General features: G+C 65.6%; 64 protein-coding genes, 4 tRNA genes and 3 pseudogenes (1 of these 71 running past the window's edge). 32 read left to right on the forward strand and 39 right to left on the reverse strand.

Annotated features, from left to right (window positions below; all coding sequences use genetic code 11):
* Window positions 1-75 (forward strand): annotated as a pseudogene (locus A5624_RS29245) (hypothetical protein); the annotation flags it as partial.
* Here A5624_RS29245 and A5624_RS25480 read toward each other — a convergent pair.
* Both A5624_RS25480 and A5624_RS25485 read right to left on the reverse strand, forming a co-directional pair.
* Window positions 64-390 (reverse strand): annotated as a pseudogene (locus A5624_RS25480) (1,4-beta-glucanase); the annotation flags it as partial. The pseudogenes A5624_RS29245 and A5624_RS25480 overlap by 12 nt on opposite strands.
* A gap of 78 nt (window positions 391-468) precedes the next feature.
* Window positions 469-1,185, reverse strand: a complete 717-nt coding sequence (locus tag A5624_RS25485) for a cutinase family protein (RefSeq protein ID WP_066872884.1) — start codon at window positions 1,183-1,185, stop codon at window positions 469-471.
* A 336-nt stretch (window positions 1,186-1,521) separates the two neighbouring features.
* Here A5624_RS25485 and A5624_RS25490 point away from each other — a divergent pair, with 336 nt between their 5' ends.
* Window positions 1,522-1,719 (forward strand): helix-turn-helix domain-containing protein, encoded by a 198-nt coding sequence (locus A5624_RS25490; protein ID WP_066872887.1) that lies wholly within the window; start codon window positions 1,522-1,524, stop codon window positions 1,717-1,719.
* A 1-nt stretch (window position 1,720) separates the two neighbouring features.
* Complete coding sequence (locus A5624_RS28340) at window positions 1,721-2,104, forward strand: helix-turn-helix domain-containing protein (RefSeq protein WP_156749198.1); 384 nt, start codon at window positions 1,721-1,723, stop codon at window positions 2,102-2,104.
* A 19-nt stretch (window positions 2,105-2,123) separates the two neighbouring features.
* Here A5624_RS28340 and A5624_RS25495 read toward each other — a convergent pair whose 3' ends face one another.
* Window positions 2,124-2,351: a hypothetical protein gene (locus tag A5624_RS25495; RefSeq protein WP_197519034.1), complete on the reverse strand. Its 228-nt coding sequence runs from the start codon at window positions 2,349-2,351 to the stop codon at window positions 2,124-2,126.
* Between the two features lie 281 nt (window positions 2,352-2,632).
* On the opposite strand from A5624_RS25495, the gene A5624_RS25500 reads away from it, so the two are divergent.
* The 6 genes from A5624_RS25500 to A5624_RS25530 all read left to right on the forward strand — a co-directional run bounded on the left by A5624_RS25500 (window position 2,633) and on the right by A5624_RS25530 (window position 6,899).
* Window positions 2,633-2,995, forward strand: a complete 363-nt coding sequence (locus A5624_RS25500) for a hypothetical protein (protein WP_156749200.1) — start codon at window positions 2,633-2,635, stop codon at window positions 2,993-2,995.
* Window positions 2,992-3,180: a hypothetical protein gene (locus A5624_RS25505; RefSeq protein WP_066872893.1), complete on the forward strand. Its 189-nt coding sequence runs from the start codon at window positions 2,992-2,994 to the stop codon at window positions 3,178-3,180. Before A5624_RS25500 ends, A5624_RS25505 begins: the two co-directional genes overlap by 4 nt.
* Window positions 3,181-3,557: 377 nt before the next feature.
* Window positions 3,558-4,295, forward strand: coding sequence for a hypothetical protein (locus A5624_RS25515; protein ID WP_066872898.1), 738 nt, complete (start codon window positions 3,558-3,560; stop codon window positions 4,293-4,295).
* Between the two features lie 175 nt (window positions 4,296-4,470).
* A complete protein-coding gene (locus A5624_RS25520; protein WP_066872905.1) occupies window positions 4,471-5,979 on the forward strand; it encodes a hypothetical protein in 1,509 nt (502 codons plus the stop codon).
* 31 nt (window positions 5,980-6,010) lie between these two features.
* Window positions 6,011-6,535: a hypothetical protein gene (locus tag A5624_RS25525; protein ID WP_232002331.1), complete on the forward strand. Its 525-nt coding sequence runs from the start codon at window positions 6,011-6,013 to the stop codon at window positions 6,533-6,535.
* 67 nt (window positions 6,536-6,602) lie between these two features.
* Complete coding sequence (locus A5624_RS25530; protein WP_232002332.1) at window positions 6,603-6,899, forward strand: hypothetical protein; 297 nt, start codon at window positions 6,603-6,605, stop codon at window positions 6,897-6,899.
* A gap of 266 nt (window positions 6,900-7,165) precedes the next feature.
* On the opposite strand, the gene A5624_RS28345 is transcribed toward A5624_RS25530, so the two are convergent.
* From A5624_RS28345 to A5624_RS25595, 13 genes are all read right to left on the reverse strand, one after another.
* The gene (locus A5624_RS28345) at window positions 7,166-7,786 is read right to left on the reverse strand and encodes a hypothetical protein (protein WP_155770879.1); all 621 of its coding nucleotides are present in this window, start codon (window positions 7,784-7,786) and stop codon (window positions 7,166-7,168) included.
* Window positions 7,787-7,884: 98 nt separating this feature from the next.
* Entirely contained in the window at window positions 7,885-8,256 is a 372-nt protein-coding gene (locus tag A5624_RS25535; protein ID WP_065126092.1) for a hypothetical protein, read from the reverse strand.
* Between the two features lie 124 nt (window positions 8,257-8,380).
* Window positions 8,381-9,313 carry a DUF4238 domain-containing protein gene (locus A5624_RS25540; protein ID WP_172827699.1) on the reverse strand — a complete coding sequence of 311 codons (933 nt, stop codon included), beginning with the start codon at window positions 9,311-9,313 and terminating at the stop codon, window positions 8,381-8,383.
* A gap of 416 nt (window positions 9,314-9,729) precedes the next feature.
* Window positions 9,730-10,131, reverse strand: coding sequence for a hypothetical protein (locus A5624_RS25545; RefSeq protein ID WP_155770880.1), 402 nt, complete (start codon window positions 10,129-10,131; stop codon window positions 9,730-9,732).
* A 339-nt stretch (window positions 10,132-10,470) separates the two neighbouring features.
* Window positions 10,471-11,280, reverse strand: coding sequence for a TIGR04255 family protein (locus tag A5624_RS27785; RefSeq protein WP_065126096.1), 810 nt, complete (start codon window positions 11,278-11,280; stop codon window positions 10,471-10,473).
* A 166-nt stretch (window positions 11,281-11,446) separates the two neighbouring features.
* Window positions 11,447-11,686, reverse strand: a complete 240-nt coding sequence (locus A5624_RS25555; RefSeq protein WP_155770881.1) for a hypothetical protein — start codon at window positions 11,684-11,686, stop codon at window positions 11,447-11,449.
* A gap of 445 nt (window positions 11,687-12,131) precedes the next feature.
* Window positions 12,132-12,530, reverse strand: a complete 399-nt coding sequence (locus A5624_RS25560) for a hypothetical protein (RefSeq protein WP_065125103.1) — start codon at window positions 12,528-12,530, stop codon at window positions 12,132-12,134.
* A 29-nt stretch (window positions 12,531-12,559) separates the two neighbouring features.
* A complete protein-coding gene (locus A5624_RS28350) occupies window positions 12,560-13,249 on the reverse strand; it encodes a hypothetical protein (RefSeq protein WP_156749202.1) in 690 nt (229 codons plus the stop codon).
* Between the two features lie 926 nt (window positions 13,250-14,175).
* Window positions 14,176-15,015 carry a cytochrome P450 gene (locus A5624_RS25570; RefSeq protein ID WP_082990652.1) on the reverse strand — a complete coding sequence of 280 codons (840 nt, stop codon included), beginning with the start codon at window positions 15,013-15,015 and terminating at the stop codon, window positions 14,176-14,178.
* 242 nt (window positions 15,016-15,257) lie between these two features.
* Window positions 15,258-15,914, reverse strand: a complete 657-nt coding sequence (locus tag A5624_RS28355) for a hypothetical protein (protein ID WP_156749203.1) — start codon at window positions 15,912-15,914, stop codon at window positions 15,258-15,260.
* A gap of 56 nt (window positions 15,915-15,970) precedes the next feature.
* Complete coding sequence (locus A5624_RS25580; protein ID WP_156749205.1) at window positions 15,971-16,231, reverse strand: hypothetical protein; 261 nt, start codon at window positions 16,229-16,231, stop codon at window positions 15,971-15,973.
* A gap of 550 nt (window positions 16,232-16,781) precedes the next feature.
* Entirely contained in the window at window positions 16,782-17,999 is a 1,218-nt protein-coding gene (locus A5624_RS25590; protein ID WP_082990653.1) for an AAA family ATPase, read from the reverse strand.
* A 475-nt stretch (window positions 18,000-18,474) separates the two neighbouring features.
* A complete protein-coding gene (locus tag A5624_RS25595) occupies window positions 18,475-18,687 on the reverse strand; it encodes an AlpA family transcriptional regulator (protein WP_066872929.1) in 213 nt (70 codons plus the stop codon).
* Window positions 18,688-18,789: 102 nt separating this feature from the next.
* Here A5624_RS25595 and A5624_RS25600 point away from each other — a divergent pair, with 102 nt between their 5' ends.
* The gene (locus A5624_RS25600; RefSeq protein ID WP_066872931.1) at window positions 18,790-19,317 is read left to right on the forward strand and encodes a helix-turn-helix domain-containing protein; all 528 of its coding nucleotides are present in this window, start codon (window positions 18,790-18,792) and stop codon (window positions 19,315-19,317) included.
* Window positions 19,304-20,416 (forward strand): tyrosine-type recombinase/integrase, encoded by a 1,113-nt coding sequence (locus tag A5624_RS25605; RefSeq protein WP_066872934.1) that lies wholly within the window; start codon window positions 19,304-19,306, stop codon window positions 20,414-20,416. Before A5624_RS25600 ends, A5624_RS25605 begins: the two co-directional genes overlap by 14 nt.
* A 37-nt stretch (window positions 20,417-20,453) precedes the next feature.
* Here A5624_RS25605 and A5624_RS25610 read toward each other — a convergent pair.
* The 3 genes from A5624_RS25610 to A5624_RS25620 form a co-directional block, all read right to left on the reverse strand.
* Window positions 20,454-20,543 (reverse strand) — tRNA-Ser (locus A5624_RS25610).
* Window positions 20,544-20,572: 29 nt separating this feature from the next.
* Window positions 20,573-21,031, reverse strand: coding sequence for a nucleoside deaminase (locus A5624_RS25615; RefSeq protein ID WP_156749207.1), 459 nt, complete (start codon window positions 21,029-21,031; stop codon window positions 20,573-20,575).
* A gap of 38 nt (window positions 21,032-21,069) precedes the next feature.
* Window positions 21,070-21,591, reverse strand: coding sequence for a tRNA adenosine deaminase-associated protein (locus tag A5624_RS25620; RefSeq protein ID WP_066872937.1), 522 nt, complete (start codon window positions 21,589-21,591; stop codon window positions 21,070-21,072).
* 129 nt (window positions 21,592-21,720) lie between these two features.
* Between A5624_RS25620 and A5624_RS25625 the strand changes: the two genes are divergently transcribed.
* Window positions 21,721-22,665, forward strand: a complete 945-nt coding sequence (locus A5624_RS25625; RefSeq protein WP_197508110.1) for a prephenate dehydrogenase — start codon at window positions 21,721-21,723, stop codon at window positions 22,663-22,665.
* On the opposite strand, the gene A5624_RS25630 is transcribed toward A5624_RS25625, so the two are convergent.
* Genes A5624_RS25630 through A5624_RS25650 form a run of 5 tightly spaced genes read right to left on the reverse strand, consistent with a single transcriptional unit; the run spans window position 22,628 to window position 26,692 of the window.
* A complete protein-coding gene (locus A5624_RS25630; protein ID WP_066872942.1) occupies window positions 22,628-23,227 on the reverse strand; it encodes a putative glycolipid-binding domain-containing protein in 600 nt (199 codons plus the stop codon). The two genes, A5624_RS25625 and A5624_RS25630, sit on opposite strands and share 38 nt — an antisense overlap.
* A complete protein-coding gene (locus A5624_RS25635) occupies window positions 23,228-23,944 on the reverse strand; it encodes an ABC transporter permease (protein WP_066872945.1) in 717 nt (238 codons plus the stop codon).
* Window positions 23,941-24,627, reverse strand: a complete 687-nt coding sequence (locus A5624_RS25640; RefSeq protein ID WP_066872948.1) for an ABC transporter permease — start codon at window positions 24,625-24,627, stop codon at window positions 23,941-23,943. The genes A5624_RS25635 and A5624_RS25640 overlap by 4 nt, the downstream gene beginning before the upstream one ends.
* Window positions 24,628-24,630: 3 nt before the next feature.
* On the reverse strand, window positions 24,631-25,743 hold the full coding sequence (locus tag A5624_RS25645) for an ABC transporter ATP-binding protein (RefSeq protein WP_066872951.1): 1,113 nt from the start codon (window positions 25,741-25,743) through the stop codon (window positions 24,631-24,633).
* A gap of 1 nt (window position 25,744) precedes the next feature.
* Entirely contained in the window at window positions 25,745-26,692 is a 948-nt protein-coding gene (locus A5624_RS25650) for an ABC transporter substrate-binding protein (RefSeq protein ID WP_066872954.1), read from the reverse strand.
* A gap of 99 nt (window positions 26,693-26,791) precedes the next feature.
* On the opposite strand from A5624_RS25650, the gene A5624_RS25655 reads away from it, so the two are divergent.
* A complete protein-coding gene (locus A5624_RS25655) occupies window positions 26,792-27,142 on the forward strand; it encodes a lipopolysaccharide assembly LapA domain-containing protein (RefSeq protein WP_066872956.1) in 351 nt (116 codons plus the stop codon).
* Here A5624_RS25655 and A5624_RS25660 read toward each other — a convergent pair.
* Both A5624_RS25660 and A5624_RS25665 read right to left on the reverse strand, forming a co-directional pair.
* Window positions 27,139-28,185 carry a phosphotransferase family protein gene (locus A5624_RS25660; RefSeq protein ID WP_066872959.1) on the reverse strand — a complete coding sequence of 349 codons (1,047 nt, stop codon included), beginning with the start codon at window positions 28,183-28,185 and terminating at the stop codon, window positions 27,139-27,141. The genes A5624_RS25655 and A5624_RS25660 overlap by 4 nt on opposite strands.
* A gap of 63 nt (window positions 28,186-28,248) precedes the next feature.
* Complete coding sequence (locus tag A5624_RS25665) at window positions 28,249-28,887, reverse strand: histidine phosphatase family protein (protein WP_066872962.1); 639 nt, start codon at window positions 28,885-28,887, stop codon at window positions 28,249-28,251.
* A 76-nt stretch (window positions 28,888-28,963) separates the two neighbouring features.
* Here A5624_RS25665 and A5624_RS25670 point away from each other — a divergent pair, with 76 nt between their 5' ends.
* The 6 genes from A5624_RS25670 (at window position 28,964) to A5624_RS25695 (ending at window position 34,418) form a co-directional block, all read left to right on the forward strand.
* Window positions 28,964-29,647 (forward strand): class I SAM-dependent methyltransferase, encoded by a 684-nt coding sequence (locus A5624_RS25670; protein WP_066872965.1) that lies wholly within the window; start codon window positions 28,964-28,966, stop codon window positions 29,645-29,647.
* A gap of 66 nt (window positions 29,648-29,713) precedes the next feature.
* Complete coding sequence (locus tag A5624_RS25675) at window positions 29,714-30,778, forward strand: phosphotransferase family protein (protein ID WP_156749208.1); 1,065 nt, start codon at window positions 29,714-29,716, stop codon at window positions 30,776-30,778.
* A gap of 1 nt (window position 30,779) precedes the next feature.
* The gene (locus tag A5624_RS25680) at window positions 30,780-31,544 is read left to right on the forward strand and encodes an SDR family NAD(P)-dependent oxidoreductase (RefSeq protein WP_066872970.1); all 765 of its coding nucleotides are present in this window, start codon (window positions 30,780-30,782) and stop codon (window positions 31,542-31,544) included.
* A gap of 18 nt (window positions 31,545-31,562) precedes the next feature.
* Window positions 31,563-32,846 (forward strand): acyl-CoA dehydrogenase family protein, encoded by a 1,284-nt coding sequence (locus A5624_RS25685; protein WP_066872972.1) that lies wholly within the window; start codon window positions 31,563-31,565, stop codon window positions 32,844-32,846.
* A complete protein-coding gene (locus A5624_RS25690) occupies window positions 32,827-33,450 on the forward strand; it encodes a TetR/AcrR family transcriptional regulator (RefSeq protein WP_066872974.1) in 624 nt (207 codons plus the stop codon). Before A5624_RS25685 ends, A5624_RS25690 begins: the two co-directional genes overlap by 20 nt.
* A complete protein-coding gene (locus A5624_RS25695) occupies window positions 33,450-34,418 on the forward strand; it encodes an NADPH:quinone oxidoreductase family protein (protein WP_066872976.1) in 969 nt (322 codons plus the stop codon). Before A5624_RS25690 ends, A5624_RS25695 begins: the two co-directional genes overlap by 1 nt.
* A gap of 7 nt (window positions 34,419-34,425) precedes the next feature.
* On the opposite strand, the gene A5624_RS25700 is transcribed toward A5624_RS25695, so the two are convergent.
* Window positions 34,426-36,300 (reverse strand): alkyl/aryl-sulfatase, encoded by a 1,875-nt coding sequence (locus tag A5624_RS25700; RefSeq protein ID WP_066872979.1) that lies wholly within the window; start codon window positions 36,298-36,300, stop codon window positions 34,426-34,428.
* A 176-nt stretch (window positions 36,301-36,476) separates the two neighbouring features.
* Between A5624_RS25700 and A5624_RS25705 the strand changes: the two genes are divergently transcribed.
* The gene (locus A5624_RS25705; RefSeq protein ID WP_066872982.1) at window positions 36,477-36,944 is read left to right on the forward strand and encodes a lipoprotein LpqH; all 468 of its coding nucleotides are present in this window, start codon (window positions 36,477-36,479) and stop codon (window positions 36,942-36,944) included.
* A gap of 1 nt (window position 36,945) precedes the next feature.
* Here A5624_RS25705 and A5624_RS25710 read toward each other — a convergent pair whose 3' ends face one another.
* From A5624_RS25710 to A5624_RS25730, 6 genes are all read right to left on the reverse strand, one after another.
* A complete protein-coding gene (locus A5624_RS25710) occupies window positions 36,946-38,457 on the reverse strand; it encodes a cell wall metabolism sensor histidine kinase WalK (protein ID WP_066872985.1) in 1,512 nt (503 codons plus the stop codon).
* Complete coding sequence (locus A5624_RS25715; protein ID WP_066872988.1) at window positions 38,435-39,139, reverse strand: response regulator transcription factor; 705 nt, start codon at window positions 39,137-39,139, stop codon at window positions 38,435-38,437. The genes A5624_RS25710 and A5624_RS25715 overlap by 23 nt, the downstream gene beginning before the upstream one ends.
* A gap of 150 nt (window positions 39,140-39,289) precedes the next feature.
* On the reverse strand, window positions 39,290-39,445 hold the full coding sequence (locus tag A5624_RS28360) for a DUF6131 family protein (protein ID WP_007771976.1): 156 nt from the start codon (window positions 39,443-39,445) through the stop codon (window positions 39,290-39,292).
* A gap of 24 nt (window positions 39,446-39,469) precedes the next feature.
* Window positions 39,470-39,709 (reverse strand): hypothetical protein, encoded by a 240-nt coding sequence (locus A5624_RS25720; RefSeq protein WP_066873162.1) that lies wholly within the window; start codon window positions 39,707-39,709, stop codon window positions 39,470-39,472.
* A 104-nt stretch (window positions 39,710-39,813) separates the two neighbouring features.
* Entirely contained in the window at window positions 39,814-40,224 is a 411-nt protein-coding gene (locus tag A5624_RS25725; protein ID WP_066872990.1) for an MmcQ/YjbR family DNA-binding protein, read from the reverse strand.
* Between the two features lie 63 nt (window positions 40,225-40,287).
* Window positions 40,288-41,232: a class I SAM-dependent methyltransferase gene (locus A5624_RS25730; RefSeq protein WP_066872993.1), complete on the reverse strand. Its 945-nt coding sequence runs from the start codon at window positions 41,230-41,232 to the stop codon at window positions 40,288-40,290.
* Window positions 41,233-41,356: 124 nt separating this feature from the next.
* On the opposite strand from A5624_RS25730, the gene A5624_RS25735 reads away from it, so the two are divergent.
* From A5624_RS25735 to A5624_RS25750, 4 genes are read left to right on the forward strand one after another with little or no spacing between them, the layout of a single operon-like run.
* A complete protein-coding gene (locus A5624_RS25735; RefSeq protein ID WP_066872996.1) occupies window positions 41,357-41,716 on the forward strand; it encodes a nuclear transport factor 2 family protein in 360 nt (119 codons plus the stop codon).
* Between the two features lie 39 nt (window positions 41,717-41,755).
* Window positions 41,756-42,754 carry a phosphotransferase family protein gene (locus tag A5624_RS25740; RefSeq protein WP_369827526.1) on the forward strand — a complete coding sequence of 333 codons (999 nt, stop codon included), beginning with the start codon at window positions 41,756-41,758 and terminating at the stop codon, window positions 42,752-42,754.
* Between the two features lie 19 nt (window positions 42,755-42,773).
* Window positions 42,774-43,262 (forward strand): hypothetical protein, encoded by a 489-nt coding sequence (locus A5624_RS25745; RefSeq protein ID WP_066873002.1) that lies wholly within the window; start codon window positions 42,774-42,776, stop codon window positions 43,260-43,262.
* 9 nt (window positions 43,263-43,271) lie between these two features.
* Window positions 43,272-43,844 carry a GNAT family N-acetyltransferase gene (locus tag A5624_RS25750; protein WP_066873005.1) on the forward strand — a complete coding sequence of 191 codons (573 nt, stop codon included), beginning with the start codon at window positions 43,272-43,274 and terminating at the stop codon, window positions 43,842-43,844.
* On the opposite strand, the gene A5624_RS29310 is transcribed toward A5624_RS25750, so the two are convergent.
* From A5624_RS29310 to A5624_RS25760, 3 genes are all read right to left on the reverse strand, one after another.
* Window positions 43,841-43,969, reverse strand: a complete 129-nt coding sequence (locus A5624_RS29310) for a hypothetical protein (RefSeq protein WP_255361718.1) — start codon at window positions 43,967-43,969, stop codon at window positions 43,841-43,843. The two genes, A5624_RS25750 and A5624_RS29310, sit on opposite strands and share 4 nt — an antisense overlap.
* Window positions 43,970-44,061: 92 nt before the next feature.
* A tRNA-Arg gene (locus tag A5624_RS25755) sits at window positions 44,062-44,134 on the reverse strand.
* 43 nt (window positions 44,135-44,177) lie between these two features.
* A tRNA-Ser gene (locus A5624_RS25760) sits at window positions 44,178-44,266 on the reverse strand.
* A gap of 83 nt (window positions 44,267-44,349) precedes the next feature.
* Here A5624_RS25760 and hisC point away from each other — a divergent pair.
* Together hisC and A5624_RS25770 are read left to right on the forward strand one after the other, a co-directional pair.
* Entirely contained in the window at window positions 44,350-45,417 is a 1,068-nt protein-coding gene (gene hisC, locus A5624_RS25765; protein WP_066873008.1) for a histidinol-phosphate transaminase, read from the forward strand.
* A 10-nt stretch (window positions 45,418-45,427) separates the two neighbouring features.
* A complete protein-coding gene (locus tag A5624_RS25770) occupies window positions 45,428-45,889 on the forward strand; it encodes a DUF4334 domain-containing protein (protein WP_066873011.1) in 462 nt (153 codons plus the stop codon).
* A 153-nt stretch (window positions 45,890-46,042) separates the two neighbouring features.
* On the opposite strand, the gene A5624_RS25775 is transcribed toward A5624_RS25770, so the two are convergent.
* The gene (locus A5624_RS25775; RefSeq protein WP_197499631.1) at window positions 46,043-46,627 is read right to left on the reverse strand and encodes a TIGR03086 family metal-binding protein; all 585 of its coding nucleotides are present in this window, start codon (window positions 46,625-46,627) and stop codon (window positions 46,043-46,045) included.
* A 23-nt stretch (window positions 46,628-46,650) separates the two neighbouring features.
* Between A5624_RS25775 and A5624_RS25780 the strand changes: the two genes are divergently transcribed.
* The 4 genes and pseudogenes from A5624_RS25780 (at window position 46,651) to A5624_RS25795 (ending at window position 50,128) form a co-directional block, all read left to right on the forward strand.
* Window positions 46,651-47,475: a crotonase/enoyl-CoA hydratase family protein gene (locus tag A5624_RS25780; RefSeq protein WP_066873017.1), complete on the forward strand. Its 825-nt coding sequence runs from the start codon at window positions 46,651-46,653 to the stop codon at window positions 47,473-47,475.
* A 25-nt stretch (window positions 47,476-47,500) separates the two neighbouring features.
* On the forward strand, window positions 47,501-48,739 hold the full coding sequence (gene lipE, locus A5624_RS25785) for a lipase LipE (RefSeq protein ID WP_066873020.1): 1,239 nt from the start codon (window positions 47,501-47,503) through the stop codon (window positions 48,737-48,739).
* Between the two features lie 28 nt (window positions 48,740-48,767).
* On the forward strand, window positions 48,768-48,956 hold the full coding sequence (locus tag A5624_RS25790; protein WP_066873023.1) for a hypothetical protein: 189 nt from the start codon (window positions 48,768-48,770) through the stop codon (window positions 48,954-48,956).
* 37 nt (window positions 48,957-48,993) lie between these two features.
* Window positions 48,994-50,128, forward strand: a pseudogene (locus tag A5624_RS25795) (hypothetical protein).
* 7 nt (window positions 50,129-50,135) lie between these two features.
* Here the strand turns inward: A5624_RS25795 and A5624_RS25800 are convergent.
* A tRNA-Ser gene (locus tag A5624_RS25800) sits at window positions 50,136-50,222 on the reverse strand.
* A gap of 37 nt (window positions 50,223-50,259) precedes the next feature.
* On the opposite strand from A5624_RS25800, the gene A5624_RS25805 reads away from it, so the two are divergent.
* Window positions 50,260-51,228, forward strand: coding sequence for an NAD(P)H-quinone oxidoreductase (locus tag A5624_RS25805; protein WP_066873165.1), 969 nt, complete (start codon window positions 50,260-50,262; stop codon window positions 51,226-51,228).
* On the opposite strand, the gene A5624_RS25810 is transcribed toward A5624_RS25805, so the two are convergent.
* A complete protein-coding gene (locus A5624_RS25810; RefSeq protein WP_066873026.1) occupies window positions 51,225-52,421 on the reverse strand; it encodes a cysteine desulfurase-like protein in 1,197 nt (398 codons plus the stop codon). The genes A5624_RS25805 and A5624_RS25810 overlap by 4 nt on opposite strands.
* A 117-nt stretch (window positions 52,422-52,538) precedes the next feature.
* On the opposite strand from A5624_RS25810, the gene A5624_RS25815 reads away from it, so the two are divergent.
* Window positions 52,539-54,524, forward strand: partial view of a DUF6541 family protein gene (locus A5624_RS25815; RefSeq protein ID WP_066873029.1) — the 5' portion only. Its footprint extends 12 nt past the window's final position; only the first 1,986 of its 1,998 coding nucleotides appear in the window; its start codon is at window positions 52,539-52,541; the stop codon falls past the right edge of the window.

The raw sequence follows: 54,524 nt of genomic DNA on the forward strand, positions 1-54,524 counted from the left end.
GCCGCCGGCGCCATCCCGGTGCTGGCGATTTATGGCATCCCGCACCGCGACTGTGGCAGTTTCGCCGCCGGCGGCATTGGCGTCGCCGACATACTTCCCGACCGTGCCTGCCGACCCGCCCGGGACGATCCAGTACGCCTGCGGCGTGTTGGCGATGGCGGTCAGCTCGGGACTCGGCGGATCGGCGCTCTGCGAGGCGCGCATGGCCGCCGATGTCGGGTTGACGTAGAACGGCGCCCCGGCCAGCGGGTCGCCGTCGGCGGCCAGCCGCACCGGCGGGGCGGGACGGACCTGCACGGGGGCCGCAACCAGGCCCATGCCGGCGACGGCCGCAACCGTAATTAAGGGGACGATCCACCGTGCGGCTGCACCTGCAGCTGAGAAGTTCACCTGAGGAAAATTAGTGGCTCGCAAGCATCGAGCGCCAATCGACGGTTCGGTCTACTGAGGACGGCTACGGCGACCCGCTTACATCGAGCCGCGCCCGCCGGGACCGCCGGCAAGCAGGCCGGCCGCGAAGGCCGCGCCCTTGTCGATCACCGCGGCGTTGGTCGAATACGTGTCATGCGCGGCGAAATTCATCCCGTCGGAACAGATGGGGTCCTCGGCGGCGCACACCTGGATGGTCTTGGCCTGATAGAGCGGGCCGATGGCAACCGGCGGCTCACCGAAGAAGTTCATCGCCTTCTCGTTGGGCAAGGCGAAGAGCACGACCGAGGAGACGTGGTTGGCGATTTCCGGATCCAGCGGTTTGGGGACGCTCGCGGGATCGATCCCATCAGGTACGACGGGCGAGGTGACGAAGCCCATCACGGCCGCCCCTTGGGAGTAACCACCGAGCACCATCTTGGTGTTGGGGCAGTCGTGCGCCATCGACACGACGTGTGCGGCAGCGTCTCTGACGCCGGCCTCACCCGCGTTTGTCCAGTCATGCGTGGCGGGGTAATCGACCGCGTAGACGTCGAACGATTTTGCGCCGACGCGCGGCTGCAGCGAGTCGACGAATGCCTGCCCGGTCGGACCGAGGCCGGGCGGATCGTCAGTGCCGCGGGCGAACACGACCTGCACATCCGGGCACGGACCGGCGGTTGCGGCGGGGATGGCGGTCACGAGGGCCGAAGCGGCGGCGCCCGACGCCGCGGCTACCGCTGAAGCAACAAGACAAGGGCCGTGACGTGCGCTCATGCCGCTGTTTGCCCAAAATCGTGATTTTTAAACCGCGGCCATCTGCCGCCGACCGGCGTGAGCCGGGGACGGCGCGCAGAATTCGCTCATGGAACGATCAGCCGGTTCCAGCAAATCTGGCAACCGCTTACGTCCGGGCAGTCTTGGCGGTGGCGGAGGGATTTGAACCCTCCTACTGGCCCAGCTCATGGAACCAAGGCGCGTCTGAACTGCGGAATGACACTAATTGTAATTCGTTGGCATTGCCTGGTTTTGTGCCCAGGTGTGCCCAATATGTGCCCGCGGAAGCGGGGGGCTCGGGGCCACGCCAGAAGCTAACCAGTCAGGATCGACAGCATGACTATTTGGCTGACTGCCCAGACTGCCGCTGAATATCTCAGCGTCAGCACGTATACCATCCGCGAGGCGGTTAAGGCCGGCGAGCTTCAGGCCTATGCGATCGGGAGCGGCCGCGAGTACCGGCTCACCGCTGAGGACGTTGACGCGTGGATGCTGTCCCGAGCTTGGGAACCCACCCTTCCTAAGCAGCTCTGACATGAACGGTTCTGTCGACGAGTCCCCATCAGGCGCCGCTCCGAGTCCCATTAAGACGTACAGCCTTGACGAGGTCGCGGCGATGGTGCTGCCACCGGAAATGAAGAACGGCCGCCTATGGCTGAGGCGACGCATCAGGTCCGGAGAAGCCCGGGCGTATAAGGCCGGGCGAACCTGGCGCATGACTCATGAAGACGTCGAGGACTTGATTGCCAGGCTTCGTAACAATGTGGCGCCGTCGACGCCGCCGGTGCGCGAGGACCATGAGCACAACCCGATGGGGCTGTCTGCTCGGTCTTTGAGGTACCGCCAGAGGTACGGCATCGAGGGAAATCCGAACTTGCAGAAGCCAAGGAAGAAGCGCAAGCCCGCAGAAGGCCCTTGAGCGCAATCTTTCGCTGCCGCTACCGGCCGTCGCGGAGCTGGTAAACCCTCGGCAGGGACACTCCCGCAGCCTCCGCCATCTTCTCCCCCGAAAGGCCTTGCTCGAATCCCTCGCGGATGAGCCGGCGCAGCTCGGCATCAGCTTCGTCGAGCGCCGCGCGTCGACGTTGCCGCGCCTTGGCAGCTCGTCGGATGAGTGCCAAATGGTCCTCCATAATCACCGCGAAGCGTAACGCCGCGGGCGACACGTCGGCGTGAAGCCTTTCGCGTGTTTATAGAAGTCTATAAGGTTGTTACCTGAGGTGAGTTGTTCACGCCGCCGAAATCCCTTGAGAGAGCTGGAGAAAGCCATGACCAAAAGTTATCCGAGCTTGCGAGGGCCGCCCTTGCAGCGCTCCGATACCGCTTTCGTTTTGAGCAGCCCCGCTCGAAAAGACTGAAGGCGGCTCCCCTGCCAGGGAACCGCCTTCTTCACTCACAAGCCCCCTGCCAGGGGCCGAAGCACTAAACCAACAAGGAGATTACTCCCATGCGCAAAAACTGCGCAACATCACTGCAATCCGCACTCAGCCAACCACCCACAGACCGCTACCCAGAGGTGCCGCCCCCACCCGGCTTCAATGCCCCAGATTTGTGGGAGGCCGGCCGGATCCTCTCGCAAGACGCGATACGCGCATGGCGGCTGGTCTACCGCCAAGCTCAGAAGGTCACCGATCACGATGCCTATGCATGTGTTCGCGCTATCCAGTACAGCGACAGCAGCTTCGAAGACGTCGAGATCCTCGTTAACGGCGCTGGCAGCGACGCCCCCCTCAACAGCGACCAGGCCCGAGAGCTCGCTGCGGCGCTGCTCGAGGTGGCTGCCGAAGTCGATGAGGGGGCTGAGCGATGACTACCTCGAACATTCGTCGAGGGCACTACATGCGGAAGGTCGCGGAGGTCACCGATGTGGTCGGCCTGGAGGACTTGACCGAGGACGAGCTGGTGGCGCTCACGGTTTTGCTGGCGCCCGCGTACGGCCGTGTCCGGTCGGGACAGCGGGAAGCAGTCGATCAGCTTGGGAGCTGGACGCTGTGAGCGCAGAACGAGACAAGCTGATATGGCGGCTTAAGTCCTCCATGGGAGCTATCACGCCCGAAGGACTCACCCTCGACGAGCTGTGCCGCCTGGTTCCCATCATCGAAGGTGCTGCCGATCGCGAAGTGGAGCCCGTCGACAACGTGATCACCTTCGCGACATGCCGGCGCCGACGAGCGCGACGCGTTGGCTCGCGCAAACAGTCGGGTGCCGATGATTGAGGGAACCAGACGGGCCGAGTCCACGTCTGACTAGGAGACGGGCCGCCCCTGCTCTCCTCAGGGGCGGCCCTTATCGCGATTTGTCGCCGACGATTTCCCGGACAGGTGTCCCTACCCAGTGCGAATATTCAGGGAGGAACCAACAGGAGATCCGATATGGCCCGCAACGACGACCAGGACGACGAGCAGCACTTAACCGCGGCTGCCGCCGAGGCGGACAAGACCGAGATCGGGGCGGCCGCCGATGAGACTGAGCTCGTACCGCCGCTCGCGGTCGCCGGGCCCGAGTTCGCGTGGTCCCACGAAGACGACGACGCAGGAGGCGATTACTCGTGGGGACGCGCTGCAGAGCGCGCCAGCATCATCGTCATCGCCTGCGCCGCAGTAGCAGTCGCGGTAGGTCTGCTGATATGGCTTGGTTTCAATCTCCACGACCAGACCAAGCCGGCAGCAGCCCCGGAAGCCACACGGCCTGCCACGATCGTTCCCGAGGCACTGCCGAAAGTCACCGCGGCGCCCCCATCGACAGTGACCGTCGTACCCCCAGCACCCGCGCCGGCGACAGTCACGGTACAAGCCGCGCCCCCACCAGCACCCGCTGTGCAACCCGCGCCGGTGCTCCCGCCCCCTGGCGGCACCCATGTTTTCACCATCTGCCCTGATGGGCATGAAGGTGTCGTCGGTGGCCACACCAGCTGTGCGTTCGCGGCGAACGTGCGCCAAGTCTTTTATGCCTCCGGCATGGGCACCACTTTCACCGCGTTTTCCCCGGTGACGGGTGATGGCTACGACATGACTTGTGTCGGAAGATATCCGGCGTATTTCAGTGACGGGTCGACGAAGGTATCGACGCGCTGCTACGGCGGCGACAACGCCGAAGTAGTCATCTGGTGACCCGTCCCTGACTAGATACCTTGAATGAAATGCGGGCGCCGGAGACCACTCTCGGCGGTTTGGCCGGATGCTCAACCGATGAATTGACCGCCGCATATGCGGTAGTACGGTTACACCAACTTAGCTATAAGGGGGCCGCGATGCTCGTGTGTATCGACCGGTCGCTGATGGTGTCATGCAGTTCGTCAACCTGAGCCAAGCAGAGCTGATCGCCGCGGCTGGCGGTGGCCCGTGGGCCGTCAACCAGAGCTTGCAAGCTGGGAGTCCGTTTCAGATTTCTCAGCTGGCGGAGGCGTTCCATGCCGCCGGTCGATGCTCGACGGCGGCCCAGGAAGAGTTCGAGCAGGCCCGCAAGCGCTTCGGCATGGCCTGGAATCACCAGAACGGTGATCACCCGATCAACGGCTCCGCAGAAGTGCAGCGGCTGACAAAGTCAATGAACCTGCAGACCGAACAGTTACCCAAGATCGGTGCCGATCTGGAAAACATCGCAGCCATGCTAGGCGCCGCGCAGAAAGAAGGCGGCGCCGAGATCGCCACGTTGGACCGGCAGTTGCAGTTGCTCGACAAGCTGATCGGTGCCGCGAAGAAAGATTTGGAAGATCCCGCCCTCGATGCGAAGAGCCGCCACGCATTGGAGACGTTGATCCAGGACGCTAAAGCTGACGCCGCCGACGACACTCGAGATGCTCTCAAACAGATGACGTCTATCCGTGACACGTACACGCGATCGCTACGGCAAGCACAGGCAAACGGCAACCTCACCCCCCAAGACGCTGCTCTCGCTTCCGAATTCAAGCCCGCCGGCTTCGGCGACGGACAGGGCCCTCCGCCTTCCGACCCCAAGATCAACGGACCGGCCGGCCCTCCGCAACACGAACAGAGCACCTACGATCTACAAGACCAGTTCCAAGACGGCCAAGGCCCCACCTTCGGCGGCGATCCCCGAGATAAGAACCCCGACGGGTCACCAACCAACCTGCCGCGTAGCCCGGCTTCGCAGTTGGCGCAGGGGCCCGACGGCACCCGGCCGCTGCCGACGGGAACCGCCCTCGGGCCTGACGGGCACCGGTACGCTTTTTTCAGCAATCCCGATGGCAGTGTCCAACCGGGGATCAACCAATACGCAACGAATGGGGCGGTGTGGGACTACACCGATCCCAACCATCCCGTCAAGGTCGGTGAGCTGCCCGGGATCTACCAAGCCAGCGGCGCCTACGACCCCAACACCCATCAAATGGTGATCATCGGAAACACCAGCAACCGGACGGGCGACCTCAACCGCGGCATGTGGGTATCAGCTCCAATCGATCCAGCCAAACCCAACAACTGGATCAATACCCTCAAGCCCGTCGGCAACGTGAGCCTTCCTGGGGATCGCGAAAGCCAACTCGTCACACTCAAGGGTGGCGGATTCATGCTTGTCGGCGCGAGCAACGGCGAGTCCGTGCAGGCCATCAGCGCCGCCACCCCAGAAGGACTGACGCACGCTCAGCCCGTCACCCTGGTAACTCAAGACACCCTCAAAACTGTGTACGGGCCCACCATTACCGGCACAACCCTTGATCCTGTGACTGGTCTTGAGACCGTTCAACTGCGCGTGAGCACCTGGCCGCAACACCCGGAGAATCCGAGGTTCTATGACCCCAATACATGGACGACAACCTTCACTGTCCAGCACTGAATCGAAGGACAGCTTTCGAATGGTGAGCAGGGTGAGCGCAGCGATAGCGGGCGCCGTCTTGGTGGTTTTGGCGCTGGTCTCTTGTCATTCGAAACCTGTTGCTACAGCCGCGCCTCCAAAGTTTCCTGATGTCAACGCATTTCATGCAGCGGATCCCGCAACCTACGTTGCGCACTTCGGTCGCGGCGGCGGCGGAGTGTTCTTCGCTACACCTGACGGGCTGCAATGCGGATGGGGTTCGCTGGCCAATGGACCGACCGATCACGTCAGCGTCGACTGCGATGGACCGGTACCCGGTCTGCCTGACAGTGCTCCCCGCGGCCAGGACGGCTGCGAAAGAGTTGGTGTGGCGAGCTCCCTACACTCGGATCTCGGTCCATACGGCTTTTTTCAAGGCACGTGCCCGGTGATCACCTCGCCGCTACTCAACGCGGGTCAGAAATTCACCGCCGCAAACACCACCTGCTTGGTGGGTGCCGATCGATTGACCGCCTGCATCGATCCGATCTTGAACCGGGGATTCGTGCTTCAGCCCTCCGGCTCGTGGACGTTCTAGACGCCAGCCGGTCACACATAGCAAATTGCTAAGAAGGGAGTAATGGATGACAGGTAGAATTCACACCGTGGGTTTGACCGGGAGATCAGCGCTCGTAGCAGCCATAAGCGCCTTGGCGTTTGTCTTCGCACCCGTTGCAGCTGCTGATCCGAACTCGCCGTCTTACTTGCAAGGCAAACAAGCCATCACCGAGCAGATTCAGCACTTTCACGTGCAGCTAAATGCAAACACCGATTGGAACACGTACTGCGAGCAGGTCCTTGAGAGTGACTTGAAACGCGGTGCCATCCTCCAAGTGGACTCGACACCCGATTTCATCGCCGGCTGCACAGACGGAGGACGCGCGCTCATAGCGGCGCACTGAGCCGCTCAGATGGCGCCAACCTGCATTCAAAGCACTGTGCGGGTCGGCCCGGTCGCTTATCCGGCGATGCAGGCGGTGTCGGCCGGGACCGATGGGACGCAGGCTGACAGGCATCCGGTGAGGGTGGTGGCGCTGATTACGAGCATTAGGGCAACGCAGATTCTGGTGACACGCGACATGACTCGACTCCGTTGGCGCGAAGGAACTGTTGCTTGACCGAGGTCGTAATTGTACGTGTGTTGAGCCGGGGTTTGTAAGCCCCCGTTTCAGGGGATGGCGAGGATTGGTACGCCGATCGCTCCCCAGGTGCCAGATTGCGTTGCGGAGAAGTTCACGGATGGAGAAGCAGCGGGAGCGTCTCCTATTAACAGAGGACGGTACGTACTGCTGCCAGCGTTGTTGTATCGGGTGGTCTGGTTGTAGCTGGAGAACCCGGAGGTTGTGTTGTTGTTGCCGAACGCCTGGAACGCCATGCCCCTGCCGCTTACTGGCACCGAAAGCGTTGCGGTGCTGCTGGTTCCGGTGTTGGTTACGACGGTACCGAGTCCTGCCGCGCGGCTATAGGACACTGAGTTTGTCGTCAGCAGGTACGCACTACTGATGGAGTTCCCCGGACCGGGGGTAGCCGTCAAGGAAATGGTTTGGCTCCCGGTGGGAGCACCGATTAGCCCGAATATGTACAGGGACACGAAGTATGAGGGTGCTCCGCTGATGTTGGCGTAGCTGCTCAGGGTGCCCAGCTGGGTCATTGGTGTACTGCCGACCTGAGCGGTGACTGTAATCCCAAATTGGACTTCGATATTGGCGGCGAGGAGGACGCAGTTGCCGCTGATCGTGTGCGACCAATTCGTCGAGATAGGCGTGGTGTTGTTCAAAGTGGATTGCATCGCTTGACCCGCCCCTGTCGCGTCATAGGCGACTGGGCCCCCAGGTGGTGGGCGGTGGATCATCGCCCCGGGTGGAAAGCCGCGCCCGAGCCTCACCATCAGCGCTTGTCGCTTTCCGCGGGCTCGAGCAGATATTGCCACAGGCCGTCGTCGTTACAACCTTGCACCAGCCGCAGCAGCGTTCCGATCGGGTGCTCGGCTGCGGCCTCCATCGCATCGGATGCGATTTCGCGGAAGATCGATTCTAGGGGCTCACCGAAAGTTTCGTCGCCATGTCCGCTGGCCTCAAAGGTGCTGCGGCAGGTGGCAATTAAGTCGTCCTCCGAGACGTCCAGGTCGCGAACGATGACCATGGTTGTACGTTCGTGCCACGGGCCGATGCCGGGCACGACTGGCAGCTCGCCGCCGACGTCCCACTGGAAGAATTCGCGATCGGCCTCGGTCGGGCGATGCACGGTCAGCATTTCCATCGTGTGTCCTCCGGCGGAACGGCGCAGCCCGGTGGGTCTGCGGTCTGCCTCAACGCTAAAGAACGAGCGGCACAAAGGCTTTGATACTCGCGTCGGCGCGAGCGGGCCAGCGGCGGCCCGTACCTCAACCGACGTACGTATGGAACGCGTCATTTCCTATCATGCGGAATCGGAGCCGAGGCGACTCATCCAAAAGCGGTAGCCGGTCGATCGCGGCGGCGGACCGGCGGGTTCCGAAGATGAATTGATGGCACTGGCGGGCAATCTCGGTGTTGATGGCGCGAGGATTGCGCGCGCTCCACTGCGGCGTAGCGCCCTTCCGAGGCCCCCGGCTCATGACGAGAAGAGCGTTGGGAGACAGCACAAACCGGACCTCATCCGCAGTCTCTATGCCGACACCTCTAGGTTCTGACACTTGGGTGGGGCGCCGCCACGAATGAACCGGGGAATCGCTGCTGATCAGCGCGGGCCCGCGGAACTTGTGAACCGTCCAGGTCATTGTTTCCAAGCGGGGCGCGACCTGGGTGACCGCAACGTCGACCGCGACACTATGCGTCATCGCGCGCGGCGGCTCGCCGTACATGGCGAGCGCACCACAGACATAGCTCCATGCGGCTTCGACCTCGGATTCGTCGGGCTCGCCGCCACCGTCGTGGTCTCGGAGGTAATCCTGGACAGCATTTTTGGGCACCGGCCGCTCGGTCGTCGTTGCAGCTACGTTCGATATGAAATTCATCTGCTCGAGGTGCTTCTCAGTCCTCATGAGCTGCATCGCCATGAACAGCGCAAACAACCTCCGCTGGTCGTCTTTCAAGTCGCCTTGCGCGATCAAATCGGCACGCAGGTTCGGCCATTCCGCCTCGACGCCCTGGTACAACTTCTCGTTTGCATCTCCCAGCTCGCCGAGACCGTAGAGGCCGCCTATGACAGCCACGTTCTTGACGCTCGCAGGGCGCGCATCGTCGCCGCGGCGGCGGTATGCCACCAGGTCGTCGGAATCTGCCCACGCGCGGAGGTAGGTCCTTGGAACGAAGTGTGCGCGGGTTTTGTTCACCACCTGCCCAGCGTAGGGTCCACCGTCCAGCTGTCCGGGACAACCGCGCAACAGCAATTTTCGGTCGATCGCCGCCGTAGGACGCTAAGGGTGTCCGCGGTGGTGGACAACCCCTCACCGGAGTCGGCCTGAGCGGGCGCAAATCGGCCTCTGGCCAGCGGTTTCACGCTGATCCATCGCCCACCAAGCCGAAACTTTTTGGGCTGTACGTAAAAATTCGCGACGTCGGGGCGGTCGCTACGAGGGGGTGGGCCTCAATAAAAAAGGGTGGGCGCAGGGGTGGCGTTTGCTGGCACGGTTGGCCAGGATTTGTTGACCGGTGACCGGTCGCATGGTCTCCATGCAGGTGTTAAGGCCAGGCCATGGTGCCATGGCCGACGTCCGCGCCGTCGTGTTTGCTGCGTCGGCCGCGGAGCGTGTCATTCCACGGGTTCCAGCCGGGTCCAATACGCGATCCATTTTCTTCTGAACAACGCAAGAGATTGATCGGTAAGCCGTCCGAATCGTGTGTCGTGGCTGGTCATTGCAAGCCGCTTCTCGCCGTCCGGCAGTCCGGCGAACGCTCTCGTCTCGATACCGAAGTAGCTGGCGGGCACGTAGTAGGGATCAGAGAGCACCACGTACGACTCTCCAAGGCCGGCGAGGTGACCGAGGTAGTGGGCTTCGAGTGGCTGGAGTTCAGTCGCATTGGAGCGCAGTAGCTGTTGGCGATGGTCCGGCGTGGCGGCGACGTCGCGAATCCTCACGAACGATAGACGCTCGATCGTGGCGTCACCCCTGCGGTTCATCTTGTCGAGAGCGCACTCATGGTTGATGAGCATGGCGGGACCCGTACGTAGCTGCGCCACAAAGTCCTGCGAGAGGTCCGGGTAGTAAAGGACTGGTGCGCGGCTAAAAAGATCGCCTTGACACAGCCACGGAGATGGCTCCGTGACGGTCCCCGCAGCAGACGTCACCAGTCAGTGTCGTCCTCGACGGACCGGAATGTGACGCGACGAAGGGCCCCGCTGTCAATATCGAAGTACGCCGGCTCAGAGAAGGTGTCTCCCTTAGAGCAGCGACTACCCGCCAGAAGGGCCAAACGACCTTGCCAGAAGGCCGTGGGGCCCGTCTGCGCGGCGACCTGCGCCGCTGTCAAAGCGGACTCACACGCCTTCAGATCAAGCATGCGGCTCGGCTGCGTTATCGCCACGGTCGATCACTCCCCTCGTTGCATCAGTTATACACGCCTCAAACACGTAGTTCTTCGCGTTCCGCAATGTGTCGAACTCGGCCGTTAGCTCATTATCGAACGAATCTGAGGTTGGATCCAAATCCAACTCGTGCGAGACATCGATATCTAGAATTAATGCCGTCGTGTCCGGCACGCGCGGATTATCTAATGCGGTTGTAACGATCGCCTTCACGCCGAAGGCGGCAATAGGGAAGGAGATTTGTGCAAAATACCGTTCGATTGCTTGGGGCAAATATGGCGAGATATCGACCGTTGTTCGAAGGTAGTCATTAATCTCTACCTGTGGGTTCTGGATAACGATTCGATTGACAAATCGAACTCCAACATTGGTTACGCAAGAAGGCGATGCGGCTTCTTTATAGCGTTGCCATCGCGTTTCTACGTTACCGATAAACTGGTCCCAGTCCTGGTATTTAGACAACTGAGAGTATGTAAAGCGGTCCAGTCCTGCAATTATAGAGAATTGCCTCTTCTGTTGATATTTGTAGCCCTGGGGGCCGTCGCCCGCCTCGACAACTCGATCGCCTTCAACGCGGGGAACAAATTGGTAGTAGGGATCCGGCTCGTCTAGGTCCGGATACAGTGCTTGCAGGTCGCCAAGGTTAACGCTATCTGGCAGCGACACACGCAGGTCGACTGTCGCCTCGATTATCGGGGCGTTCGAGTACCGGCGGCCCAGGTCAACCATGCCGACCAAACCGATGAACGGGTCGAGTGGGGCCCCCTTGTTGGTCATTGCAATGCAGCTTAGACGTTCAGTGGGCGGACACGCAGCATATCGATGCACGGCGGCGCGGAAGGCGGAGCTTGTTGATGCAGGTCATGGCGCGTTCCTTGGGCTGAGAATGCGGGTGTTAAGGCCAAGCCATCGCTCGATGGCCGACGTCCGCTCAGTGCCCAACTTACCTGTGCTCGCGGCTACCAACAGCACCACGGATGGCCTTGCGCACAACCTCTGCATCCGCGGTGACGTCGTAGTTGACGCGCTTGAAGGAGTCGGTGTGAAAGTGGCGCTTCACGAAGATGTTGAACGCCTCAAGCGGGTCCTGGGTGTTCTCAAAGGCCAGTTGTTCCGCAGCAGCGTCGGCCCTTTCCTTGGCCTGCTTGGCGTACATATCGTCGGGGCCTTGATAAACCTCCACGTGCACCATCCTGAATCTGGAATGATTTCGGTTGCCGGTCTTGCGTTTCCGTGAAACGGATCGGATAGCTAGAAAGTTCCCGCTCGTCGGGCACACGAGCCCCTAATGTGCTTGCCGATCAACCTCGACGAGGCGCTCTAGAACGGCGCCCGCATGATGTCCGTGCCATCGTCCCCCAGCCGTTGCTTACGCCGGCGCCAAAAGTCTGGTCCATGAGGCGAACGGGCGGTGATACGCCGCGGAACTGGCGCGGGTTGTCGCTCATCTGGACCAGCGCATGATGCGCGGCCATGGTGCTCAAGTAGTGCTCGTCCATTCTGAATCCTCCTCAACCGAAGTTTCGGCACCAGCCGGTCGCGCCAGCGCTCGACCGCCGGCAGCGAGGCCGGCTGGTGCCGCCTGTCCGCGCACCAGAGAAAGGTAGCGAGCGCGCAGACAAGGTTCATTACGCGGCTGTCCCGGACAGCGCGCGGACAGCATCCTTTCGGGCCTTGACGGCCGCGGCGACAACGTCATTGGCGAAGCGGTGCCCACCCTCACGTAAGGCGGTTCGGGCAGTGGGGGCGCCGGCGCCAAGGTCCACGCCCAGGTGCTCGAGCGCCTTGAGGCAGTCGTGGAGCGCCTCGCGGTCGACTGTTGACGTATCCGCGTCAGATTCGGGCGGCTCGATTCGCTCGATCATTCCGGAGCTGAGCAAGAACTCGGCCTCCGCATCGGATAGCCACGGAATGGTGTCGCCGTAGTTCGTCGGTACGCCCAGGTTCGGGCAATCGCGGTAGTGATAGTGGACGGATCCGGACTGGTCGTGGACGAGGACCAGGGGTGCTGTCACGCGGTAGGGCATGGTCAATTCTTCTTTCTCATGAGGTGGATTCAGTTCCCTCGTACTGGTTTTGGCTTCCAATATGCGGTGCCGTCGCCGTTTTCGATCAGCTCGGGGGTGTAGTCGTCATTGATCGCAGGCATGCCGTGGTACGTCGACTCTGGCGGCTTTAGGCCATCCCGGAACCGGGCCCCTAAGTTCCAAGCCACATGACGGTAAGTCGGGTCCGCGTCGATGTCGGCCTTCGTCCTGGCGGGCATCTCCGCGGAATTCGCGGGACGCGAGGGTGCCGCACGGCGAGGACGGTGCAGCTGAGATTGGCTAGCGGCAACGCTTTTCGTCTGACCGCCAAGCCACGGCGCCATGAGCCGGTTGTAAACGTCTTCCAGGTCGGAGTCGGGGTCAGCAGCGCCGATCCGGCCATCCGGCCTGATACCGGGTGCCAACGACGCAAGCACCAACCGATTTCCCGGCCGGTCACGCTTGAGCGCATCACGCCAGCTTTGCGCACTCTGAGCCGTTAGCCGGCCATCATTTACCGCCGCGGCGACTAGCCGGCGGTCCTCAGCTTCAAGCACTTTCTCTACCTGTGAACGGTTTTCGGCTTTCCGCCTAGCGGCGTCCTCCGCCAAGAGCTTATCCGCGGCCGCCCGAATCGTTTCCCAATCCGAACCTGGATCCACACCAACTATCCGCGCGAGTTCCGCAAGCTCTGCGGCTGACACAACTACCGTTTCCATACCTACTCGCCGTTCCTCTCGTTCAAGCGGACCCTCAGACTCTCCAGGCTGTCGACAGTCACCATGTGTTGCCTGCCGACCTTTCGGCTCTTGAGATTGCCTCTACGGCAGTGGTCCCGCACCTTGTCGGCTGTGCAGCCAAGAGCCGCAGCGGCTGTCGCAGTGTCCACGCAAGGTTCATGGCCTGAGACTATGGTCTCGACAGCAGCTGAACTGTTCTGCTCGCGTTGGCGCGAGTCACCCACGCTCACGGCGGCTTCGGCGAGCGCGTGTTGCGCTTCGACCAGTCCGTCCGGGATGCACCCATTGCGCTGCGCCGCCAATTCGGCGTACCTTCCCAGCCAAAACACAACTAGCCGAGCCAGATCCGCATTGATGGCCACCACATCGAGGCGCTGAACCGCACCAGCCATATCCAATGTGCGCCGACCGCGGACACTTCGCAGTGGCTCGGCCGCGGTCACCGGGAAGCCCCTGTGGGCTGTAACGCCTCGATCTGTCCGAGGACAGCAGCGAACTGCCGGGACAGCATCGCGATATCCCTATCCGACCGTGAGAAATCGAGCTCGATCGCTAAACGATCGCCCAACGCCTTCAGCGTTGCCAGTGTGTCACCCGATTCAGCGGATTTAGCAACTGAAACAGACTGACAAGCAGCGATTTCCGCTGCTCTAATCCCTCGGCTAGCAGTCATCGCTGAACCACCAAAGTGTGTTTTCGCAGGTCGGAGGGGGGAGCCTGACTGAGCAACGGTCGGGGCGGAGACCGGGGTGGTCGAATAAAAGTCGGCGGGGGTGGGGTTGCCAGAGGTACTCACTGAGCCCCCGTAGCTCGGCTGGACGGCGACGGTGATCGCCGGTCGATTTGGAGGGCAATAGGTGGGAGCCTCGGGGTGGCGGTCGCGCGACATAACTTCGTCCGGGGGTTCATGCCTTCGCCTCCCACTGCAGTGGCAACGCGGCCAGCGTGTCGGGACGGGAAACGGCGTCAAAGCCAGGCACCGGCGCGAAGTCCGGAATGCGGTGCAGCCATTCAGTCAGGAGAATCTTCAGCTCAAGACGGACGAGATGGATTCCTAGGCAATGCCGAGGACCGACGCCGAAGCTAAAGCTTCGTTGTCGACGTACCTTGCCGCCCTCGATTTGGACATCGACGCCGCCGGTCATGTTGGGCGCACCGAGCATTAGTTCCAGATATGTTCCTGCGGGCAGTATTTCGCCGCCGATGTTGACCGCCTGAGTGGTCACGCGAGGAATGGCTGACACTGGCGGCTCGATACGTATGATCTCGTCGACGAACGCGGCCATCTGGTCGGGCTCCGCGCGCAGGAGGGCTCGCAATTGCGGTTTGCAGGCGAGCTCCAATAGCGCGAACCCGATGGCCGTGGTGACGTTATCCATCCCGGCGATGACGAGCAGCGCGTAAAACCCGAGCGCCTCGGCATAGCTGAACTGCTGGGCGACAACCTGCAGTACGTCGCGGCCATGAGGCCGCAGCCGCTCGCTGGACAGCCGCTCGGCCAGATAGCCGAGTAGATCCTGTACCGGCTGTGGAGCCGGCGTCCCCCTGTTGGACGCCTTCCGTATCGCCGTCCTCAGTTGGATTAAGAGGCCGCAGTCCTCTTGGGGAAAGCCCATGAAGGCCAACAGCGCCTGGGCAGGGAACAGCGCAGCGACCTCGGCCATGGCGTCACAGCTTCCGTTGGCGGCGACGCGGATAATCAGTTCCGCGGCCCTGTCCTGGAGAACCGGCACGAGATCGGCCACAGCATCCGGAGCGAACAAAGGTCGCAATGCGCGGCGGTAACGACCATGTTCGTTCGGTGGGCAAGACAGCGGCGGCATCGGCAAGGGAAGCTCACCAAATAGCGCCAATGGCGGCCTCGCGAATATGCGGGGCCGAGTCGCTGCCGCGACTACATCGTCCCTTCGCGTCAGGTGGGGCCGCCCATCGACCCACACAATGGCCGGGGCCTTCTGCACCTGCGCGTACCAGTCGACTCTGGCGCTCATCGGGCTGCCCTCGCAATCCGCATCCCTTCCCGGCCGGACGCCTGGATGGCCGTGATGGCTTGTTCAAGCCCTCGGTCAAGACCCGAGACCACTACCGGAATCCGATAGAGGTCTTCAAGCGCGCAAGTGAGCGTCGGAATGTGCATGCCGACGAGATTCGGTGAAACGAAAAGCTTCTCGATGCGGACCTGTTGAGCGACCCACTTATGCGCGCCGTTGAACAGTATTTCGTGATCAAAGTGGTGGTTAACGATGCCGGTCGTCGAGACGCGGCCGACGACGTAAGTCCATTCCAGGGAAACCCCCGTCTGCTCAATCAGTAGACGGCTAAGCCCTTTTAGGATCACCGCGTAGGTGAAGGCATCCAGTTCGTTGGTGAAGCAGTGCACCCCCTCGCGGCATTCGGGGTGGGGGGTTGAGTGATCGTGACGACTGCACTCGACGACTATGGAAGTCGACTTCCATGGCACATGCTTGACTGGCGAACGCAGCATAATTTCGCCATCGCGCCACACCCCCCACACCCGCCAGCCGATGCTCGACTCAGACCTTGTTCCCAGCGCATCCCATGCCGGGTTCTGGTTCGGCACGGCGTGTTTCGCGAGCGGATTAAGGGCTAGCAGACGCTCATCTGGTTGATCGAGTACCGTCACGCGTGCCGCCTCAGCGGTCTTGGCAGACGCGGCGCAGTGCCGCGATCTAGGTGCGGTCATCGCGACTCCCTAACCGCCTCGTCGTAGGCGGTGATCGCTTGGCGCAGCTTGTGGATGTCGGCGGCGTTCAGCGAGTACGGGCCAAGCTCGAGGTTCCAGTCGGCGGCCTGGTCGTGAACCAGGCGCGTCGGCATCGCTATCCACGAATCGAGCTCGGCCATATACGGCTCGATGCAACCGAAGTCGTCGGCAATGCGTCGGTTCAGCATATTGTCTGCGTACAGGCGTGGGGCGTCGAGAACAGGAAAGTCACTCATGGTTTAGTTTCTCCTGGGTTGTGATGGGGCTTGGTTTTCGGACGATCAGTCCGCAGCCGCTGCAGTGCGTCCAGAACTGGTCTGGACCGATGAGGGTGGTTGCGCCGCAGGGGCATTCGGCTGCTGTAACTGTCATGTCGGCTCGTCTTGGTGACTCCGCTGGGGTTGCTCGGGCCAGACAAGCTGATACAGGGCGCCGGGCGTCCCGCACCATGGGGCGGCGTAATCAGCGTGCCCCCAGGCGTGTTGGTGGCCTCCACGACAGAAAGGGCAGCGCACAGTGATGCTGATGCGCCGATCAATTTCGTTGGTCTCGGCGCCGGTGATAAGCGCGCGCGGGCGACTGTATGCAGCGTTCATGACAGGGTCCGCTTGAGTTGTGTGAACCATGGGCAGCTTTCGTCGTGCCGGACTTCGATGTGCCACACGCCCGCGTTGTCCTGGACAGGCTGTGCGGTCTCGCTGAGACAGTCCGGGCAGCGGTAGTTGGCTGCCACCCATCGCACGCTCAACGGCGGCCGCCGTTTGGTGCGGCGCCGATCGGCCCGGTTCACGGTCGATCCGCCGTTTGTCCGGACGTGGAACATTCCATGCACTTGCCGGACGCGATTGATTCGTCGAGAAGCAGCGCATTACCGCAGTCGCACTGACTAACCCTGTCCGAAGTGTCCGCCTGTCCGAATGGGCTGTCTTTCGGACGTTCGGACGCTTCGGACACCCTTACGTAGAGGCCGCGCCCAGCGCGTGCAATCAGTCCTGTTTCGGTGAGTCGTCGCAGGTAGCGGCCAACCGTGTCGTTGTCAATGTTCAATTTTTCGGACACCTCTGCCGGCGATATCGGTTTCGGACTCGCGGCGACGACAGACACGATCTCCACGCTGCGGTCGCTGCGAGTGTCCGAAAGTCGGCGACGCTCGGCGATTTCGGACGCTGCGGCGAGGCTCGGGCCGTCGAGCTGCCAGATCCCCTCGCGGACTGTGAGTGCGTATTCAGCCTCGGGAATGTCGCGACCGGTGACGCTCAGAACGGCATCATCCTGGTGACGTTTGCGCGCCAAGACGAGAACGAAGTCGGCGCTTCCAGCGATGCCTTGAGTGCCACTGACCGCGTCGACGAAGTCGGATGACTCCGCCTTACGGGTGTGGTGGACCACGAGGAGCGTCACACCAGGCACTGCGTCCACCGCAGCCTTGAGCGCGTTGCCGATGGCGTAGTCCTGCTGGTACCCATCGTCACCCGGGCGCCGAGGTGGTTTCACCTTGCCGAGTGTGTCCAGAATGATCAGCGGCTTCTGGTCGCGATGGCGCTCGATGAACTCGGTGATCATCGGGATCACTTCGGGCGTCTTCGCCGCAGTGATGAAATGGATTCCCGCGGGGATGGCTTCGCCGCAGGTGAGATGTCGGCATCGCGATTGGAGCCGGCGCTGCCCATCTTCCAGAGCCATGTACAACACGGGTCGTCGAGCCACCCGGATCTTGCCGAGCGCGACGCCGCCTTTTGCGCAAGCCAATCCGATGCCACACACGAGCCAGCTCTTGCCCGCCTTGGGCGGCGACACCACGAGCCCGAAACCCTCTGGGATGATGCCTGGTACGGCATATTCGAGCGGCGGGAACTGTTGGGCGTCGAGCCACGCCCCGTTGAACATTCCGGTGAGCAACGTGGCTTCTTCGAGAGCCGCGGCGTGGCCGTTGTGGTGGTCCTGGCCCTCGGCGTACCACTCGCGGAGGTCAGCGACGCGGTCAATATCTTCTTGTTCCGTCATGCGACCTGCCCGCCTGACCGCTTCCAGACCTGCAGTGCCAGTTGACGATCGCTGCCGCCATTGCGGTGAAGCCGCTGCAGCACCTCTATGGGCACAACAGGCGCCCCTATCGGCAGCGTGTGCTCGATCGCCGCGCGCCACGCCTCAATAGCGCGCGTGTCAAGAGGCGGCTCTGGTTCGTGGCAGTGACAGGTGATTGGATCTCGCGCGCCGCAGCGGTCACAAACCGGCTGATGCCGATAGGACGCAGTTCGGCGGCGGTGCAGCTGCGTGTGTAGGTCCTGCGGGTACGTCCCTGTGCAGGGCAGCCACACCAGTGCGCTATCAGGGGCCCCGGCCGGGGTGACTGTATTCTGTCCGTCAGTGGAAGCGGTTGCGTGGCTGCTGAATCTGCTGTTTGTCGAGGGCCGGTCGTCCTGGTGGTGCAGGGCGCCGGCCTCGACTTCTTTTGGGGGCGCCTGACTGCTGTTTTCCATCAGGCGCTCGCCGGACGGTCGGTGCGGGTGTAGCGGCTGTCCTGGAGCCATGCCTCGATGTCAGCGCGGCGGTAATAGATGCGGCGGCCGTCATCGCCGCCGAGTCGGATAAATACCGGGCCGTTGCCGCGGTGCCGTTTCGACGCCCACGTCTGATCCGTTGTGCCTGGGAAGAGGTTCTTCATCTCTGACGCCGGGATGATGTCGTCCACCAGAACTCCTATCCTGATGATCGCTTCGACGATCTAAATAACCGTCTTATAGTTCATCATGACGAAACGGCACGGAATGTCAAGACGACATGGACAACGATCATGATGATCGTGCATACTTACAGAATGGCAAGAGAGAAGCGGATCCAGCTCGGCCCGACGGGCGAGACGGTGCGGGCGAACATCCAGCGGTTACGGCAGGCCCAGAACTTGGGTTACACGAAGCTGGCCCGCGTCCTTGAGGAAATCGGCCGGCCGATACCCGACCTAGGTCTCCGTCGCATCGAGGCTGGCGACCGCAGGGTCGACGTGGACGACTTGATGGCTTTGGCAGTGGCGCTTGGCGTCTCGCCGGTCACATTGTTGATGCCATCGGTTCACACCGTCGCGCCCCAGGAGGACGTTAACGCGACTGCCTTGGCCCTTCCCGCTCCGGCAGAGCGCCTTTGGGAGTGGCTGACGGCTCAGGGGCCGCTGTTGGACACGTCGTTCTTCTCGTTTGCCGAACGGTCGTGGCCCGGTTGGGTGCGGGAGAAAATGGCGGGTCGGATGACGGCTGCGCGTAAGACGATGCTGGATCAGTTGTATGCGGGCTCACGTGACGAAGAGGTTTCGAGTGGCGACGATTGAGTCCTACGAAACGTCCACGGGCGCAAAGCGATACATGGTCCGGTATCGGACACCGCAGCGTACCCAGACAAAGAAACGGGGCTTTCGGACCAAGCGCGACGCCCAGGAATTCGCGGCCACGGTTGAGGTCGAGAAGATGACGGGCACGTACGTTGCTCCGAGCCTCGGCATGATCACAGTTGGTGAGCTCGCATCAGCATGGTTGTCCCGCAAGGAATCCGACGTGGCTCCGTCGAATTACAGGACTCTCGAGTCCGCCTGGCGCATTCATGTCAAACCTGCATGGGGATCAACTCGAGTTGCAGATGTGGACCTCGCCGTGGTCGAGCGATGGATAGCCACAATGCGTAAAGGCTCGGGGCCGACCACGGTGATTCGGGCCTACGGCGTGCTTGCGGGCATCCTGGATGACGCGGTCAAGTCGCGTCGCCTCGCCGTCAACCCCAGTAGGGGCGTCGAGAACCTGCCCAACAAGAGCGGCAAGCGGCGCGTGTATCTGACCATCGATGACGTTGCCCGGCTGGCGGCCGAGTCGGGGCAGCACCGGGCGCTGGTACTCACTCTCGCCTACACCGGAATTCGCTGGGGTGAAGCGGTCGCACTTCGTGTGCGCGATGTGCAGTTCCTGCGGCGGAGGTTGAGTGTCCACGACAACGCCGTGCAACTCGGCGTCGATCACGCCGTTGGGCAGACGAAGGGGCGCAAGGAGCGCTCGGTTCCAGTCCCCCAGTTCGTGCTCGATCAATTAGCCGTGCAGTGCGAAGGCCGCAGTCTCGACGAGCTGGTTTTCGGCGATGGCGCGATGTACATGCCGCGGCCCAAGTCGGCTGGCGGCTGGTTCGCTGGTGCCGTGAGGCGCGCCCAGGTGCAGACCATCACGCCTCACGATTTGAGACACACCTGCGCCAGTATCTCGATCAGCTCCGGGGTGAACGTGTTGGCGCTGTCGCGGATGCTCGGGCACAAATCAGCAAAGGTCACCCTCGACACATATGCCGATCTGTTCGACACCGATTTGGACGCCGTGGCCGAGGCGCTGGATTTGAAGTGTGCCCATTCTGTGCCCAAACCTCGCCCAGCAGAGGCAGAAGGGGCCTGAAATGAGCTCGTCACCTGCTGCAACAGGCGAAGAACTTTGGCGGTGGCGGAGGGATTTGAACCCTCGGACGGTTTTAGCCGTCACACGCTTTCGAGGCGTGCTCCTTAGGCCGCTCGGACACGCCACCGCCGAGCAGCTTACCCAACGGCGGGCCCGTCACCCCAATCGCTGGCGGGCGAAGAAGGCCTCCAGTGGCGCGGCACACTCCTGCGCCAGCACACCACCGCGCACTTCGGGGCGGTGATTGAGCCGCCGGTCGCGGACGACATCCCACAACGATCCGACCGCCCCCGTCTTGGGCTCCCAGGCCCCGAACACCAGGCGGGCGATGCGCGACAGCACCAGCGCACCCGCGCACATGGTGCACGGTTCGACGGTGACCGCCAGCGTGGCGCCCTCCAGCCGCCACCCGTCGCCGAGCACCTCGGCGGCCGCGCGCAGCGCCAGGATCTCGGCGTGCGCCGTCGGGTCGCCCAGGGCCTCGCGGGCGTTCACCGCGCGGGCCAACTCGGTTCCGTCGGCGCCGACCACCACCGCACCGATGGGCACGTCACGAGGACCCGCCGTCGCGGCAACCGACAGCGCGGACCGGATCAGGTCTTCGTCAGGTCTCACCGACCGGTCCTGATGGCGGCGACCCGCCGCGCTTGCGATCACCGACCGAGGCGGTCGATCACCGCCGACAGCTGGTCGGCGAAGCCCATCTCGCGGGCGATGCGGCCCAGCTGCTCGTCGGCGTACAGATCGGTCTCGTCGACGATGACGCCCAGGACCGCCTCGGGCAGCCCGATGTCGGACAACAACCCTAAGTCGCCCTCTTCGAATGGATCCGAGTCCTCCAGGTCCTCCGGATCGAGGTCGGCGTCCAGCTTGTCGAGCACTTCCGCGGCGATGTCGTAATCGAGCGCGGCGGTGGCATCCGAGAGCAACAACCGCGTCCCCGACGGCGCCGGCCGCACGATGACGAAGAATTCGTCGTCGACGTCCAGCAGGCCGAAGACCGCCCCGGAACTGCGCAATTCACGCAACTCCGTCTCGGCGGCCGACAGGCTCGTGAGCGACTTACGGGCCATCGGGGCGCAGCGCCACTGGCCCTCTTCACGCACCACCGCGACGCCGAAACCGTCCGGCGTGTCCGCGGACAGGCCCTGGGCAGAGGCCCGTTGTGCTCCCATGGCCGCTTACGGTAGTCCCTGACCAGGCCCCTGACCAGATGGCGGCGGGTCGCCTCGACATCTGGCGGCACCGCCCCCGACCGGATGTGCCAACCTTGGAATGTGGCACGCCCTCCTTCAAAGACACCGGTGTGTGTGCTCGGGCTGGGGCTGATCGGCGGCTCGATAATGCGGGCCGCCACCGCGGCCGGCCGTGACGTGTTCGGCTATAACCGCTCGGTCGAGGGCGCCCAGGCCGCGACCGCCGACGGCTTCGATGCCACCACCGACCTGACCGCGACGCTGTCTCGCGCCGCCGACACCGGGGCGCTGATCGTGCTGGCCGTGCCGATGCCGGCGATGGCGGGCATGCTCGCCCACGTCAAGGAGACGGCCCCGCACTGCCCGCTGACCGATGTCACCAGCGTCAAGCAGGCGGTGCTCGATCAGGTCGTCGCGGCGGGGCTGCAGGAACGCTTCGTGGGGGGCCATCCGATGGCGGGCACCGCGCATTCGGGGTGGACGGCCGGGTATGCCGGGTTGTTCACCGGGGCTCCGTGGGTCGTCAGCGTCGACGACCACGTCGACCCGGCGGTCTGGTCGACGGTGATGACGTTGGCGCTCGACTGCGGCGCCGTCGTGGTGCCGGCCCGATCCGACGAGCACGATGCCGCCGCGGCGGCCATCTCGCATCTGCCCCACCTGCTCGCCGAGGCGCTGGCGGTGGTGGCCGGAGACGTGCCGTTGGCTTTCGCGTTGGCCGCCGGCTCGTTCCGCGACGGGACCCGGGTCGCGGCGACCGCCCCGGACCTGGTCCGGGCGATGTGCGAGGGCAACTCCGACCAGCTGGTGCCCACCGTCGACCGCCTCCTCGAGCTGCTGTGCCGCGCCCGCGAATCGCTGGCCGCGCACAATTCGGTCGCCGACCTCACCGAATCCGGCCATGCCGCGCGCATCCGCTACGACAGCTTCCCGCGCAGCGACATCTTTCACGTCGTCGTCGGCGCGGAGAACTGGCGTCAGGAATTGGCCGCCGCGGGCCGGGCCGGTGGGGTGATCAGATCCGCTCTGCCAAGCCTGGATAGTCGACGATGAATCCCTCGTCATCGACGCTGACCGTGGTGTCGGAGATCGGCGAGCGCAGTTTGATCTCGGCCGGGCCGCCGGTGTTGCTATAGCTCACGGTGTCCGCCGTGATGGACATCTCCGGCAGGTTCACGTAGACCACCGGCAGCGTCACCGAGGCCGGCCGCTCGTATAACCCGAGCCGCCGGATGGGCAGCGCGTTGAAGAACGGGCTGAACTCCACGTCGACATCGAGCGCACCGTTGTAGGCCGCCCGACGCTCGCCCTGGTGGTCGGTGACCAGCCACATGTTCTCCTCGTCGCGGGCAAGCGAGAAGACCCGCTCCCGCTCGGCCAGGGTGACGGTCATGCCGAGCCGCTTGGTGGCGCCGGTCTCATCGGTCAGCAGGTCGTAATAGGCGCCGAACGCCGGGGTGGTTTCGGTGGCGGCGGCAATGATGCGGCCATTGGCCTTGATTCTGTTGCCGGACACCTGGACTCGTACCGATTCCATGCGGGGAGCATCCTGTGCGCGCCAGGTGAGCATCGCCTGCCACACGCGGCGAGACGGATCAGAGGGGGCTGCGTTCACTCATCTACCGTAAGACGTGCCCGCCAAGCGATGCGGAAGTGCCCGGTATGTTCGCCGCAGCCGCCCGGTGCCCGGCACCGAAATCCACACCGCCAACGCCAGCAGACCGTCGAGCACCAGCGCCAGCGCGGCCACCATCAGCGCCCCAACCAGGGCGAGATGAAACTCACGTTCCTTGATTCCGTCGATCAGGTATCTGCCCAGTCCACCGAGGCTGGCGTAGGCCGCCACGGTCGCGGTCGCCACCACCTGCAGCGTGGCGTTGCGCAGGCCACCCAGGATCAACGGCAACGCATTCGGCACCTCGACGCGCAGCAGCACCTGGGCCTCGGTCATGCCCATCGCCCGGGCGGCATCGACGACCGTGGGCTCGACATTGGCGATCCCGGCATAGGTACCGGCCAGCAGCGCCGGCACACCCAGCAGCATCAGCGCCACCAGCGACGGTCCCAGACCCAGCCCGAAGACCAGCGTGCCGAACAGCAGCACGCCCAGCGTCGGCAGGGAGCGCAAGCCGTTGACGGCGCCGACCACCAGCAGGGTGCCCCGCCCGGTGTGCCCGATGATCATGCCGACGGGAATCGCGATCAACGCAGAGGCGGCCACCGCCAGCGCGGTGTACTCGAGGTGTTCGAGGATGCGGGCGGCGAGCCCGACGGGGCCGGTCCAGTTGTCGGCGGTCAACACGTAGGAGATCGCCCGCGCGACGAAGTTCACCGCGCACCACCGACCACGGGCGCGACGACCGCGCGGCGACCGGTACGCCGCGTGGCGTGCGCCCACGGTGTTGCCAGCCGGCCGGCCACGACGATGAGCACGTCGATGACCACCGCCAGCACGAACAGCGCGATGATGCCGGCCAGGATCTGATCGCTCTTGTCGGTTTGGTAGCCCTGGGTGAACCAGCTGCCCAGCCCACCGATGCCGATGACCGAACCCACGGAGACCATCGCGATGTTGGTGACCACCACCACCCGCAGTCCGGCGATGAGCACCGGAACCGAAAGCGGCAGTTCAACTTTGAGCATCCGTGTGACCGGCGAATACCCGACGGCAGTGGCGGCGTCGCGCACCTGGGCGGGCACCGCGTCCAGCGCCTCGAGCACGGCGCGCACCAGCAGCGCCGCGGTGTAGGCCGTCAACGCCACCAGCACGTTGGCCTCGTCGAGGATGCGGGTCCCGATCAGCATCGGAAGCACCACGAACAGCGCCAGCGACGGGATGGTGAACACGACGCTGGCGACCGCGGTCGTCAGCCGGCGGGCGATTCGGGTGCGCTGCACCAACATTCCCAGCGGCAGGGCGATCGCCAGCCCGATCAGCACCGGCACCAACGACAGCCGCAAATGCACGACGGTCAGCCCCCAGGCGTCGTCGAGATGGCTGAGCAGATAGTGCATCGGCTAGGTCCCTCGAGGTTCCGCCGAGCCCAGGCGCTGGGCCTGGACCGCGGCCAGCACGTCGTCGGCCAGCACCCCGCCGATGACCTTGCCGTCGTCATCGACGGCGACCCCGATGCCCGACGGCGACGACAGCGCCGCATCCAGCGCGTGGCTCAGGTTGCCCCGCGGCCGAAACAGCGATCCGAGCCCGCTCATGCTGTCCGTCAACGGCACGCCGTCGCGGTGCCGACGCACTCCCGCGCCGTCGATCCAGCCGATGGGCACACCGCCCGAATCGACCACCACGGCCCACCCGCCGAACGGCTCTGTCTGCGTGGCCTTTTCGGCCGCGACCCGCTCGACATCGTGCAGCGGCAGTCCCGCCGCGTCGAGGAGTTGTAACCATCGGTAGCCGCGGCCCAGACCGATGAACCTCGACACGAAATCGTTGGCCGGCCGCGACAGCAGCTCGGCGGGCTGGTCGAACTGTTGCAACGAACCGCCCTTGAACACCGCCACGCGATCGCCGAGCCGCAGTGCCTCATCGATGTCGTGCGTGACGAAGACGATCGTCTTGTGCAATTCGGCTTGCAGGCGCAGTATTTCGTTTTGCAGGTCGTGGCGAACCACCGGGTCGACGGCGGAGAACGGCTCATCCATCAACAGGATGGGCGGGTCGGCGGCCAGTGCGCGCGCCACGCCGACCCGTTGTTGCTCGCCGCCGGAGAGTTGCGCGGGGTAACGGGTCGCGAGTTTGGCGTCCAGCCCGACCCGCTCGAGCACCTCGTAGGCGGCTCTGCGGGCGGCCCGGCGGGCCTGGCCCCGTAAGACGGGAACCGTTGCCACATTGTCGATCACCCGCTGGTGCGGCATCAGCCCGGCGTGCTGGATCACATACCCGATCCCGAGGCGCAGTTTCACCGGGTCGCGGGTGGACACGTCGACCCCGTCGATCGTGACGACGCCCGAAGTGGGCTCGATCATCCGATTGATCATGCGCAGCGCCGTGGTCTTGCCGCTGCCCGACGACCCGACAAACACGGTCAGCTCACCGTTCGGGACGCTCAGGCTGAGCTGGTGCACGGCGGTGGTTCCGTCGGCGAAGGCCTTGGTGACTTTGTCGAAGATGATCAAGTCATCCTCCGATCGGATGGTTGAAGCCGTTGTCCCGTATCCAGTTTCGCGCGGCCTGGTCCGGATCGATGCCCGAGTTCCCCGACACCGCAGCGTTGAGTCCGGCAACACCGGCGGTGGTCAGCTTCGCCGACACAGCGTCCAGCACGTCCCTGAGATGATCTGATTTCTTCTGCGAATTGACCAGCGGCACAATGTTTCCGGCCATGAAGTTGTGTTCGGGGTCATCGAGGGCCACCAGGTGGTTCTGCGGGATGGCCGGGGACGTGGTGAAGACGTTGGCGGCGTTCACCCTTCCCCCGACCAATGCGCGCACCGTGACCGCGCCCCCGCCGTCGTCGATGGCGACGAAGTTGCCAGGTTTGATGTCGAGCCCATACTTCTGCCGCAGTCCCGGCAGCCCGGCGGGGCGGGTCGCGAATGCCGAGGGGGCACCGAATCGCACGTCCGGTGAGTGAGGGGCCAAATCGGCGATGGTCTTCAGACTCCAGGAGTTCGCCGTCTGCGCGGTGACGCTGACGGTATCGGTGTCGGTGGCCGGCGCGGGCGCCAGGATCGACAGGTCACCGGGCAAGCGCTGGTGCAGCTCCACCTCGACGGCACCCAGCATGGTGGCCTTGGACTGCGGGGCGAAATACAGCAGCAGGTTGCCGATGTACTCCGGTACCAGGTCGATGGAATGGTCTTTGAGCGCAGGGATATACGTCTCCCGGCTGCCGATACCCATCCGCGTGCCCACCTCAAACCCGTTAGCCTGCAAGGCCTGCGCGTAAATCTCAGCGATGATCTGCGATTCCGGAAAGTCTCCGGAGCCGATGACTATGGAGTTGGGGCTTCGAACCTGCGCTCCCAACGGATCGGAATTGCTGCACGCCGCAACAACGCACATCGCCATCAGCAGGGCTGCCGCGCGCATGATCGTGCCTTGCGGGCGCGGCAGCGTCGTCATACCGCCGACCCTAATGCCCGAACCGCGCGGACGCTGGCCTGCGGAATTGGTGGCGGTGAATCGGTTTCATTCTGCGTCGGATAGGGCAAAGATGGCAGTATGAGCAGCCACATCCCTGCCTCGCCCGGGCAGCCGCCCCCCAAGCCCGATCCTGCGGCCAAGACCGGCGCACCCGCCAGAGAACCGGCTATCGGGTTCACCCGCGCCGGGGCACTGTGGTCCTCGCTGATCGCCGGCTTTGTGATCCTGATCCTGCTGCTGATCTTCATCACCCAGAACACGACACCGACAGACTTCCAGTTCTTGGGCTGGCACTGGAGCCAGCCCAAGGGCGTGGCGATCTTGCTGGCGGCCGTGGTCGGCGGGCTGATCACCGTTGCGGTCGGCACCGCACGGATCCTGCAGTTGCGCCGCGCGGCCAAACGGCAGCACGCGGCCGCCGCACGCTAGCCCGGCAGCTTCGCCAGTTCGGCCAGACCGCGCGAAATCAGCGGCGACACGACCTCCGGTGCGTGATCGGAGTCGGCGCCGCGGGCCTGATCCGACATGCGTCGCCGGAAGTCGATGCCGGCGGCGATGATCGCGAGCTTGAAGTAGGCCAGCGCCATGTAGAACTCCCAATGGGCCAGCGATGTACCGGCCACCAGCGAATAGCGGTCGGCCAGTTCGTCGGCCGTCGGCAACAGCGGTGACGTCCACGCGGCCTGGGCATTGACGATCAAATCCAGGGCGGGGTCGCGGTACACGCACATCAGGGCGGCGTCGGACAGCGGATCCCCCAGCGTGGAGAGCTCCCAGTCGACGACGGCACGCACCTTCGTCGGGTCGTCGGCGTCCAGGATCGTGTTATCGATCCGGTAGTCGCCATGCACGATCGAGGTCCGGCTCTGCTGCGGAATGGCTTCGCCCAGACCGGAATGCAGTCGCTCCACGTCGGCGTCGCGTCGATCCTCGGGCAACCGGACCAGCGACCACTGCGAGCCCCACCGCCGCACCTGACGCTCCAGATAGCCGCTCGGCTTGCCGAAATCGGCCAGCCCGACGGCGTCGGGATCGACGTTGTGCAGATCGACAAGCACCCGGATCAACGAGTCGACGCAACCCCCAATCACGGTGTGACTGAACGATTCGAGTTGAGCGCGGCGCCGAACCACCTGCCCGGCGACGAACTCGACGATCTGGAAGGGAGCGCCCAGCACCGAATCGTCCTGGCACAGCCCGATCGTGCGCGCCACCGGCACGGGGGTGTCCTGCAGCGCCGCCACGACGCGGTATTCGCGGGCCATGTCGTGCGCCGACGGGGTCAGGCCGTGCAGGGGCGGCCGGCGCACCAGCCAACTGGTGCTGTCGTCGTAGACGCGGAACGTCAGATTCGAGCGACCCCCGGAGATGAAGTCCGCGCGCAACTCGCCGTCGCGCCCGACTCCCAGCGAACGCAGGTAGGAGTCCAGCGAGGCCAGGTCGAGCCCCTCGAGTTGGTCAGCTGAAGTCACCGAACTTGTCTACCACCGCCGACCTCGACGCGGTGCACCACCTGCGAGTTGCGGGCGTGGGGTTCAGGCGCTGCCACGGCCCGCATCGTCGTCGAGCAACCTCTGGTTTCGCGGCAACAGGTCCCAGACGTGTTCGGTGGTGTTGATCGCGGCCACCGTCGCTTGACCGGACCGGGAGAACAACAGCCGAGTCACCGACGCGTAGTCGACGGGGAAGGACAGCAGGCGGGCGGTACCCAGAATTTCATGCAGCAGGACGTTGATGACCCCGCCATGGCTGAACACCGCGACCGTGTCTTCGGAATCGGCGGCCGCGACGAGGTCGTCGATCGCGGCGCGCACCCGCGCCCGAAAAGCTTCCTCGTCGACCGCGCTCGGCAGATGCCCCTGCGCCAGGCGCGCCCACTCCTCCGGCATCTCCGCGCGGATCTGCTCGACCGGGATGTACACCGGAAGGTCGCGGTCGTACTCGGCGAAGCGATCGTCGATCTCGACGCTGAGCCCGCGATCCGCCGCGACCGGCTCGGCGGTCTGGATGGCCCGGCGCTGCGGGCTGCTCACCACCCGCGAAATGGGAAACCTGGCGAGCGCCTTGGGGAGTCGTTCGATCTGGGCCAGCCCCTCCTCGGACAGGTCCGGATCGGAACCTTGGCCGTGTTCGCTGCGCAACGGCAGCGCATGCCGGACCAGAAGCACTTGCATATTTCGTCCCGTCGTTCGATGGTGGGCAGCGCCAGTTTCTCACCGCGCCCGGCGACGCCGATCTCGAGGAGGACGGATGACCGAACCGGACAGGGATTGGGACGCCACCTACCGGCAGGCCGTGCCGCCGCCGTGGAGCATCGGCCGGCCCCAACCGGAGCTGGCCCGTCTCATCGATCAGGGCAAGGTGCGCAGCGAGGTGCTGGACTCCGGCTGCGGGCATGCCGCGCTCTCGCTGACCCTGGCCGCGCTCGGCTACACCGTCGTCGGCCTGGACGCCAGCGCGACCGCAATTCGGGCGGCCACCGCCGCGGCCGCCGAGCGGGGACTGAGCACGGCGACCTTCGCGCAGGCTGACGTCACCGACTTCGGTGGCTATCCGCCTGGTTCCGACGGCCGCTTCGCCACGATTCTCGACAGCGGCCTGTTCCACGCGCTGCCGCCCCACCGGCGCCACGACTACATCCAGTCCATCTTTCGGGCCGCCGCGCCGGGAGCCGCGCTCTACATCCTGGCCTTCGCGGCCGGCGCGCTGGATGACGCCCATTCGGACCGGCCGGGCCCGCGCGGCTTCACCGAATCCGAATTGCACGACGCGGTCGCGACGCTGTGGCGCGTCGACGACCTGCGCGCGGCGAAGGTTTACGGCAACGACGACACCGGCGGGTCGTCGGATGGTCCACTGGCCCACCTGGAGCACGACGACGAGGGCCACTTCATGGCCCCAGGGTTCCTGCTGAGCGCGCACAAACCGGACTGACCGGGCTACGGCCATGGAGAATGCTATTCTCCATACGGAGATTGGGGTGTGCGGCGTGGTTGGACGGTGACTCGCGTGGACGAACCGGGACTCGACGCGGGCGTCCTCGCCCGCTGGCTGGATGCAAACAACGCCCCGGGTGGCGGCGAGGAACCGCGGCTGACCCAGCTCAAGGGCGGCTCGCAGAACACCCTTTACCTGATCGAGCGCGGCCCGTCGGAGGCGCGGACGAGGATGGTGTTGCGGATGCCCGGCGCGCGCGCCGACGCCGCCCGCATCGACGGGCTGCTGCGGGAGATCCGCCTGGTGCGGGCGCTGTCCGGCACCGATGTCCCACACGCGGCGCTGATCGCCGCCGACGACACCGGCGACGTGCTCGGCATGCCGTTCTACGTCATGCAGGCGATCGACGGGTGGAGCCCGATGGACGGCGGGTGGCAATCGCCGTTCGACACCGACCTCGAGGCCCGGCGCGGCCTGGCCTTCCAATTGGTCGACGGCGCGGCCAAGCTGGGCCGAGTGGATTGGCGCAAACAAGGACTCGAAGGCTTCGGCCGCCCGGATGGATTCCACGAGCGGCAGGTCGATCGCTGGCTGGCGTTCCTCGACGCGTACAAGGTCCGCGAGCTGCCCGGCCTGGATGTGGCCTCCGACTGGCTGCGCCGCAACCGTCCGGCGCATTACCGGGCGGGCATCATGCACGGCGACTATCAGTTCGCCAACGTGATGTTCGCCCATGGCGAGCCGGCGCGGTTGGCCGCGATCGTGGACTGGGAGATGACCACGGTCGGTGATCCGCTGCTCGACCTGGCGTGGTGCCTGCTGGGCTACGACGGCGAGAAACCGCGCGAGGACGGGTTTTATCTCGACATGCGCGGGATGCCCACGCGCAGCGAGCTACTGGGGCACTACGAATCCGTCAGCGGGTTGTCTACCGAAAACATCGACTACTACCTGGTGCTGGCCAACTGGAAGCTGGGCATCGTGCTGGAGAAGACCTACGCGGCCGGGGTAAGGACCGGCTCGCAAAAAGGAGGAGTCGACCCGAAGATCACCGACGCGTTCGGCCCGATGATCCTGCAGCTCATCGCCACCGCGGCCGAGCTGGCCCGATCTCACAAGGTGTCCTGAAATGGGTTATGCCGAAGAGCTTTTCGACTTCACCGACCGGGTAGTCCTGATCACCGGCGGCAGCCGCGGACTGGGACGTGAGATGGCGTTCGGTGCGGCCCGCTGCGGCGCGGACGTGGTGATCGCCAGCCGCAACCTCGACAACTGTGTGTCCACCGCCAAGGAGATCGAGGCCGAGACCGGCCGTGCGGCCATGCCGTATCAGGTGCACGTGGGGCGCTGGGATCAGTTGGACGGCTTGGTGGAGGCGACCTACGAGCGGTTCGGCAAAGTCGACACGCTGATCAACAACGCGGGCATGTCGCCGCTGTACGACAAGCTCACCGACGTGACCGAGAAGTTGTTCGACGCCGTGGTCAATCTCAACCTCAAGGGGCCGTTCCGGTTGTCGGCGTTGGTCGGTGAGCGCATGGTGGCGGCCGGTCGGGGTTCGATCATCAACGTGAGCACGGCCGGATCGTTGCGGCCGACACCAGACATCATCCCCTACGCCGCGGCCAAGGCCGGGCTCAACGCCATGACCGAGGCGTTGGCGAAGGCGTTCGGACCGGTGGTGCGGGTCAACACCCTAATGGCCGGGCCGTTTCTCACCGATGTCAGCAAGGCCTGGCATCTGGATGCGGCACATCAGAATCCGTTCCAGCACCTTTCCTTGGAGCGCGCGGGCGACCCCCGCGAAATCGTCGGCGCCGCATTGTTTTTGGCATCCGATGCGTCCAGCTTCACCACCGGTTCGATTCTGCGGGCCGACGGCGGGATCCCTTAGCGAGCAGGAGGTTGGGCCATGCCCTGGGACTTTTCTACCGAGCCCGAGTTCGAGGAGAAGCTCGAATGGATCCGCGGGTTCGTTCCCGACGAGGTGGAACCGCTCGAGGTGCTGTTTCCCGGGTGTGAATTTCTGCCGCTGAACGACGAGCGGCGCCGCATCGTCGACCCGCTCAAACAGCAGGTGCGCGACAAGGGTTTGTGGGCACCGCATCTGGGGCCGGAACTGGGAGGGCAGGGCTTCGGCGCGGTCAAGCTGACGCTGATCAACGAGATCCTCGGCCGCAGCCCCTGGGCGCCGATCGTGTTCGGGACGCAGGCACCCGACACCGGCAACGCCGAGATCATCGCCCGCTTCGGCACCCAGGAGCAAAAGGACCGTTACCTGGCGGGCCTGCTGTCCGGTGAGATCTTCTCGTGTTTCTCGATGACCGAGCCGCAGGGCGGCGCCGATCCGCGGGTCTTCACCACCCGGGCGGTGCGCGACGGCGACGACTGGGTGATCACCGGGCGAAAGTACTTCTCCTCCAACGCCTCCGTCGCCTCCTTTTTCATCGTCGTCGCGATCACCGACCCCGACGTACCGGTGCATACCGGCGCGTCGACGTTCCTGATCCCCGCCGGCACCGAGGGACTGGTGTTGGAGGCCAACCACCATCTGGTCGGGGCCGACCCGCACGAGCCGGGCCATTCCCTGGTGCACTACAACGACGTGCGAGTGCCGTCCGACGCGTTGCTCGGAGAGGCCGGACAGGGCTTCCTGATATTGCAGACCCGGCTGGCCGGCGGGCGGCTGCACCACGCGATGCGCTCCATCGGGATGGCGCAACGCGCCGTCGAGATCATGTCGCGCCGGGCGAAAAGCCGCTTCACCCAGGGCAGCCTGCTGGCCGACAAACAACTGGTCCAGGAATTCGTCGCCGACTCCTACACCGAGTTGATACCGTTCCGGCTGACCGTGCTGCACGCGGCGTGGTTGATCGACCAGGGTGACGAGCGCGCCGCCCGGGCGGAGATCGCCGCATGCAAGATCCTGGCCTCGCAGGTGCTCAAATCGATTGCCCTGCGCGCGATCCAGGTGCACGGGGCGCTGGGGCTCACCGATCAACTGCCCTTGGTCAACGTCCTGCTCGGCGGCATCGCGCTGGGCCTGGCCGACGGGCCAACCGAGGCGCACAAGGTGAACCTGGCCCGAATGCTGCTCAAGGGTTACGAGGCCGAGGAAGGCGACTGGCCCAGCGAGATGCTGGATGTGCGGCGCGCTGCGGCGCGCGCCAAATACGGTGAGCTCGTTGACCTCTGACCGCGTGACCGCGGCGGTCGAGCGGGCGCTCGACGACCGCCAGCGCGGGGCCACCGAGGAGGTGGAACGCATCCTGGCCGCCGCGGTGCGCGTCATGGAACGCGTCGCGCCCGAACCGCCCCGCGTCAGCGACATCGTCGCCGAGGCGGGCTCGTCGAACAAGGCGTTCTACCGTTATTTCGCCGGCAAGGACGACCTGATCTTGGCGGTGATGGAACGCGGGGTGGCGATCGTGGTGTCCTATCTCGTGCACCAGATGGCCAAGGAATCGCATCCGCGCGACAAGGTCATGCGGTGGATCGAGGGCACGCTGGCGCAGGTGGCCGACCCGCACCTGATCAGCATGACCCGTGCGGCGGCCGGCCAGATGTCGGCCGGCACCAGTTGGCGCGCGGCCGATCAGGAGATGATGCGGCCGCTTCGCGAGCTGCTCGTCGAACCCATTGCGGCGCTGGGCAGTACCGACATCGAGCGGGATGTCGAGGCGGTGTTCAGCTGCACCGCGGCAACGATGCGTCGCTACGTGGGTTCGGTCGAGCAGCCCGGCGCCGACGACATCGCCCACGTGGTGCGGTTCTGTTTACGGGGATTGGGGGTCAGTTGATGCGCGCGGTGATCTGTCGTTCCTATGGCACGCCCGAGGACCTGGTGATCGACGACGTGCCCGATCCCGTTGCGGCTCCCGGCCAACTGCTGGTGCGGGTGCGCGCCGCGGCGGTCAACTTTCCCGACGTGTTGTTCATCGCCGGCAAGTACCAGGTCAAAATCCCGCCCCCATTCATACCCGGCAACGAGATAGCCGGGGAGGTCATCGCCGTCGGCGAGGGTGCGCCGTTCCGTCCGGGGCAGCGTGTTTCCGGGACCACCTTCGGGGCGTTCGCCGAACAGGCTCTGCTCGACGCGAGCCAGGCCGAGCTCATGCCCGACGACGCCGACTTCGCCTCGGCCGCCGCCTTCGGCGTCACCTACCGCACGGCCTACCACGCGCTGCGCTCGACGGCCGCTGTCACGCAGGGCGATTGGGTGGTCGTGCTCGGGGCCGCCGGCGGCGTGGGGCTGGCCGCGGTGGACCTGGGGGTCGCGATGGGGGCTCGGGTGCTGGCGGCGGCGTCGAGCCCGGAGAAGCTCGAGCTGTGCCGGCGCCGCGGGGCGGAGGTGACCGTGGATTATGACCGCGAGGACCTGAAGACCCGCATCCGTGAACTCACCGGGGACAGCGCCCGCGTGGTGCTGGACCCGGTGGGCGGACCGTATTCGGAGCCGGCGCTGCGCGGTCTCGCGCGTGGCGGCACCTTCGTCACGCTGGGCTACGCCGCGGGCTCCATCCCGGCGATTCCGCTCAATCTCGTTCTGCTGAAAGACATCTGCGTGCGTGGCATGGAGATCCGGACCTTCATGGCCGACAGGCCCGACGACGCCGTGCGCGACCTGGCGGAGTTGGCGCAGATGTTCGCCGCCGGCACGGTGCGGCCGTACATCGGCGCGCGATTCCCGCTCTCGGAGACCGCGGCGGCGTTACGGCATGTGGCCGACCGCAAGGTGCTCGGCAAGGTGGTGATCGACGTCGCGTGACGCGGTGTCATGGCGTGACGATGTTGAAATTCGGATCCGGGTCGTCGAGCACACTCAGCAGGGCCTGCAGCGCGCCCTGATTCCCGGATAGCTCCAGGCCCGGTGAGCTGAAATCCCCCGTCGCCACGGCGAGCAGCCGAATCTTGTTTGCCAGCTTGACGGTAACGGTGGCGGTGGCGGGATCAGGCGCCGCCTTGCGCCGAACCAGCACCCCGTTGCGTAGGGTGAGCCGATAGTTGACCGCGGTGTCGGCGAAGGCGATGTCGATGGCGATGTCCAGATCCCAGCTGCGCGGTCCGTTGACGCGGATCGCCAGGCTGTCGAAGATCTGCTCCGGCGTCAGTTGGGACAGCAGGGTGGGCGATGTGACCTGACCCGCGGTGCCGAAGGTTCCGTCGCGCAATTCCGTTGCCGCGCTCAGGAAGAAGTTGCGCCAGGTCGCGTTCTCGGCCCCGTAGGCCAGCTGCTCGAGGGTGTCGGCATAGAGATCCCGCGCGCCGGCGTGCTCGGCGTCGGTGAAGACCGCGTGGTCCAGCAGCGTCGCGGCCCAACGGAAGTCGCCGGCCGCGAACGCATCCCGCGCGAGGTCGACCACTCGGTCGATTCCGCCCATCGCCTCGACATACCGCGGCGCCAACGCTTCGGGCGGATGAGGCCACAACCGGCCGGGGTTGCCGTCGAACCAACCCATGTAGCGCTGGTAGATCGCCTTCACGTTGTGGCTCACCGATCCGTAATACCCGTGTGTGTGCCAGGCCCGCTCGAGAGTCGGTGGCATCTGGAACATTTCGGCGATCTCGACGCCGGTGTGGCCCTGGTTCAGCAAGCGCAGTGTCTGGTCGTGCAAATACGCGTACATGTCGCGCTGCAGTGACAGGAATTCGACGATGCTGTCCCGTCCCCAGGTCGGCCAATGATGCGAAGCGAAGACCACGTCGGCACGGTCGGCGAAAGTGTCGATCGCTTCGGTGAGGTAACCGGACCACGCGTGCGGATCGCGCACCAGCGCGCCCCGCAGGGTCAGCAGGTTGTGCAGGTTGTGCGTCGCATTCTCGGCCATGCACAACGCGCGGAAACGCGGGAAATAGAAATGCATTTCGGCGGGCGCCTCGGTGCCGGGCGCCATCTGGAACTCGATCTCCACGCCGTCGATGGTGTGCTTCTCACCGGTCTCGCGGATGTCGACGGTCGGCACGATGAGGGACACCTCGCCCGTGGACGTGGCCTGCCCGAGCCCGCAACCCACGTGGCCCTGCGGTCCGCGCTCCAGCGTCACGCCGTACATGTACGTCGCGCGTCGCAGCATCGCCGGTCCGGCATAGACGTTTTCGGACACCGCGTGCTCGACGAAGCCGTCCGGCGCCAACACCGTCACCGCACCGGAATCCACCTCCGCCTGCGAGGTGACGCCCAGTACGCCGCCGAAATGGTCGACGTGGCTGTGGGTGTAGATCACCGCCACCACGGGACGGTCACCGCCTCGCTGGCTGCGGTACAACGCGAGCGCGGCCGCAGCCACCTCGGTGGACACCAGGGGGTCGATGACGATGATGCCGCCGTCGGACTCCACGAAGGTGATGTTGGAGATGTCCAGTCCGCGAACCTGATAGATGCCGGGCACCACTTCGTAGAGGCCTTGCTTGGCGGCCAGCGTCGACTGCCGCCAGAGGCTGGGATGAACCGATGTCGGGGCGGCATCACTCAAAAACGAGTAGGCGTCGTTGTCCCACACCACCCGCCCGTCGGCCGCTGTGATCACGCACGGAGACAGGGCGGCGATGAATCCGCGGTCGGCGTCGGCGAAGTCCGTTTGGTCATGCAATGGCAGATCGTGGTCGCGATGGGCCGACTCGATGACTGCGCTGGGAGGCTTGTGGTCCACGGTCGTACCTTGCCATCAAAGCGGCCTCGATCAAGGTGGTTCGGCGGCTTTTCGCCGTCCAATTAATGAACACAGCAACAATTTCTGCGGGTTCTGGATCCCGACTCAGTTAACCCGCATACTGCCCAGACGGCCCTCAATGCCGAGGACCGCAACTATCGGGCAAAGGAGAACAGGTGAAGCGTCAACTGACGGTCGCGCTTGCTGGAGCGGCCATTCTTGCCGCGGGTATTTCGGGCTGTTCGAGTAGCAAATCAAATGGCGTTTCGACCTCGGTGCCGGGAGGCTCCGTGTCTGCCGGCGGTAACAACTCGTCGAAGGTCATCATCGACGGCAAGGACCAGAACGTCCAAGGCACCACTGTCTGCACCAAGGCCGGCGGCAACATCTCAATCGCGGTCGGTGGGAACCAGACCGGGATCAGTGTCGTGCTCGCCGACGCCAATCCGCTCGCAGTGAAGGCGGTCCAGCTCGGCAATGTCAACGGCGTGACGCTTCAGTACGCGCAAGGTAGCCAGGGCAACGCCTCGGCTGCCAAGGACGGCAACACCTACAAGGTCACCGGCACCGCCAGCGGCGTCGACATGGCTAACCCGATGCAACAGGTGAACAAGCCGTTCGAAATCGACGCGACTTGCTCCTGAGCTAAGAATCGTGGGCGGGCGGTTGCCATCCATTGGGTGGCAACCGCACCGTGAACTCGGTCCGGCCCGGCGCGCTGTCCACCTCGATCGTCCCGTTGTGCGCCTTGACAACCGCGGAGACGATCGCCAAACCCAGCCCGGTGCTACCGCCCTTGCGCGACCGCGAAGAGTCGCCGCGGGCGAACCGCTCGAAGACCTCGGATTGCAGCGCCGCCGGGATGCCGGGGCCGTTGTCGATGACCTGCAGCACGGTGTGCGACGGCTCGGTGCTCAACCGCGTGGTGACAACGGTGCCCGCCCCGGTGTGGACGCGGGCGTTGGCAAGCAGATTGGTCAGCACTTGGTGTAGCCGCGCCGCATCCCCGGTGACGACCACCGGTTCTTCGGGCAGGTCGAGTTCCCACTGATGATCGGGTCCGGCGACGTGTGCGTCGTTGACCGCGTCCACGGCCAACCGCGACAGATCCACCGGTTCGCGTTCCAACGGCCGGCCCGAATCCAGCCGGGCCAGCAGCAGCAGGTCTTCGACGAGGCGCGTCATCCGCTCGGTCTCGGACGCCACCCGGCTCATCGCCTGCGCCACCGCCTCGCGATCGTCGCCCATCCGCTGCGTCAGTTCGGTGTAGCCGCGGATCGCCGCAAGCGGCGTGCGCAGTTCGTGACTGGCATCGGCGACGAACTGGCGGACCCGCGTCTCGCTGGCCTGCCGCGCCGACAGGGCGGCGGCGATGTGGTCGAGCATCTGGTTGAGGGCGGCGCCGAGTTGCCCCACCTCGGTGGAGGGATTGGCGTCGGACTCACGCACCCGCACCGGCAGTTCGACCTCGCCGCGCGCCAGCGGCAAGCCGGCTACCTTGCTCGCGGTCTGCGCGACGCGGCGCAACGGCGCCAGCGCCCGCCGGATGATGATCACGCCGGCCGTGGTGGCGGCGACCAGCGCGATGACCGTCACGATGGCGAAGATGACCAGCATCCGCATCAGGGTGGTGTCGATGTTGGCCATCGACAGGCCGGTGACGATGACGTCGCCGCCGTTTCGGCTCGGGGCGGCGACGACCCGGTAGCGGCCCAGCCCGTCCAGGTTCAGCGTCACCGGCTTGCGACGGTCGGCGATCGCGGACAGCTGCTGCTGGGCGGTGGGGCTCAGCTCGGCCCGGTCGCCGCTGCTCGTGGTGTAACCGGCGTCCACGGTGTTGCCGTGGCTGACCACCGCCGCCACCATGCCCGCCGGCTGGCCCGGGGCATCGAGGAACCGCGGACCGGGGCCCGGCCGTGGATAGACGTGCTGATGCCGCCAGCCCGAATGCGGCGGCTCGGGATACATCAGCGCCGAGCGATAGGAGGTGCCGGCCAGCTGTCCGTCGAGCTGTGCCACCAGGTGGTGGAGCAACGCCAGCTCGGTCGCCGCGGTGATGCCCACGCAGACGATGGCCAGCACGACGATCTGTCCGACCAGCAGCCGCAGCCGCAGCGACCAGACCCGCCGCGTGTCAGCGGGCCGGCTTGAGGACATAACCCGCGCCGCGCAGCGTGTGGATCATCGGTTCTCGGCCGTTGTCGATCTTCTTGCGCAGGTAGGAAATGTAGAGCTCGACGATGTTGGACCGGCCGCCGAAGTCGTAACTCCATACCCGGTCCAGGATTTGGGCCTTGCTCAGCACCCGCTTGGAGTTGCGCATCATGAAGCGCAGGAGCTCGAACTCGGTGGAGGTCAACGAAATTGGTTCGCCGGCCCGGGTGACCTCGTGGCTGTCCTCGTCGAGCACCAGGTCCCCGACCACCAGCTGTGCGCCGCTGTCCACCGTGGTGACCCCGGTGCGGCGCAACAGCGCCCGCAGCCGCAGCACGACCTCTTCGATGCTGAACGGTTTGGTGACGTAATCGTCGCCACCGGCGGTCAGGCCGGTGATGCGGTCTTCGACCGCGTCCTTGGCGGTGAGCAGCAGCACCGGCAGCTGCGGATTCTCCTCGCGCAGTTTGTGCAAGACGTCGAGCCCGCTCATGTCGGGCAGCATCACGTCGAGAACCACCACGTCGGGCCGCTGCGAGCGGGCCGAAGCGATGGCCGACGCGCCATCACCGGCGGTGGAGATGTTCCAACCCTCGTACCGCAGTGCCATTGACACCATGTCGGCCAGGACGGATTCGTCGTCGACGACCAAAACGTTGATGGGGTTGCCGTCCGCACGGCACATGACAACCCGCTCTACCGAGGCTCGGGGCTGCGTCACAAGTTCCAGTATCCGCCGACGGCTGAGCCGCGGCTATGCCAAACCTATGCGTGGCCTGTGAAACAAATCGCGCGACTGCTGAGCAGTCGCGCGATTCGTTCTTCAGTCAAGCCGTTAATACCAATAGCGCCGGCCGGCGACCGGGCGGCCGACCGAGCCCAGGATCCACAGGATCGCGCCGATGACCAGCAGCACGATGCCCAGCGTGGTCAGGATCGGTACGTGGAAAAAGTATCCGAGAATAAGCAGGACAATCCCTAAGATAACCATGTCAACTTCCTTTTGAGTGAGCGGTTAGAGGTTGATCGATTGCATTGAACTTGGTTGCGGCAGATGGCAATCCGTGACTTTCGGATTGACACCGAAGTAATTCAAGGGTCCGGCGATCACGGTCACCGCAACCGTGCCCGCCGAGGCGCATGATGTGTTGTCGTTTTTGAAGTAGTCGCGCTGCCACGCCGCGAAGACTCCGATCAGCAACCACACCAACGCAACCGTTCCGATGATCCCGCTGCCACGCATCGCGACCTCCAATGTGGACGAGAAGAAGTTTCTCGTGGACGTGAAGTTACCCATTCGACTTATGTCTAAACATGCAATGGGTTATGCGGCAGTGCTTGTCGGCACAACTCGCCGCGTCAGAGGTGATCAGCGAGCCAGGTCGCGGCCCGCTTCTTCGACGCACGGGACAGCCAGGCGTCCTGGATCAGCTCAGCTAATTCGGTTCTGCTGATTTCGCCCAACCGACTGGCCCGCACCAGGACCGAGGGGTGCCCGTCGAAGTGGTTCGTGGTGAAAAACGGCGATTCGGGATCGGAAACCAGCGCCAACTTGTCGCTCTCCGATTCCACCCAGAGCATGATCACGTCGGCATAGCGTTCGCCGGTGTCCGGATCGGTCGCGTCGGGCCGGGGCGTGCGGAAAAAGACGAACGACTTCCCGCCCACCTGGTAAATGGCGTTGCCCTTGGGCCCCGCCAGGCGCTGAACGTGCGGCATCGCGGCGGCGATCTCGTGCACGTCGCTGAGCCGGGCGCGTCGGGCAGCCATGACCGCGAGCGTACCGATGGCCGACGCCGGTGGTGAGAGACGTTGCCCCTAAGGAGATTTGATTTACCCCGCCGTTCGCTGCGCGGACACGTAGAGGGTGGGCGGCATGGAGTCCTCCGAACCCTGCGGCACGCTGCGGTCATACCGCGCCATCAACTCCGCGAACGACGCCGTCGTGACATCCCAGCCGCGCTCGCGCAGCCAGGCGTCGACCGGCGTGCGCTCCTCGGCGTACCACAGGTCGTCGAAGTCCGTGATCTCGGCGTTGACCAGCTCGGCGGCCGCCGCCCGCATCCGTCGCATGTCGTCGCGCTGCCGCTGGACCCGCCCGGGGTCGGTGAAGCCCGAGTCGGGCACGTTGGAGGCGAGCCAACTGCCCGCGACGCTCAGCGAGTCGATCCGCTCGAACAGCAGGTCCTGGGCCTGCGCCGGCAGGTAGCGAACCAGGCCCTCGGCCGACCAGACGGCCGGCGCCGACGCATCAAATCCGGCCTCCTGCAGCGCTTTCGGCCAATCCTGGCGCAAATCTATCGGAACATTGACCAGCCGCGCCTTCGGTTCCGCGCCGTGCTCGCGCAGTGTCTCGGACTTGAATTCCAGCACCTTGGGCTGGTCGAGCTCGTAGACGACCGTGCCGTCGGGCCACGGCAGCCGCCAACTGCGGGCGTCCAGGCCGGCCGCCAGGATCACCACCTGCCGAACGCCGGCGTCGGCGGCGCCGAGGAAGAACTCGTCGAAGAACGCCGTCCGGGTGGCCATGAAGTCGACCATCAGTTGCAGCCGGTCGCGCAGATCCGGCTCGATGTCACCGGCCTTGGCCAGCAGCGCGGGGTTGGCGTAGATGCTCCACATCCCCTCCCCCGCGGCGTCGACGAACACCCGCGCGAACGGATCGCTGATCAGCGGGTTCTCGCTCTCGGTCTCGGCCGCGCGAGCCGCGGCGACACCCAGCGCGGTGGCGCCCACGCTTTGAGTGATCTCCCAGGAATCATCGTCGGTCCGCGGCATGGCCAGTTCCTTCCCCAGAAAGTAAGTTATGCACACTATTCTTCCAGCCCCCGCCGCCCGGGGCCGCCCGTCGCCGCTGTCCTAGTCTTTTTCCCAGACGGTCCACAGGTTGCAAGGGAGTGCCATGACGCCCATCCCGCCGCGCACGCCGCAGGAGGTGTTCGCCCGCCACGGCGCCGCACTGGCCGCGGGCGACCTCGACGAGATCGTCGCGGACTACGCCGCGGATGCCGTGGTGATCAGCCCCGCCGGCATCGCCCGCGGCACGCAGGCCATCCGCCAGGTGTTCGAGGAGTTGCTCGCCGACCTGCCGAATGCGCAGTGGGACTTGAGAACTCGCCTTTTCCACGAGGACGTGCTGTTCCTGGTGTGGACCGCCGATTCGGACGTCAACCGGGTCGACGACGGCGTGGACACCTTCGTGTTCCGTGACGGCATGATCCGAGCGCAAACCGTCCGATACACGCCGCACCCGAAGGGCTGACGAGTGGAACCCGTGAACCTGGAAGCCGTAGCGCAGTGGATGTCCGGGCAGGGGCTCGGTGAGGGGCCCCTGCAGGACGTTTCCAACGTCACCGGCGGCACCCAGAACGTGATGCTGCGATTCACCCGGGCCGGCCGGCAATACGTGCTGCGGCGCGGGCCACGGCACTTGCGCCCGCGCAGCAACAGCGTGATCCTGCGGGAGACGAAAGTCCTTGCCGCACTTGCCGGTTCCGATGTCCCGCATCCGCACCTGATCGCCGCCTGCGAGGACCCGAGCGTGCTGGGCGACGCCGTCTTCTACCTGATGGACCCGGTCGACGGCTTCAACGCGGGCGAGGGCCTGCCGCCGCTGCACGCCGGCGACGCCAAGGTGCGCCACGGGATGGGCCTGTCGATGGCCGACGCGCTGGCCAAGCTGGGCGCCGTCGACCACGTCGCGGTGGGGCTGGCCGACTTCGGCAAGCCGGAGGGTTTCCTGGAACGCCAGGTGCCACGCTGGCTTTCGGAGCTGGAGTCCTACAACGAGTACGAGGGCTACCCCGGGCCCGACATCCCCGGCATCGAGGAGGTGTCCACCTGGCTGGAACGGCATCGGCCGGCCAATTGGACCCCGGGCATCATGCACGGCGACTATCACGCCGCCAACGTGATGTTCTCCCGGACCGGGCCGGAGGTGGTCGCGATCGTCGACTGGGAGATGTCCACGATCGGGGATCCGCTGCTGGACCTGGGCTGGCTGCTGGCCACCTGGCGCCAGCCCGACGGTTCCAGCGTGTTCAGTCACGCCCTGGGCGGCCAGGACGGGCTCGCCAGCACCGATGAGCTCTTCGAGCGCTACGCCGCCAACACCACCCGCGACCTGTCCCACATCACCTGGTACACCGTGCTTGCCTGCTTCAAGCTGGGGATCGTGATCGAGGGGACGCTGGCCCGGGCGTGCGCCGGGAAGGCGGAGAAGGAGGTCGGCGACCAGTTGCACGCGGCCACGGTGCATCTGTTCGAGCGGGCGCTGGGCCTCATCTCCAGCGCGGCCTGACCCACTAACATCTCCTCTCGTGCCGCATTATCCCGAGGAACCGGATTTCTACTCCGAGCCCACCGCGGCCGCGCGGTACGGCGGATATTACGAGCCCGAGGCCCCACCGCCCGAGCCGCCGACGCCCTGGTATCGCCGTCCGGCGGCGCTGGTCGCGGCCGGCGCGCTCGGGGTGATCCTGCTGGCCGCGCTGGTGTTCGCGGTGGTCAAGCTGACCAGCGGCTCACCGGCGCCCAGCCCCGCGACCACCACGACGGCCGTCCCGTCCACCACCGCGCCGGTGACCACCACGACGCACGCGCCGCGGCACCACGGCGGCGGTGGCGGCGCGCCCACCGAGACGGTGACCGAAACGGCCCCGCCGCCCAGCACGGACACTCCCACGACGACGGAGCCACCGAGCACCGTCACCGTTTCGCCGAGCACCGAAACCAGCACGGTCACGCAGACCGTGACCGAACCGCCCAGACGGGGACCGTTCGGCGGACCCTTCCAGCCCCGCCCCTAGCGCGGCGACATGCACGCGAGCGCCGGCCTGGTCCGGCCGGCAGCTGCGCCGGATGCGGCCGCGTGCCTTGCCATTTACCGGCCGTACGTCGAGCACACGGTCATCAGTTGGGAGATCGACGTCCCGACCGAAACCGAGATGTCCGCGCGCATCGCCGCCGCCCAGGCCGGCCACGAATGGCTTGTGCTGGAACGCGATCGCCGGGTGATCGGCTTCGCCTACGGGCACGCGTTCAATCGCCTTGCCACGTACCGGTGGTCGACCGAGACCGGGATCTATCTAGAAGCCGGCCATCGCCGCACCGGCGGGGGCCGCGCGCTCTACACCGAGCTGTTGCGCAGGCTCGCCGAGCGGGGCTACCGGCAGGCGTTCGCCGGCATCACCCAACCCAACGAGGCCAGCACTGGCTTCCATCGCGCGTTCGGGTTCGCCGACGCGGGGCTGTACCGCCGCGTCGAATGGAAGCGCGGCGGCTGGCACGACGTCGCGTGGATGCAGCTGGACCTGAGGCCCGGCGTCGCGCCGGATGAGCCGCCCGGCCCGATCGTCTCGCCGGGCCGCGCGCGCGAGTCGGGGGTTTAGCCGCCGGCGCCACCACCGCCCAGGAAGCCACCCGCGCCGCCGCCACCGACGAAACCACCGGCACCGCCGCCACCCAGGAAACCGCCGCCGGCGCCACCACCGATTTGCTCAATGCTGATTGTCATGGGCGGAAGGTATCGACGGAAAACCGCGCCGACAAGAAACTGGGTCTGAACGATTCGAATCATTTCGGGTTGCCCAACCCTGAGCTAGTGAGCGCGCCCGAAGGGATTCGAACCCCTAACCTTCTGATCCGTAGTCAGATGCTCTATCCGTTGAGCTACGGGCGCCTGTTCTTCAGTTGTCGTTCCGTGTTGCCGCTAAAGGATCTAGCGGAGGCGAGAGGATTTGAACCTCCGGTCCCCTTTGAGGGGGACAACTCATTAGCAGTGAGCCCCATTCGGCCGCTCTGGCACGCCTCCCTTGGACTTTCTGAGGGTACCGACCCCTTTCCGGTCTCGCGGAACCGGCCATACTGTACACAGCTGACACGTAAACTGTCGAAGTGACTGCCCGCCTGCGCAACGAACTGGCCGGACTGCCAGTGTATGTGCCCGGCAAGAACGTGCCGGGCTCGATCAAACTGGCCAGCAACGAGACCGTGCACGGGCCGCTGCCCAGCGTGCACGCCGCCATCGAACGCGCGGTAGCCGTCGTCAACCGCTACCCCGACAACGCCAGCGTCGACCTCAAGGCCGCGCTGGCCATGCACCTGGGTTCCGACGTCGCGCCCGAGCACATCGCGGTCGGCAGCGGTTCGGTCACGCTGTGCCAGCAGCTGGTTCAGATCACCTCGGCCGCCGGCGACGAGGTGATGATCGGCTGGCGCAGCTTCGAGTGCTACCTGCCCATCATTCAGGTGTCCGGCGCGGCCACCGTCAAGGTGCCGCTGACCGACCACACGCACGACCTCGACGCGATGCTCGCCGCGATCACCGACCGCACCCGGCTGATCTTCGTGTGCAACCCGAACAACCCGACATCCACCGTCGTCGATCCGGACGCACTGACGCGCTTCGTCGAGGCCGTGCCGCCGCACGTCCTGATCGCGATCGACGAGGCCTACGCCGAATACATCCGGGACGGCCTGCTGCCCAACAGCCTGGAGCTGGCCCTGACCCACAGCAATGTCGTTGTGCTGCGGACCTTTTCGAAGGCCTACGGGTTGGCGGGCCTGCGGGTCGGCTACGCGGTAGCCCATCCGGACCTGATCACCGCGCTGGACAAGGTCGTCATGCCGTTCGCGGTCACCAACGTCGCGCAGGCGGCCGCCATCGCGTCGCTCGAGGCCTCCGACGAGCTGATGGCCCGCACCGATGCGCTGGTCCTCGAGCGCGCCCGGGTCAGCGCGGGATTGCGCGAGGCCGGGTTCGAGCTACCCGCGTCGCAGGCCAACTTCGTCTGGCTGCCGCTGGGTGAGCGCACCACCGACTTCACCGAGCAGGCCGCGGAGGCGCGCCTGGTGGTGCGGCCGTTTGCTGACGAGGGCGTGCGTGTCACCATTGGTGCGCCGGAGGAAAATGACGCCCTGCTGCATTTTGCCCGCGATTGGATTGCCCGCACCGAATCGTAAGGAGTCGCCCGTGGACCTTGCGCGGAAGAAGTTCACCGAGTTCAAAGAGCGCAGCGGCGACATCGCGGATTCCGAGCTCGACGACTTCTGGGCCGAACTGGCACCCGCGACCATCGAGGGCATGCTCGGCGAATGGAAGGGCGGCGAATTCCAGACCGGCCACAAGATGAACGGCCAGCTGGAAAAGGCCGGCTGGTACGGCAAGACCTTCAAGTCCGCCCGCGACGTGCAGCCGCTGGTCTGCCTGGACGCCGACGGCAACAAGTTCTCCAACGTGGAGATGGGCAAGGGCGAGGCGAGCCTGTGGCTGGAGGACTTCCGCGGAGAGGTCACCGCCACAATGGTTTACGACGGCCAGCCGGTGCACGACCACTTCAAGAAGATCGACGACGACGCCGTGATGGGCATCATGAACGGCAAAGGCGTCCGGGATAACGGCAAGTACTACTACTTCTACCTGGAACGCGAGTAGGTCTGGGCGCTCGAGTGTGCCTTCGTGCCGCCGAGTGTGAATTGACGGCGTTGAGTGTGCATCCAGGGCGGCGACGCGCCGTGCGAACCCGCCGTGGCCTCACACTCAATGCCCAGGCTGCACAGTCGGTGGCTAAGGGCTAGGCAGCCCGAGCTAGCCCGCCGGGTTGCGACCCGTGAACGCGACCAATTGTTCGAGCGCGCCGGCATCTTCGGGGACGTCGACCGGGTCGTCGAATCCGGCCTGACCGCGTAGCTCCGGCCTGATGATCTGCCGCGCCAGGCCCAGCACGTATTCGGACAACGGCTCGGGCGCATTGATGTCGTGCCCCACCGCGGCGGCGTAATCCCAAGCGTGGACCAGGAATTCGATCGACAGGATGCCGCACGCGCTTTTGGCGGGGATCTCGCCCTTGCCGAACGGGACCGAGCCGTCCAGGCCGTGGCGGTGCCAGGCGTCCAGCGCGGGCCGGGCCGCGGCGATCACCTGACGTTCCACCGAATCGCCCTCGTCGCGCTCCGGGATCTGGGCGCCGACCATGCCGCCGAGCGCCGAGATCGAGTTCAGCAGATGCCCGGTCAGCGCTGAGACGTCGAATTCCGTGCACGGCGTCCGTCGCGACAGATCGTCGGCGGCGATGGTGTGCACCACGCGCTGCAGCACCCCCAGCGTGTCCTCGGCGCTGTGTAGCTCGTCGGTGGGCGGGGAATGCGGTCCGGGTCGCAAGTCAGGAGCCATATTCGCCACGCTACGGTCTCGATATGGCGCAAGCATACGAATCCGTCACCGTCGAGACGAAAGACCACGTCGCCCAGGTGACGCTGATCGGGCCGGGCAAGGGCAATGCGATGGGACCGGCGTTCTGGTCGGAGCTACCCGAACTGTTCGCCGCGCTGGACGCCGAACCCGAGGTGCGGGCCATCGTGCTGACCGGCTCGGGCCGCAACTTCAGCTACGGCCTGGACGTGCCGGCGATGGGCGGCTCGTTCACCCCGCTGCTGTCCGGCGACGCGCTGGCCGGACCGCGCGCGGTCTTCCACCGCGAGGTCAAGCGCATGCAGGCCGCCATCACCGCGGTCGCCGACTGCCGCACCCCCACCATCGCCGCGGTGCACGGCTGGTGCATCGGCGGCGGCGTCGACCTGATCTCGGCGGTCGACATCCGCTACGCCAGCGCCGACGCCAAGTTCTCGGTGCGTGAGGTCAAGCTGGCCATCGTCGCCGACGTCGGCAGTCTGGCCCGCCTGCCGATGATCCTGAACGACGGACACCTGCGCGAGCTGGCGCTGACCGGCAAGGACATCGACGCGGCCCGCGCCGAGAAGATCGGTCTGGTCAACGACGTGTACGCCGACGCCGACGCCACCCTGGCCGCCGCACACGCCACCGCCGCGGAGATCGCCGCCAATCCCCCGCTGACCGTGCACGGCATCAAGGACGTGCTCGACCAGCAACGCACCGCGGCCGTCTCGGAGAGCCTGCGGTACGTGGCCGCCTGGAACGCGGCCTTCCTGCCGTCGAAGGACCTGACCGAGGGCATCTCGGCGACCTTCGAAAAGCGGCCGCCGCAGTTCACCGGCGAGTAGTCCCGCGCCACGTACCCTCGCTGAGGTGACGACACCAGACGGCAAGATCCGCCTCCCGGCCGACCTGGACTCCGTGACGACGATCGGCGCCGAGGACCACTCCGAAATCGACAGCGCCGCCGTCGAGCGGATCTGGCAGGCCGCCCGGCATTGGTACCAAGCCGGCTTCCACCCCGCCATCCAGCTGTGCATCCGCCGGCACGGCCGCGTCGTGCTGAACCGGGCGATCGGCCACGGTTGGGGCAACGCCCCCAGCGACCCGCCCGACGCGGAGAAGATCGTCGTCACCCCCGACACACCGTTTTGTGTGTATTCGGCGGCCAAGGGCATGGCGGCGACCGTCGTGCACATGCTCGTCGAGCGCGGCGTGTTCTCGCTCGACGACCGGGTGTGCGAATACATCCCGACGTTCACCAGCCACGGCAAGCACCGGATCACCATCCGGCACGTGCTGACGCACAGCGCCGGACTGCCCTTTCCCACCGGGCCCCGACCCGACGTCACCCGCGCCGACGACCACGAGTACGCGCAGCAGAAGCTAAGCGAGTTGCGGCCCCTCTACCGTCCGGGGCTGATGCACATGTACCACGCGCTGACCTGGGGTCCGCTGGTGCGCGAGATCGTCTACGCGGCCACGGGCAAGGAGATCCGCGAGATCCTGGCCACCGAGATCCTCGACCCACTCGGCTTCCGCTGGACCAACTTCGGCGTCGCCAAGCAGGACGTCCCGTTGGTCGCGCCCAGCCACGCCACCGGGCGTACGCTCCCGCCGGTGGTCGCCCAGATTTTCCGCAAGGCGATCGGCGGGACCGTGCACGAGATGATCCCGTACACGAATTCGCCGATGTTCTTGACCACCATCATTCCGTCGTCCAACACGGTGTCGACCGCGCAGGAGATGTCGCGGTTCGCCGAGATATGGCGCCGCGGAGGCGAACTCGACGGTGTGCGGGTGATCAGCCCGGAGACCATGTACGGCGCGGTGACCCAATGCCGAAGGCTACGACCGGATTTCGCGGTCGGGCTGCAGCCGGCCCGCTGGGGTACCGGCTACATCCTCGGCACCAACCGGTGGGGCCCGTTCGGGCGTAACGCGCCGCACGCGTTCGGCAACCTGGGCCTGGTCAACATCGCCATCTGGGCCGACCCCGCGCGCGGCCTGTCGGCCGGCGTGGTGAGCAGCGGCAAACCCGGGCGCGATCCCGAGGCCCGCCGGTACACCGCCCTGCTGGACACGATCACCACCGAAATCCCATCCGGTTGACGACGACGGCAGTGGGAACACTGCCCTCATGGCTACCTATCGAGTGCTCGACCCGAAGGGCGAGGTCGTCGCGACCAAAGACATCGAAAGCGCCGACGACGCACACGCGTGGTTCGTCGACCAGAAGGCCGACAACAGCGAGCTCGGCTGGCGCATGGAAGTCGAACACGACGGCGAGTGGCATTTCTTCGACGACACCGAGGGCGACCGAAGCTAGGTGTTTGTCCCCCGGCTGGCGGGGCAACCAACAACGCATGGACTCGCAACGCTTCCGCAAGCTGCTGGACGCACCGGGGCCGTTCGCTTCGGTCTACTTCGATGACTCACATGACACCCATGACGCCGAGGCGCAACTCGAGCTCAAGTGGCGCGCGATCAAAGAAGAACTGGAACGCTTACACGCCGCAGCGACGGTCGTTGACAAGATCGAGGACGCGATCAAGAACCTGCGGCCGCCGATCGGCCGCAGCGGGCGGGCGGTGATCGCCAGCGCCGACGGCGTGGTGATCAACGAACATATGGCCCGCCCCGCCGCGACCGATGTCGTCCGGGTATCCGAATTACCTTATCTGGTACCGATTCTCGAGCAAAGCTTCGATCATCCCGATTATGTGCTGGCGGTCGTCGATGCTGGCGGTCGTCGATCACAGCGGTGCCGACATCACCACCCACATCGGCGGAACGCTGCGCGACGAGACTGTGGACGGCGGTGGTCATCCCGTGCATAAAGCCGCCGGTGCGGAGACCGCGGGCTACGGCGATCCCCAGTTGCGCACCGAAGAGGCCGCACGTAAGAACCTGCGCGCCGTCGCCGACCGCGTCGCCGAACTGGCCGACGGCAAGGCCATCGAGGTGATCTTTGTGGTGGGCGAGGTGCGCTCGCGATCCGATCTGCTGGCCGAGTTGCCGGAACGGTTACGCGAGCGCACGGTGGCACTCGAGGTGGGAGCCCGGCACAGCGGGCACGACTTCGGTGAGATCGAGCAGGCCATCGAAGCTGAGTTCGTCAAGCGCCAGCTGCGCACCATCGACGATGCCGCGCAGCGCTTCACCGCCGAGATCGGGCGGCAGTCCGGGCTGGCGGCCGAGGACTTGGGCGCGGTCTGCTCGGCGCTGCGTCAGGGCGCCGTGGAGACGCTGATCATCGGTGACATCGGCGACGCGACCGTCGTCGCCGACGAAGGCCTGACGACGCTCGCTCCCAACGAGAACGTGTTGTCCGAGCAGGGCGCCGCTCCCGCCAAGACGCTGCGGGCCGACGAGGCGCTGCCGTTCTCGGCGATCTCGGTGGGCGCCGCCCTGGTGCGCACCGACGAGCGCATCTCCCCGACCGACGGGGTGGGCGCGGTGCTGCGCTACGCACCCACGCTGCACCAGAGCGTTGAGTGATCAGGAGCGGTGGCGGAGGGATTTGAACCCCCGGACGGTTTTAGCCGTCTCTCGCTTTCAAGGCGAGTGCATTAGGCCGCTCTGCCACGCCACCGCTGATCAGGGTAGCGGGACTCGGTAGTGTGGCCACCATGCGCGCCATCGTCGCCGAATCTTCCGATCAACTCTCCTGGCAGGACGTGCCCGACGTTTCCGCCGGGTCCGGTGAGGTCTTGGTCAAGGTCGCCGCCGCCGGCGTGAACCGCGCCGACCTGCTGCAGGCGGCCGGCAAGTACCCGCCCCCGCCGGGGGCGAGCGAGATCATCGGCATGGAAGTGTCCGGCGTCATCAGCGAGGTCGGCGCCGACGTGACGGGATGGTCTGTCGGACAAGAGGTTTGCGCGCTGCTCGCCGGGGGTGGTTACGCCGAGTACGTCGCCGTCCCCGCCGGCCAGCTGCTGCCGATTCCCGACGGCGTCGACCTGGTGGACGCGGCCGGGCTGCCCGAGGTGGCCTGCACGGTGTGGTCGAACCTGGTGCTGACGGCACACCTCGGCAAGGGCCAGCTGCTGCTGTTGCACGGCGGGGCCAGCGGCATCGGAACGCACGCGATCCAAATCGCCCGGGCGCTGGGTGCGCGGGTGGCCGTCACCGCCGGATCGCAGGAAAAGCTGCAGACCTGCCGCGACCTGGGCGCCGAGATCACCATCAACTACCGCGACGAGGACTTCGTCGCTCGCCTGCAGGAGTGCGGCGGCGCGGACGTGATCTTCGACATCATGGGCGCCTCCTATCTGGACCGCAACATCGACGCTCTGGCCGCCGATGGGCAGCTCGTCATCATCGGCATGCAGGGCGGCATCAAGGGCGAGCTCAACATCGGCAAGCTGCTCGCCAAGCGGGCGCACGTCCTCGGCACCACGCTGCGCGGGCGGCCGGTCAGCGGCCCGAGCAGCAAGAGCGAGATCGTCGCGGCCGTGACGGCCAAGGTGTGGCCGATGATCGCCGACGGCCGGGTCCGCCCGATCATCGGCGAGCGGATGCCCATCGAGCAGGCCGGTGAGGCACACCAACAGCTGACCTCGAGCAAGGTGACCGGAAAGGTCGTCCTGACGGTCTAGCCCAGCGAGGCCAGCGCGCGGACCAACTGGTCGACTTCGGCCGTCGTCGAGTAGTGCGCCAGGCCGACGGTGACCGCGCCGCCCACGTCGTTGACGCCCAATACGTCCAGCGCGCGGGAACTTTCGTTGGTGACGGCCAGAATTCCGTTGTCCGCCAACCGCTGCACGACGCGTTCGGCGGGCACGCCGTTCAACGCGAAACTGACCACCGGGATGCGCACCTCGGGACGGCCGATCACCATCACCAACGGCAGCGAGCGCAACGACACCATCAGGTAGTCGTAGATCCGGTTCAGGTACGCCGTGGCGGATTGCATCGACACCGCCAGGCGTTCGCGCCGGTTGCCGCGGGCGGACTCGTCGAGCGAGGCCAGGTACTCGATGCTGGCCACCACCCCGGCCAACAGACCGAATTGGTGCGCACCGATCTCGAGGCGCGCCGGCCCGGTCGCTTTGGGATCCGGCGAGATGGAACTGAACGAGTTGAGCAGCGCCGGATCGCGGAACACCATGGCCCCGATCGGCGGACCGCCCCACGCCGCGGCGTTCACCGCCACCACGTCGGCGTCGGTCTCCTTCACGTCGAGCAACCGGTAGGGCGCCGCGGCGGAATGGTCGACCACCACCAGGCCGCCGACGTCGTGCACCAGCTTGGTCATCGCGCGCAGGTCGGTGACCGTGCCCAGCGTCGCGGAGGCCGAGGCGACGGCGACCAGCCGGGTCGACTTGCCGATCAGGCCCTCCCACTGCCACGTCGGCAGCTCACCCGTCTCGATGTCGATCTCGGCCCATTTGACCTTGGCGCCGTAGCGGTGCGCCGCGCGCAGCCACGGGGCGATGTTCGCCTCGTCGTCCAGGCGGCTGACGATGACCTCGTAGCCCAGGCCGGCCCGCGACGACGACGCCTCGGCCAGCGCTGAGAGCAGGATCGCCCGATCGGCGCCCAGCACGACGCCGGCGGGTTCCACGTTGAACAGATCGGCCACCGCCGCCCGCACCGCCTCGAGAACGGCGGCACTGCGCTGCGCCGACGGGTGGGCGCCCACGGTGGTGGGACCGGACCGGCGGAAGGCGGTCGACACGGTCGTCGCGACGGAATCGGGAACCAGCATCCCGCTCGGGGCGTCGAAGTGTACCCACCCGTCACCCAGCGACGGATGTAGTCCGCGCACCCGGGCGACGTCGTATGCCATGTGGGCCACCTTAAAGCTTCCGCTTTTTGCGAAACTGTGACGGTAGCGGGTGCCACAGACGTTCCGGCCAGTCGGTGGCCTCCCGAGCCAGGGCACCCGGCCAGCCATACTAGTCGAGTGGGGCTCTGGTTCGGAACGCTCATTGCATTGTTCTTGCTGATAGCGCCCGGGGCGATCATCGCACGTATCAGTCAGTTGTCGTGGCCCGTCGCTGTCGCGGTCGGCCCGGCACTGACCTACGGCATGGTCGCCCTTGCCATTATTCCGTTTGGTGCCATCGGGATTCCGTGGAACGGGTGGACGGCGCTGGCGGCGCTGGTGGTGGTGTGCCTGCTGATGACCGGTTTAGCGCTGCTGCTCGCCCGCTACCGCGACCGCGACGCCGAGGCCCGCGCGATCAGCCGGTGGCCGGCCATCACGGTGGGGGCCGGGGTGGCGCTGGGGTCTCTGCTCGTCATGTGGGCCGCCTACCGCGGGCTGGCCGCCCATTGGCAGACCATCCCGAGCACCTGGGACGCCGTCTGGCACGCCAACGAGGTGCGGTTCATCCTGGACACCGGCCAGGCGTCGTCGACGCACATGGGCGAGCTGCGCAACGTCGAGACCCACAAGACGCTGTACTACCCGTCGGTGTTCCACGCGCTGATCGCGGTGTTCTGCCAGCTGACCGGGGCGGCGCCCACGACCGGCTACACGCTGAGCTCGGTTGCCGCATCGGTGTGGCTGTTTCCCACCAGCGCGGCGATGCTCACCTGGCATCTGCTGCGGGCGCGCACCACCGAGTGGCGCTGCGCCGGGGCGGCGGCCACCGCGGCCGCGCTGTCGGCGTCGTTCACCGCGATCCCCTACGTCGAATTCGGCGTCGCCGCGATGCCCAACCTGGCCGCCTACGGGGTCGCGGTGCCCGCGTTCGTCCTGATCACCTCCACGCTGCGACACCGCGACCGCATCCCGGCGGCCGTGCTGGCCTGGGTGGGGGTCATGTCCGTGCACATCACCGGCGGCGTGATCGTGTTGTTGTTCCTGGTGGCCTGGTGGGTCATCGACGTGTTGTGGCATCCGGTGCGCGGCAGGCTGGCCGATTTCATCGCGCTGGCCTGCGTCGCGGTGCTGACCGGACTGATCCTGCTGCCGCAGTTCATCAGCGTCCAGGGACAGGAAGACATCATCGCCGGGCACTCGTTTCTGACCCACCTCAGCAAAAAGCGGGGATTGTTCGACGCGGTCTTCCAGCACTCCCGGCACCTCAACGACTTCCCGTACCAGTACGGGCTCATGGCGGTCGCGATCCTCGGCGGACTGCTCTTCGCCTACAAGAGGATCTGGTGGCCACTGGCGGTGTGGCTGCTGCTCGTGGTGGTCGACGTCGACGCCGGGACGCCGCTCGGCGGTCCGGTCGGCGCGGTGGCCGGGATGTTCGGCGAGTTCTTCTACAAAGATCCGCGCCGGATCTCGGCGGCCATCACCCTGCTGCTCGAGCCGATGGCCGGCGTCGCGCTGTTCACGATCGCCGTCGGCGTCGTGGGCGTCGCGAAACGAGTGGCCGCCCGGGTCAGACCGTCCCTGGCCAGCGATCGGCGCCTGGGGCCGGTCCCGATGTGGATCGCCGCCACCGCGGCGCTGCTGGTGGTGGCCACCGTGCTCACCGGGCGTCACTACCTCTATCGGCACATCGTGTTGTTCGGCGACAAGTACGACTCGGTGATGATCGACCAGCGCGATCTGATGGCGATGGCCTATCTGGCCAAGCTGCCCGGCGCGCACGAGACGTTGATCGGCAACGCCAACACCGACGGCACGGCCTGGATGTACGCCGTCGCCGATCTGCATCCGCTGTGGACGCACTACGACTACCCGCAACAGATGGGCCCGGGTCCCAACCGGTACATTGTCTGGACCTCGGCCCGCAAAGGCGATTCAGATCCGCGGGTCCTCGAGGCGATTAAAGCGCTCAATATTCGGTACATCTACACGAGCTCGCCGACTGTCCGGGGGTTCGCCGTACCCGAAGGACTAGTGTCACTGGATAAGTCGAAGTCGTGGGCGCTGATCTACGACAATGGCGGTGCCCGAATTTATGAATGGCGCGGAAACGGCGCGACG

This window comes from Mycobacterium sp. 1482292.6, from assembly GCF_001672995.1.
GTDB classification, from domain to species: Bacteria; Actinomycetota; Actinomycetes; order Mycobacteriales; family Mycobacteriaceae; genus Mycobacterium; species Mycobacterium europaeum_A.

Excerpts from the sequence above, each read along its gene's own strand:
- A5624_RS25485 (WP_066872884.1), bottom strand. The coding sequence starts at position 1,185 with ATGAGCGCACGTCACGGCCCTTGTCTTGTTGCTTCAGCGGTAGCCGCG.
- A5624_RS25490 (WP_066872887.1), top strand. The coding sequence starts at position 1,522 with ATGACTATTTGGCTGACTGCCCAGACTGCCGCTGAATATCTCAGCGTC.
- A5624_RS28340 (WP_156749198.1), top strand. The coding sequence starts at position 1,721 with ATGAACGGTTCTGTCGACGAGTCCCCATCAGGCGCCGCTCCGAGTCCC.
- A5624_RS25500 (WP_156749200.1), top strand. The coding sequence starts at position 2,633 with ATGCGCAAAAACTGCGCAACATCACTGCAATCCGCACTCAGCCAACCA.
- A5624_RS25505 (WP_066872893.1), top strand. The coding sequence starts at position 2,992 with ATGACTACCTCGAACATTCGTCGAGGGCACTACATGCGGAAGGTCGCG.
- A5624_RS25515 (WP_066872898.1), top strand. The coding sequence starts at position 3,558 with ATGGCCCGCAACGACGACCAGGACGACGAGCAGCACTTAACCGCGGCT.
- A5624_RS25520 (WP_066872905.1), top strand. The coding sequence starts at position 4,471 with ATGCAGTTCGTCAACCTGAGCCAAGCAGAGCTGATCGCCGCGGCTGGC.
- A5624_RS28345 (WP_155770879.1), bottom strand. The coding sequence starts at position 7,786 with ATGCAATCCACTTTGAACAACACCACGCCTATCTCGACGAATTGGTCG.
- A5624_RS25535 (WP_065126092.1), bottom strand. The coding sequence starts at position 8,256 with ATGGAAATGCTGACCGTGCATCGCCCGACCGAGGCCGATCGCGAATTC.
- A5624_RS25545 (WP_155770880.1), bottom strand. The coding sequence starts at position 10,131 with ATGCTCATCAACCATGAGTGCGCTCTCGACAAGATGAACCGCAGGGGT.
- A5624_RS27785 (WP_065126096.1), bottom strand. The coding sequence starts at position 11,280 with ATGACCAACAAGGGGGCCCCACTCGACCCGTTCATCGGTTTGGTCGGC.
- A5624_RS25560 (WP_065125103.1), bottom strand. The coding sequence starts at position 12,530 with ATGCCCTACCGCGTGACAGCACCCCTGGTCCTCGTCCACGACCAGTCC.
- A5624_RS28350 (WP_156749202.1), bottom strand. The coding sequence starts at position 13,249 with ATGGAAACGGTAGTTGTGTCAGCCGCAGAGCTTGCGGAACTCGCGCGG.
- A5624_RS25580 (WP_156749205.1), bottom strand. The coding sequence starts at position 16,231 with ATGAGTGACTTTCCTGTTCTCGACGCCCCACGCCTGTACGCAGACAAT.
- A5624_RS25590 (WP_082990653.1), bottom strand. The coding sequence starts at position 17,999 with ATGACGGAACAAGAAGATATTGACCGCGTCGCTGACCTCCGCGAGTGG.
- A5624_RS25600 (WP_066872931.1), top strand. The coding sequence starts at position 18,790 with ATGATGATCGTGCATACTTACAGAATGGCAAGAGAGAAGCGGATCCAG.
- A5624_RS25620 (WP_066872937.1), bottom strand. The coding sequence starts at position 21,591 with ATGGGAGCACAACGGGCCTCTGCCCAGGGCCTGTCCGCGGACACGCCG.
- A5624_RS25640 (WP_066872948.1), bottom strand. The coding sequence starts at position 24,627 with ATGCACTATCTGCTCAGCCATCTCGACGACGCCTGGGGGCTGACCGTC.
- A5624_RS25650 (WP_066872954.1), bottom strand. The coding sequence starts at position 26,692 with ATGACGACGCTGCCGCGCCCGCAAGGCACGATCATGCGCGCGGCAGCC.
- A5624_RS25655 (WP_066872956.1), top strand. The coding sequence starts at position 26,792 with ATGAGCAGCCACATCCCTGCCTCGCCCGGGCAGCCGCCCCCCAAGCCC.
- A5624_RS25665 (WP_066872962.1), bottom strand. The coding sequence starts at position 28,887 with ATGCAAGTGCTTCTGGTCCGGCATGCGCTGCCGTTGCGCAGCGAACAC.
- A5624_RS25670 (WP_066872965.1), top strand. The coding sequence starts at position 28,964 with ATGACCGAACCGGACAGGGATTGGGACGCCACCTACCGGCAGGCCGTG.
- A5624_RS25680 (WP_066872970.1), top strand. The coding sequence starts at position 30,780 with ATGGGTTATGCCGAAGAGCTTTTCGACTTCACCGACCGGGTAGTCCTG.
- A5624_RS25685 (WP_066872972.1), top strand. The coding sequence starts at position 31,563 with ATGCCCTGGGACTTTTCTACCGAGCCCGAGTTCGAGGAGAAGCTCGAA.
- A5624_RS25695 (WP_066872976.1), top strand. The coding sequence starts at position 33,450 with ATGCGCGCGGTGATCTGTCGTTCCTATGGCACGCCCGAGGACCTGGTG.
- A5624_RS25710 (WP_066872985.1), bottom strand. The coding sequence starts at position 38,457 with ATGTCCTCAAGCCGGCCCGCTGACACGCGGCGGGTCTGGTCGCTGCGG.
- A5624_RS25715 (WP_066872988.1), bottom strand. The coding sequence starts at position 39,139 with ATGTGCCGTGCGGACGGCAACCCCATCAACGTTTTGGTCGTCGACGAC.
- A5624_RS28360 (WP_007771976.1), bottom strand. The coding sequence starts at position 39,445 with ATGGTTATCTTAGGGATTGTCCTGCTTATTCTCGGATACTTTTTCCAC.
- A5624_RS25725 (WP_066872990.1), bottom strand. The coding sequence starts at position 40,224 with ATGGCTGCCCGACGCGCCCGGCTCAGCGACGTGCACGAGATCGCCGCC.
- A5624_RS25730 (WP_066872993.1), bottom strand. The coding sequence starts at position 41,232 with ATGCCGCGGACCGACGATGATTCCTGGGAGATCACTCAAAGCGTGGGC.
- A5624_RS25735 (WP_066872996.1), top strand. The coding sequence starts at position 41,357 with ATGACGCCCATCCCGCCGCGCACGCCGCAGGAGGTGTTCGCCCGCCAC.
- A5624_RS25740 (WP_369827526.1), top strand. The coding sequence starts at position 41,756 with ATGTCCGGGCAGGGGCTCGGTGAGGGGCCCCTGCAGGACGTTTCCAAC.
- A5624_RS25750 (WP_066873005.1), top strand. The coding sequence starts at position 43,272 with ATGCACGCGAGCGCCGGCCTGGTCCGGCCGGCAGCTGCGCCGGATGCG.
- A5624_RS29310 (WP_255361718.1), bottom strand. The coding sequence starts at position 43,969 with ATGACAATCAGCATTGAGCAAATCGGTGGTGGCGCCGGCGGCGGTTTC.
- A5624_RS25775 (WP_197499631.1), bottom strand. The coding sequence starts at position 46,627 with ATGGCTCCTGACTTGCGACCCGGACCGCATTCCCCGCCCACCGACGAG.
- A5624_RS25780 (WP_066873017.1), top strand. The coding sequence starts at position 46,651 with ATGGCGCAAGCATACGAATCCGTCACCGTCGAGACGAAAGACCACGTC.
- A5624_RS25790 (WP_066873023.1), top strand. The coding sequence starts at position 48,768 with ATGGCTACCTATCGAGTGCTCGACCCGAAGGGCGAGGTCGTCGCGACC.
- A5624_RS25805 (WP_066873165.1), top strand. The coding sequence starts at position 50,260 with ATGCGCGCCATCGTCGCCGAATCTTCCGATCAACTCTCCTGGCAGGAC.
- A5624_RS25810 (WP_066873026.1), bottom strand. The coding sequence starts at position 52,421 with ATGGCATACGACGTCGCCCGGGTGCGCGGACTACATCCGTCGCTGGGT.